General features: G+C 45.9%; 51 protein-coding genes and 1 pseudogene (2 of these 52 running past the window's edge). 38 read left to right on the forward strand and 14 right to left on the reverse strand.

The features are described 5' to 3' along the window. A protein-coding gene (locus VTH8203_RS17310; RefSeq protein WP_096994787.1) for a malic enzyme-like NAD(P)-binding protein crosses the window boundary here: on the forward strand, nucleotides 1–383 show its end. Its footprint begins 877 nt before the window's first position; the window shows 383 of its 1,260 coding nt (coding positions 878–1,260); the start codon falls outside the window, past its left edge; it ends in the stop codon at nucleotides 381–383. Between the two features lie 65 nt (nucleotides 384–448). Here VTH8203_RS17310 and metJ read toward each other — a convergent pair whose 3' ends face one another. Then, nucleotides 449–769: a met regulon transcriptional regulator MetJ gene (gene metJ / locus VTH8203_RS17315; protein ID WP_006071165.1), complete on the reverse strand. Its 321-nt coding sequence runs from the start codon at nucleotides 767–769 to the stop codon at nucleotides 449–451. Nucleotides 770–1,027: 258 nt separating this feature from the next. Between metJ and VTH8203_RS17320 the strand changes: the two genes are divergently transcribed. The 3 genes from VTH8203_RS17320 (at nucleotide 1,028) to metF (ending at nucleotide 6,229) form a co-directional block, all read left to right on the forward strand. Further along, complete coding sequence (locus VTH8203_RS17320; RefSeq protein WP_096994788.1) at nucleotides 1,028–2,197, forward strand: O-succinylhomoserine (thiol)-lyase; 1,170 nt, start codon at nucleotides 1,028–1,030, stop codon at nucleotides 2,195–2,197. Between the two features lie 8 nt (nucleotides 2,198–2,205). Next, nucleotides 2,206–4,632, forward strand: a complete 2,427-nt coding sequence (locus VTH8203_RS17325) for a bifunctional aspartate kinase/homoserine dehydrogenase II (protein ID WP_096994789.1) — start codon at nucleotides 2,206–2,208, stop codon at nucleotides 4,630–4,632. A 706-nt stretch (nucleotides 4,633–5,338) separates the two neighbouring features. Continuing rightward, nucleotides 5,339–6,229: a methylenetetrahydrofolate reductase gene (gene metF / locus VTH8203_RS17330; protein WP_096994790.1), complete on the forward strand. Its 891-nt coding sequence runs from the start codon at nucleotides 5,339–5,341 to the stop codon at nucleotides 6,227–6,229. Nucleotides 6,230–6,351: 122 nt separating this feature from the next. On the opposite strand, the gene VTH8203_RS17335 is transcribed toward metF, so the two are convergent. From VTH8203_RS17335 to argE, 3 genes are all read right to left on the reverse strand, one after another. Further along, nucleotides 6,352–6,891: a PadR family transcriptional regulator gene (locus VTH8203_RS17335; RefSeq protein ID WP_096994791.1), complete on the reverse strand. Its 540-nt coding sequence runs from the start codon at nucleotides 6,889–6,891 to the stop codon at nucleotides 6,352–6,354. 374 nt (nucleotides 6,892–7,265) lie between these two features. Then, nucleotides 7,266–9,899: a phosphoenolpyruvate carboxylase gene (gene ppc / locus VTH8203_RS17340; RefSeq protein WP_096994792.1), complete on the reverse strand. Its 2,634-nt coding sequence runs from the start codon at nucleotides 9,897–9,899 to the stop codon at nucleotides 7,266–7,268. 182 nt (nucleotides 9,900–10,081) lie between these two features. Further along, a complete protein-coding gene (gene argE, locus VTH8203_RS17345; RefSeq protein WP_096994793.1) occupies nucleotides 10,082–11,221 on the reverse strand; it encodes an acetylornithine deacetylase in 1,140 nt (379 codons plus the stop codon). A 181-nt stretch (nucleotides 11,222–11,402) separates the two neighbouring features. On the opposite strand from argE, the gene argC reads away from it, so the two are divergent. From argC to VTH8203_RS17370, 5 genes are all read left to right on the forward strand, one after another. Then, a complete protein-coding gene (gene argC / locus VTH8203_RS17350; protein ID WP_096994794.1) occupies nucleotides 11,403–12,407 on the forward strand; it encodes an N-acetyl-gamma-glutamyl-phosphate reductase in 1,005 nt (334 codons plus the stop codon). Between the two features lie 15 nt (nucleotides 12,408–12,422). Further along, nucleotides 12,423–13,211: an acetylglutamate kinase gene (gene argB, locus VTH8203_RS17355; RefSeq protein WP_096994795.1), complete on the forward strand. Its 789-nt coding sequence runs from the start codon at nucleotides 12,423–12,425 to the stop codon at nucleotides 13,209–13,211. Nucleotides 13,212–13,292: 81 nt separating this feature from the next. Continuing rightward, nucleotides 13,293–14,510 (forward strand): argininosuccinate synthase, encoded by a 1,218-nt coding sequence (locus VTH8203_RS17360; protein WP_096994796.1) that lies wholly within the window; start codon nucleotides 13,293–13,295, stop codon nucleotides 14,508–14,510. Between the two features lie 262 nt (nucleotides 14,511–14,772). Then, nucleotides 14,773–16,647 carry an argininosuccinate lyase gene (gene argH, locus VTH8203_RS17365; protein ID WP_096994797.1) on the forward strand — a complete coding sequence of 625 codons (1,875 nt, stop codon included), beginning with the start codon at nucleotides 14,773–14,775 and terminating at the stop codon, nucleotides 16,645–16,647. Between the two features lie 308 nt (nucleotides 16,648–16,955). After that, nucleotides 16,956–17,312: a RidA family protein gene (locus VTH8203_RS17370; RefSeq protein WP_006071144.1), complete on the forward strand. Its 357-nt coding sequence runs from the start codon at nucleotides 16,956–16,958 to the stop codon at nucleotides 17,310–17,312. Nucleotides 17,313–17,395: 83 nt separating this feature from the next. On the opposite strand, the gene VTH8203_RS17375 is transcribed toward VTH8203_RS17370, so the two are convergent. Beyond that, nucleotides 17,396–18,124: a redoxin family protein gene (locus tag VTH8203_RS17375; protein ID WP_096994798.1), complete on the reverse strand. Its 729-nt coding sequence runs from the start codon at nucleotides 18,122–18,124 to the stop codon at nucleotides 17,396–17,398. 161 nt (nucleotides 18,125–18,285) lie between these two features. On the opposite strand from VTH8203_RS17375, the gene oxyR reads away from it, so the two are divergent. Next, nucleotides 18,286–19,170, forward strand: coding sequence for a DNA-binding transcriptional regulator OxyR (gene oxyR, locus VTH8203_RS17380; RefSeq protein WP_096994799.1), 885 nt, complete (start codon nucleotides 18,286–18,288; stop codon nucleotides 19,168–19,170). Nucleotides 19,171–19,283: 113 nt separating this feature from the next. On the opposite strand, the gene VTH8203_RS17385 is transcribed toward oxyR, so the two are convergent. Beyond that, nucleotides 19,284–21,932 carry a penicillin-binding protein 1A gene (locus VTH8203_RS17385; RefSeq protein ID WP_096994800.1) on the reverse strand — a complete coding sequence of 883 codons (2,649 nt, stop codon included), beginning with the start codon at nucleotides 21,930–21,932 and terminating at the stop codon, nucleotides 19,284–19,286. Between the two features lie 146 nt (nucleotides 21,933–22,078). Between VTH8203_RS17385 and pilM the strand changes: the two genes are divergently transcribed. The 18 genes and pseudogenes from pilM (at nucleotide 22,079) to VTH8203_RS17475 (ending at nucleotide 42,073) form a co-directional block, all read left to right on the forward strand. Then, entirely contained in the window at nucleotides 22,079–23,059 is a 981-nt protein-coding gene (pilM, locus tag VTH8203_RS17390; RefSeq protein WP_096994801.1) for a pilus assembly protein PilM, read from the forward strand. Beyond that, the gene (locus VTH8203_RS17395) at nucleotides 23,060–23,659 is read left to right on the forward strand and encodes a PilN domain-containing protein (protein WP_096994802.1); all 600 of its coding nucleotides are present in this window, start codon (nucleotides 23,060–23,062) and stop codon (nucleotides 23,657–23,659) included. Beyond that, a complete protein-coding gene (locus VTH8203_RS17400) occupies nucleotides 23,659–24,255 on the forward strand; it encodes a type IV pilus inner membrane component PilO (RefSeq protein ID WP_096994803.1) in 597 nt (198 codons plus the stop codon). Before VTH8203_RS17395 ends, VTH8203_RS17400 begins: the two co-directional genes overlap by 1 nt. After that, nucleotides 24,239–24,751, forward strand: a complete 513-nt coding sequence (locus tag VTH8203_RS17405; RefSeq protein WP_158296180.1) for a pilus assembly protein PilP — start codon at nucleotides 24,239–24,241, stop codon at nucleotides 24,749–24,751. The genes VTH8203_RS17400 and VTH8203_RS17405 overlap by 17 nt, the downstream gene beginning before the upstream one ends. Continuing rightward, nucleotides 24,751–26,459, forward strand: a pseudogene (locus tag VTH8203_RS17410) (type IV pilus secretin PilQ). The gene VTH8203_RS17405 and the pseudogene VTH8203_RS17410 overlap by 1 nt, the downstream one beginning before the upstream one ends. A gap of 195 nt (nucleotides 26,460–26,654) precedes the next feature. Further along, nucleotides 26,655–27,179 carry a shikimate kinase AroK gene (aroK, locus tag VTH8203_RS17415; protein ID WP_096994840.1) on the forward strand — a complete coding sequence of 175 codons (525 nt, stop codon included), beginning with the start codon at nucleotides 26,655–26,657 and terminating at the stop codon, nucleotides 27,177–27,179. A gap of 28 nt (nucleotides 27,180–27,207) precedes the next feature. Further along, the gene (aroB, locus tag VTH8203_RS17420) at nucleotides 27,208–28,293 is read left to right on the forward strand and encodes a 3-dehydroquinate synthase (RefSeq protein ID WP_096994805.1); all 1,086 of its coding nucleotides are present in this window, start codon (nucleotides 27,208–27,210) and stop codon (nucleotides 28,291–28,293) included. Nucleotides 28,294–28,387: 94 nt separating this feature from the next. Beyond that, a complete protein-coding gene (locus tag VTH8203_RS17425) occupies nucleotides 28,388–29,833 on the forward strand; it encodes an AAA family ATPase (RefSeq protein WP_096994806.1) in 1,446 nt (481 codons plus the stop codon). 122 nt (nucleotides 29,834–29,955) lie between these two features. Beyond that, nucleotides 29,956–30,780: a Dam family site-specific DNA-(adenine-N6)-methyltransferase gene (locus VTH8203_RS17430; protein WP_096994807.1), complete on the forward strand. Its 825-nt coding sequence runs from the start codon at nucleotides 29,956–29,958 to the stop codon at nucleotides 30,778–30,780. Nucleotides 30,781–30,874: 94 nt separating this feature from the next. Further along, nucleotides 30,875–31,552, forward strand: coding sequence for a ribulose-phosphate 3-epimerase (gene rpe, locus VTH8203_RS17435; protein ID WP_096994808.1), 678 nt, complete (start codon nucleotides 30,875–30,877; stop codon nucleotides 31,550–31,552). Between the two features lie 17 nt (nucleotides 31,553–31,569). Next, entirely contained in the window at nucleotides 31,570–32,250 is a 681-nt protein-coding gene (locus VTH8203_RS17440; RefSeq protein WP_096994809.1) for a phosphoglycolate phosphatase, read from the forward strand. A 150-nt stretch (nucleotides 32,251–32,400) separates the two neighbouring features. Then, nucleotides 32,401–33,417: a tryptophan--tRNA ligase gene (gene trpS / locus VTH8203_RS17445; RefSeq protein ID WP_038230950.1), complete on the forward strand. Its 1,017-nt coding sequence runs from the start codon at nucleotides 32,401–32,403 to the stop codon at nucleotides 33,415–33,417. Nucleotides 33,418–33,693: 276 nt separating this feature from the next. Next, nucleotides 33,694–36,309, forward strand: a complete 2,616-nt coding sequence (locus tag VTH8203_RS17450; protein WP_167385839.1) for an ExeM/NucH family extracellular endonuclease — start codon at nucleotides 33,694–33,696, stop codon at nucleotides 36,307–36,309. Nucleotides 36,310–36,435: 126 nt separating this feature from the next. Continuing rightward, nucleotides 36,436–37,017 (forward strand): aminodeoxychorismate/anthranilate synthase component II, encoded by a 582-nt coding sequence (locus VTH8203_RS17455; RefSeq protein WP_096994811.1) that lies wholly within the window; start codon nucleotides 36,436–36,438, stop codon nucleotides 37,015–37,017. Between the two features lie 388 nt (nucleotides 37,018–37,405). Continuing rightward, nucleotides 37,406–38,623, forward strand: a complete 1,218-nt coding sequence (locus tag VTH8203_RS17460) for an aspartate aminotransferase family protein (protein WP_096994812.1) — start codon at nucleotides 37,406–37,408, stop codon at nucleotides 38,621–38,623. 73 nt (nucleotides 38,624–38,696) lie between these two features. Next, nucleotides 38,697–39,716 carry an arginine N-succinyltransferase gene (gene astA, locus VTH8203_RS17465; RefSeq protein WP_096994813.1) on the forward strand — a complete coding sequence of 340 codons (1,020 nt, stop codon included), beginning with the start codon at nucleotides 38,697–38,699 and terminating at the stop codon, nucleotides 39,714–39,716. A gap of 95 nt (nucleotides 39,717–39,811) precedes the next feature. After that, entirely contained in the window at nucleotides 39,812–41,269 is a 1,458-nt protein-coding gene (astD, locus tag VTH8203_RS17470) for a succinylglutamate-semialdehyde dehydrogenase (RefSeq protein WP_096994814.1), read from the forward strand. Nucleotides 41,270–41,281: 12 nt separating this feature from the next. Continuing rightward, a complete protein-coding gene (locus tag VTH8203_RS17475) occupies nucleotides 41,282–42,073 on the forward strand; it encodes a DUF1338 domain-containing protein (protein WP_096994815.1) in 792 nt (263 codons plus the stop codon). 63 nt (nucleotides 42,074–42,136) lie between these two features. On the opposite strand, the gene crp is transcribed toward VTH8203_RS17475, so the two are convergent. The 5 genes from crp to VTH8203_RS17500 form a co-directional block, all read right to left on the reverse strand. Beyond that, entirely contained in the window at nucleotides 42,137–42,769 is a 633-nt protein-coding gene (crp, locus tag VTH8203_RS17480; protein WP_004410522.1) for a cAMP-activated global transcriptional regulator CRP, read from the reverse strand. Between the two features lie 244 nt (nucleotides 42,770–43,013). Next, the gene (locus tag VTH8203_RS17485; protein WP_096994816.1) at nucleotides 43,014–43,883 is read right to left on the reverse strand and encodes a phosphoribulokinase; all 870 of its coding nucleotides are present in this window, start codon (nucleotides 43,881–43,883) and stop codon (nucleotides 43,014–43,016) included. A 121-nt stretch (nucleotides 43,884–44,004) separates the two neighbouring features. Further along, nucleotides 44,005–44,220: a YheU family protein gene (locus tag VTH8203_RS17490; protein ID WP_096994817.1), complete on the reverse strand. Its 216-nt coding sequence runs from the start codon at nucleotides 44,218–44,220 to the stop codon at nucleotides 44,005–44,007. 38 nt (nucleotides 44,221–44,258) lie between these two features. Then, complete coding sequence (locus tag VTH8203_RS17495) at nucleotides 44,259–45,245, reverse strand: hydrolase (protein ID WP_096994818.1); 987 nt, start codon at nucleotides 45,243–45,245, stop codon at nucleotides 44,259–44,261. Next, nucleotides 45,242–46,630: an aminotransferase-like domain-containing protein gene (locus VTH8203_RS17500; RefSeq protein ID WP_096994819.1), complete on the reverse strand. Its 1,389-nt coding sequence runs from the start codon at nucleotides 46,628–46,630 to the stop codon at nucleotides 45,242–45,244. The genes VTH8203_RS17495 and VTH8203_RS17500 overlap by 4 nt, the downstream gene beginning before the upstream one ends. 119 nt (nucleotides 46,631–46,749) lie before the next feature. Here VTH8203_RS17500 and VTH8203_RS17505 point away from each other — a divergent pair, with 119 nt between their 5' ends. Then, complete coding sequence (locus VTH8203_RS17505) at nucleotides 46,750–47,346, forward strand: LysE family translocator (RefSeq protein ID WP_096994820.1); 597 nt, start codon at nucleotides 46,750–46,752, stop codon at nucleotides 47,344–47,346. Here the strand turns inward: VTH8203_RS17505 and VTH8203_RS17510 are convergent. Next, complete coding sequence (locus VTH8203_RS17510) at nucleotides 47,336–47,815, reverse strand: TIGR02444 family protein (RefSeq protein WP_096994821.1); 480 nt, start codon at nucleotides 47,813–47,815, stop codon at nucleotides 47,336–47,338. The two genes, VTH8203_RS17505 and VTH8203_RS17510, sit on opposite strands and share 11 nt — an antisense overlap. Then, nucleotides 47,815–49,734: an ABC transporter ATP-binding protein gene (locus VTH8203_RS17515; protein WP_096994822.1), complete on the reverse strand. Its 1,920-nt coding sequence runs from the start codon at nucleotides 49,732–49,734 to the stop codon at nucleotides 47,815–47,817. Before VTH8203_RS17515 ends, VTH8203_RS17510 begins: the two co-directional genes overlap by 1 nt. Nucleotides 49,735–49,967: 233 nt before the next feature. Between VTH8203_RS17515 and kefG the strand changes: the two genes are divergently transcribed. From kefG to rplI, 8 genes are all read left to right on the forward strand, one after another. Beyond that, a complete protein-coding gene (kefG, locus tag VTH8203_RS17520) occupies nucleotides 49,968–50,579 on the forward strand; it encodes a glutathione-regulated potassium-efflux system ancillary protein KefG (protein WP_096994823.1) in 612 nt (203 codons plus the stop codon). Next, nucleotides 50,566–52,362, forward strand: coding sequence for a glutathione-regulated potassium-efflux system protein KefB (kefB, locus tag VTH8203_RS17525; RefSeq protein ID WP_096994824.1), 1,797 nt, complete (start codon nucleotides 50,566–50,568; stop codon nucleotides 52,360–52,362). The genes kefG and kefB overlap by 14 nt, the downstream gene beginning before the upstream one ends. Before the next feature lie 48 nt (nucleotides 52,363–52,410). Next, nucleotides 52,411–52,614: a YheV family putative zinc ribbon protein gene (locus VTH8203_RS17530; RefSeq protein ID WP_096994825.1), complete on the forward strand. Its 204-nt coding sequence runs from the start codon at nucleotides 52,411–52,413 to the stop codon at nucleotides 52,612–52,614. Nucleotides 52,615–52,762: 148 nt separating this feature from the next. Next, the gene (slyD, locus tag VTH8203_RS17535) at nucleotides 52,763–53,344 is read left to right on the forward strand and encodes a peptidylprolyl isomerase (RefSeq protein ID WP_096994826.1); all 582 of its coding nucleotides are present in this window, start codon (nucleotides 52,763–52,765) and stop codon (nucleotides 53,342–53,344) included. 73 nt (nucleotides 53,345–53,417) lie between these two features. Further along, the gene (locus VTH8203_RS17540; protein WP_096994827.1) at nucleotides 53,418–54,359 is read left to right on the forward strand and encodes an isoaspartyl peptidase/L-asparaginase family protein; all 942 of its coding nucleotides are present in this window, start codon (nucleotides 53,418–53,420) and stop codon (nucleotides 54,357–54,359) included. Nucleotides 54,360–54,548: 189 nt separating this feature from the next. Continuing rightward, nucleotides 54,549–54,929: a 30S ribosomal protein S6 gene (rpsF, locus tag VTH8203_RS17545; protein ID WP_006074804.1), complete on the forward strand. Its 381-nt coding sequence runs from the start codon at nucleotides 54,549–54,551 to the stop codon at nucleotides 54,927–54,929. A 76-nt stretch (nucleotides 54,930–55,005) separates the two neighbouring features. Continuing rightward, a complete protein-coding gene (rpsR, locus tag VTH8203_RS17550; RefSeq protein ID WP_000090472.1) occupies nucleotides 55,006–55,233 on the forward strand; it encodes a 30S ribosomal protein S18 in 228 nt (75 codons plus the stop codon). Nucleotides 55,234–55,267: 34 nt separating this feature from the next. Next, nucleotides 55,268–55,720, forward strand: coding sequence for a 50S ribosomal protein L9 (gene rplI, locus VTH8203_RS17555; protein WP_063603964.1), 453 nt, complete (start codon nucleotides 55,268–55,270; stop codon nucleotides 55,718–55,720). Nucleotides 55,721–55,785: 65 nt separating this feature from the next. Here the strand turns inward: rplI and VTH8203_RS17560 are convergent, their stop codons facing one another. Then, the gene (locus VTH8203_RS17560) at nucleotides 55,786–56,556 is read right to left on the reverse strand and encodes a DUF481 domain-containing protein (RefSeq protein ID WP_096994828.1); all 771 of its coding nucleotides are present in this window, start codon (nucleotides 56,554–56,556) and stop codon (nucleotides 55,786–55,788) included. 177 nt (nucleotides 56,557–56,733) lie between these two features. Here VTH8203_RS17560 and VTH8203_RS17565 point away from each other — a divergent pair, with 177 nt between their 5' ends. Then, nucleotides 56,734–57,671 carry the 5' portion of a replicative DNA helicase gene (locus VTH8203_RS17565; protein ID WP_096994829.1) on the forward strand. The gene runs 457 nt beyond the window's last position, so 938 of the gene's 1,395 nt are visible here — the first part of the coding sequence; its start codon is at nucleotides 56,734–56,736; its stop codon lies beyond the right edge, outside the window.

Here is a 57,671-nt window from a genome sequence, read left to right on the forward strand (position 1 = left end):
ATCCAGAAATCAAACCTGAGCTTGCTCATGACGTACGTGATGACCTGATTATGGGCACAGGGCGCTCTGACTACCCTAACCAAGTAAACAATGTCCTGTGCTTCCCATTTATCTTCCGCGGCGCGCTTGATGTACGTGCAAGTGAAATTAATGACGAAATGAAGCTAGCTGCGGTTGAGGCAATTCGTGAGCTTGCCAAAGAAGAAGTACCACAAGAGGTGCTTAAAGCGGCTGGTGTAGAGTCACTTACTTTTGGCAAGGAGTACATCATTCCCAAACCAATGGATCCACGTTTGCTGCCACGTGTAGCCAAAGCGGTTGCTCAAGCTGCAGTCGATTCCGGTGTGGCGCGAATTGAGATGCCAGAAAATTATATGGCGTAGTTTTTCACAGTCAACGAAACAAAAAGACGGCGTGAATGCCGTCTTTTTTGATTCTATATCAGAATTTATTCTTCATCGAACGCTTCAAACTCAATGCCCATTGCCGTCATCAGCTCTTTCGCTTCTGTTGGAATGTCATCGGGGCGGTCTTTTCTCAAATCTTCATCGGTTGGAAGCGGTTGACCGGTGTAGGCGTGTAGGAAGGCTTCGCACAATAGTTCACTATTAGTTGCGTGGCGTAAGTTATTGATTTGGCGACGAGTACGTTCATCAGTCAATACCTTTAGCACCTTCAACGGGATAGACACCGTGATCTTCTTAACTTGTTCGCTTTTTTTTCCGTGCTCCGCGTATGGGCTAATGTATTCGCCGTTCCAATCTGCCATTGCACACCTTCGCTCTGTTAATCATAAGTAGTCGTAATAAGAATGCTGCAATTTTAGCGGGATTTACTGCCATAAGCAAAGACATATGGACGTCTAGAAGTGTTGACGTCTCACAAAATGGAAAGTAAAGTGGACATTGATTTTAACGCAATGTTAATTTTCTAGTGTTTGCCTCTTTTGTTGGTTTCATATTGACAGACAAAAGTAGACACTGAGCAACACCCATCAGCCCAATGCGATTTGATAAAGGAAGTTTCTATGAGCAATCGGAAGCCAGCGACAATAGCCGTACGTACTGGTATCGAATCAGATACCCAGCATCACGCTGTGGTACCGCCAATTTACCTTTCTACTAACTATGGCTTCCCTGCGTTTGGAGAAGTCCCCACTTATGACTATACCCGTTCGGGCAATCCAAATCGCGGTTTGTTGGAACAAGCGTTGTATGAGCTCGAATCGGGCAAAGGAGCGGTGGTCACTAACTGTGGCACCTCGGCACTGAACTTGTGGGCATCGGCTTTTTTAGGGCCTGAAGATACCATTGTGGCACCACACGACTGCTATGGTGGTAGTTATCGATTGTTCAATACTCGAGCTCAAAAGGGGGACTTCAAAGTCCTGTTTGTCGATCAAGGTGACGACGCAGCACTAGAGGCAGCACTTGAAACGAAACCTAAACTCGTTTTACTTGAAACTCCATCCAACCCTTTGGTTCGTGTGGTCGATATCGCGGCTGTATGCGAAAAAGCCAAAAAAGTCGGTGCGCTGGTGGCGGTAGACAATACCTTTTTAACTCCGGTATACCAAAAGCCTTTGGAGCTCGGAGCTGACTTTGTTATCCATTCAACCACTAAATATCTCAACGGTCACTCGGATGTGATTGGTGGTGTGGTGATCACTAAAACGGAACAACACGCGGAAGATCTCGCCTGGTGGGGTAACTGCATTGGCGCAACAGGGACACCGTTTGATAGTTACATGACGCTGCGCGGCATTCGTACGCTTGGGGCGCGTATGCGTGTGCATGAAGAGAGCTCACAACACATTCTTGAATTCCTAAAACAGCAGCCTCTGGTTAAAGTGATTTATCACCCAAGCTTACCGGAACATCCAGGACATGAGATTGCCAAGAAACAGCAATCAGGCTTTGGGTCGATGCTCAGTTTTGAATTTGCGGGAAGTTTTGAGCAGCTAAAATACTTCGTTGGTGAGCTTAAGCTATTCTCGCTGGCTGAATCACTTGGCGGTGTCGAGAGTTTGATTTGTCACCCTGCCTCAATGACCCATCGAGCGATGGGCGAAGCCGCGCTAGAAGAAGCGGGAGTGTCGCAGCAACTATTGCGTCTGTCTGTTGGACTGGAAGATGCCACTGACCTTATTGACGATTTACAACAAGCATTTGATAAAGCGAAAACATTCCAAGGATAAGTTGAGTTATGAGTACCACACCCGCTCCGACCAAGAAGCAACTACATAAATTTGGCGGCAGTAGCTTAGCTGACCCTGAGTGTTATCGTCGCGTTGTTTCTATTCTTAAAGATTATTCACACAGCGAAGATCTTATTGTGGTGTCTGCCGCGGGCAAAACCACAAACCGTTTAATCGAGTTTCTCGATGCGCTCAATAAAGATGGTCGTATTGCTCACGAGCACCTTCAATCGCTAAGGCAGTTCCAAATCGAGCTGGTTCGTGAGCTGTTGCAAGGTGATGACGCTGAACAGCTTGTCTCTTTGCTCAGCGACGAGTTTAGTACTTTAGGTGAATTGAGCTATCCCCTAAATGATGCGCAGCGTGCGGCCGTATTGGGCCACGGTGAAGTGTGGTCTTCACGATTGCTTGCAGCACTTTTACGCCAATCGGACCTACCGGCAGTTGCACAAGACGCACGAGCTTTCTTGCGGGCAGAATTTGGTACCCAGCCAGAAGTGGATCGTGCCAAGTCCTATGCTCTGATTAAAGATGTGTTAGCTCAGCATGCGCATCACCGCATTGTGATCACAGGTTTTATGGCGCAAAGCGATGAAGGCGATACAGTATTGCTAGGGCGCAACGGTTCTGATTATTCGGCGACGGTGATTGGAGCACTTGCTGAGGTCTCTTGCGTGACCATTTGGAGTGACGTTGCGGGCGTCTACAGCGCCGACCCTCGAGTCGTGAGTGATGCTTGTCTATTGCCATTACTCCGTTTGGATGAGGCAAGCGAGTTAGCTCGATTGGCCGCTCCTGTGCTGCATAGCCGCACCCTTCAGCCAGTGGCGCAAAGCGTGATGGATTTAAACTTGCGTTGCAGCTATCAACCTGAATCAGGCTCTACTCGAATAGAGCGTGTGCTGGCCTCTGGACGTGGTGCTAAAATTATTACCTCGTTAGATGAAGTGCTGTTGATCGACCTCGCGTTTGCTAGCGGCCATGATTTTGAACGCGCGCAAAATGAAGTACTGAATGGACTAAAGCGCGCACAGCTTGAACCGTTAGCGTTTGAAGCGCAGTCTGATCAGGCTCGTTTGCGTCTTGCGTACACCGCTGAAATAGCCTCAGGAGCACTTAATGAGTTGCAAGATTTAGCGATTGAAGCCGAGATTAAGCTCAGAGAAGGGTATTCCATGTTGGCTGCTGTAGGCGCTGGCGTGACTAAGAATGCCAACCACTGTTTTGGTTTTTATCAGCAGCTTAAGCACGCACCGGTAGAGTTTTTCTCCGAAGCTGAATCCAAGTTAAGTCTTGCGGCTGTGTTGAGAAAATCAGATATCCAACCTCTGCTTAAGTCAGTACACACTCAGTTGTTCCAAGCTCAAAAACGCGTTGCGGTCGCTTTATGTGGTAAAGGCAACATTGGCTCTAGCTGGTTGGCATTATTTAAAGAGCAAAAAAGTGAGTTAGAAAAACGTCGTGGAATGAGTTTCAACTTGGTTGCGGTTGTGGATAGCCAAACCTATTGGTTTGATGACCAAGGCATCAATGAACAGACGGTATTGGCGCGCTATGAAGATGAAGCGGTCGTATACCAAGGCGATATTTGGCTACAGCAGCTTGCTAACCTTCAAGGTTATGACGAAGTTGTGGTTCTTGATGTTACGGCAAGCCCAGCGCTTGCCGCGCAGTATCAAAGCATCGCTGAAAATGGCATGCACCTAATTTCTGCTAACAAGGTGGCAGGTTCTGCGCCTAGTGTGAGCTACCACGCTGTACAAGATGCCTTCTCGAAAACGGGACGTCACTGGTTGTATAACGCCACGGTAGGTGCAGGGTTGCCGATTAACCATACGGTGCGTGATTTGCGTGAAAGTGGGGATGATATTGTGGCGTTGTCCGGTATCTTCTCGGGGACACTATCTTGGCTATTCCAGCAATTTGATGGCAGTGTGCCATTTAGTGAGCTGGTGGACTTAGCTTGGCAACAAGGCTTGACGGAACCGGACCCTCGTGCCGATCTGGATGGCTCTGATGTGATGCGTAAGCTGGTTATTCTTGCCCGCGAATCTGGGTTAGATATTGAGCCTGATGCGGTAGCGGTAGAGTCATTGGTGCCTGAAGAGCTCAAAGAACTCTCTCTGGATGGCTTCTTTGAAAAGGCAGAACTACTGAGTGAAATCTTGCAAGAACGTCTTGAGAAGGCCCTGCGTGAAGATAAAGTACTGCGTTATGTGGCGCGTTTAGATCGTCAAGGAAAAGCTCGTGTGGGCATTGAGGCGCTGTCTCAGGAGCACGCTCTGGCCAACTTGCTGCCTTGTGACAATATCTTCGCTATCGAAAGTAAATGGTACAAAGAGAACCCACTTGTGATTCGTGGTCCAGGCGCTGGGCGTGAAGTCACTGCTGGTGCGATTCAGTCAGATTTAAATTTAATGTCGAGTTTCTTTTAGCGGACACTAAGTTGTTGGTTTTGAATTCCTTTTATCTCTATCTCTAGGTTAGCGATACTGAGCAGACCCCTAATCGTTGAATACTAATGATTGGGGTTTTTTATTTGTCGCTTTTTCTTTAGGTGCCTTTTGCCCCAGTCTGCGTCATCTTCACGAAAGTGAAGACCTTCTGACGCGTGTGGCTCTGTTCTATTGGTTTGAACATTGCAAGGTTTACTCGGCTATTTAGGCGAGTATTGTGTTTACGGTAAGGCAGCCACTCGCGGAGGGAGATCTCCTTTTTCAAGGAGATGACGATGGTTGTGTCGTTAGGGTGCGTGGGAATGGTGGTTAGGGATAGGTGCATGGCATACGTCATCTTCGCGAAAGTGAAGATCTTCTGACGCGCGTGGCACTGTTCTAGTGGTTTGAACGTTGCGAGGTTTACTCGGCCATTTAGGCGAGTATTACGTTTACGGTAAGGCAGTCACTCGCGGAGGGAGATCTCCTTTTTCAAGGAGATGACGTATGCCATGCCTCTGCTTTAATTTCTTTAACATGGCACATGAAAAAAATTCATACTTACTCTATTGACTTTAAATGCCATTCATTTCATTCTGTAGACATATAGACGTCTAAACGTCGAAAAATAAAATATAGATATAGATAGACAGGCTTTATCTAAGATTGGATGGGATAACCAATCTTGGTATTTAGGGAGAGAACCATGGGATACACACACGCTGGGCACATTGATGCATTGAATCAGAATATTGCTGAGCTTTCAGACAATATCAACGTCTCATTTGAGTTCTTTCCACCGAGCACACCAACAATGGAAGATACTCTTTGGAAGTCTGTGCACCGCCTAAAAACGTTAAATCCTAAATTTGTTTCTGTGACTTACGGTGCAAATTCAGGCGAGCGTGACCGCACTCATTCTATTATTAAAGAGATCAAGTCCGAAACGGGACTGGTTGCAGCACCGCATCTGACTTGCATTGATGCATCTCGCGATGAAATTATTGATATAGCTGAAGATTACTGGCGTAACGGCATTAAGAATATTGTCGCATTGCGTGGCGACATCCCTGCGGGTGGTGGTCAGCCGGACATGTATGCATCGGATTTGGTCGAGTTATTAAAATCGCGTCACGATTTTGATATTTCAGTGGCTGCTTTCCCTGAAGTGCATCCAGAAGCAAAAAGTGCTCAAGCCGATTTATTGAATTTGAAGCGTAAGGTGGATGCGGGAGCAAATCGTGCTATTACCCAGTTTTTCTTTGATGTAGAAAGTTACTTACGTTTTCGTGATCGCTGTGTAGCGGCTGGTATCGATGTGGAAATAGTCCCAGGTATTCTGCCGGTTTCCAACTTTAAACAGGCGTCACGATTTGCTGGCATGAACAAAGTAAAAGTACCTGGTTGGATGCAAAAGCAGTTTGAAGGCTTGGATGACGATCCAGTGACGCGCCAGTTAGTCGGAGCGAGTCAGGCGATTGATATGGTTCGTGTCTTGAGCCGTGAAGGGGTAAAGGATTTCCATTTCTACACCCTAAACCGTGCTGAAATGACTTATGCACTGTGCCATACACTAGGCGTACGCCCTCAGGTTTAGTGATCTCATAGACTTCCTCAATGACAACAAAAAAGCGTCAGGTGTATCTCGATACCCCTGACGCTTTTTTGAACTCAAGAACCAAACTAGGTCGAGAGCGACCCTAGCTTGTCTCACGTGTTTTACGCTAACGCTTCTAACTCAGACAGCGCTTCTTCTGCCCATTCTAACCATGCTTGACGAGCAAGTAGGTTGCGGCGCAGTGTTAGACGTTCAAGACGAGCGTTCTTGTCTAATGTGCTTGGCGTTGCGTAATAGGCCGTTTCAATTTCACGGTAGTGCGCAACGAGCTTTTTCGACTCTTCAATCAACTCTTCAAGTTGGATACGGAATGCTGCTGATGGTTGCACTGCACAAGCGGCTAGCTTGGCTGAGAATTCATCGCGCACAGTCGGGTGTACAGTAGGTTGTTCAAACCATTCGCCTAATGCGCTACGGCCTGAGTCGGTAATCGAATAGACTTTACGATCTGGTTTACCTTCTTGTGGTTCAAGTTTGCAAGTAACCAGTGCTTTGTCAGCCATTTTGTTGAGTTCACGGTAAACTTGCTGATGACTCGCTTTCCAGAAGTAACCGATGCTCGCAGAAAATTCCTTAGTTATGTCATAGCCAGTCGCATCGCGAGTGCTAAGAACGGTAAGGATTACGTGTGGTAGTGACATGTTATAAGTCCAAATGGTCAATAGTGTATTAGTAATTATGTTGCTCTTGGTCGCGGATAGAAGACTGTTGCAGAACTTGTGTGAGTTCATGAAACTCGCGCGAAAGAACAAAGCCAATTTTGTTTGGCACCTGTAACCTTGTTTAAGCCTTTGTCACCTAGAAGGACACGCGAACGCGTGAACCGAACTGTCGATATATTCGTACTTGTTTTTAATGCGACTATACCATAACTATATTGGAATCTATAAGCATGCAGTGGAACAGAGAGTGATATCACTTAAAAAAAATTGACAAAGCTATCAATAGTCACGCCAATTGGAATAAAAGGCTGCAAAACGCAGCCTTTTGTCCTTTTTTTGATATTATATGTCGTTTAACCAGTATTTCGCATACCAGCAGCAATGCCGGCGATAGTAACCATCAGCGCTTCTTCTAATTCAGCCTCAGTTTCTTCGCTTTGACGAGTACGATGAAGCAGTTCCGCTTGAAGCATATTGAGCGGTTCGACATAAGTATTACGCAAGCGAATTGACTCTTGACCCCAAGGGTCGCTCTGCATCAGATGGTTATGGTTTTCTACGTTCAGCACCGCTTTGATGTCTTGCTGAAGTTGAGCGCGTAGCTTATCACCTAATGGTAACAGTTCAGGTGCTGCTAAACGTTGATCGTAGTAACGTGAAATTTCCATATTACACTTGGCGTACACCATCTCTAGCATGCCTAGACGAGTGGAGAAGAACGGCCATTCACGACACATTTCTTCGAGAAGTGCTTGGTGACCTTTATCAATTGAGTATTGAATCGCTTCACCTGCACCTAACCAAGCTGGAAGAACTAAGCGGTTTTGGCTCCAAGAGAAAATCCAAGGAATTGCACGTAAGCTCTCTACACCGCCATTTGGATTGCGTTTCGCAGGGCGAGAACCTAATGGCAGTTTACCCAATTCAAGCTCTGGTGTTGCTTGGCGGAAATACGGCACAAAGTCCGGTTCACCGCGAACGACTTTGCGATAAGCGTCGCATGACACTTCAGAAAGCACGTCCATCAAGTCACGCCACTCTTTTTTAGGCTCAGGAGGTGGCAGAAGGTTCGCTTCTAAAATGGCACTGGCATATAGATTAAAGCTGTTGACGGCAATCTCTGGCAGGCCAAGTTTAAAGCGGATCATTTCGCCTTGCTCGGTAACGCGTAGACCACCTTTTAAGCTCTTCGGTGGCTGAGATAGCAGCGCGGCGTGTGCAGGCGCACCACCACGACCGATCGTACCACCACGGCCATGGAACAGCGTGATATCGATACCGGCCGCTTCCCCCACTTCTACCAAGGACTCCATAGCACTGTATTGGGCCCAGCCAGCAGACATAACACCGGCGTCTTTAGCAGAATCTGAGTAACCAATCATCACCATCTGATGGTTTTGAATGTAGCCACGATACCAATCGATATCGAACAGCTGTTTCATTACGGCTTCAGAGTTGTTCAGATCGTCTAGCGTTTCAAACAGTGGGCACACGTCCATACGGAACTTACAGCCACACTCTTGAAGAATTAGGTGCACGGCCAGAACATCTGAGGCAGTGCGCGCCATTGAAATCACATAAGCACCGAAAGCTTCGCGTGATTGAGAGGCGATAACACGGCAAGTATCGAGGACTTCTTGAACCTCAGCCGATGGCTCCCAATCGCGAGGAAGGAGTGGGCGTTTGGAGCTGAGTTCATTGATAAGGAAAGAAATCTTATCTTGCTCACTCCATTGGTCATAATCACCCAGTCCCAGATAACGTGTCAGTTCAGAAATGACATCGGAGTGACGAGTGCTTTCTTGGCGAACATCGAGGCGAACAAGGTAAATACCGAACGCTTTAACGCGGCGTAGTGTATCTAACAGTGACCCGTCTGCAATGATTGCCATACCGCTTTCACGTAGAGACTTATAACAAGCCATTAACGGCTGCCACAGCTGTTCAGCGTCTTCAAGAATAGGTTTGTTAGGCACGTCTTGACGATTGATTTGCGCTTCAATCACTTCGAGGGTATTCATTAACAAAATGCGAACGGGCTTTAAGATCGCACGGTATGGTTCATGCTGTTCACCAGCAAGCTCACGAACGTGATCGTTACATTTCACCATGGAGAGTTCAGTGATAAGCTCTTGAAGATCCCTGAGGTAAAGCTCAGCGGCCTTCCAGCGCGATAATAGCATCACTTCACGGGTAATGCTGTGGGTAACAAAGGGGTTACCATCTCGGTCGCCGCCCATCCATGATGAGAAATGCACAGGGCGCGCATCAATGGGTAAACCTTCACCAAGGAAGCCTTTGAGTTTTTCATCAAATTCACGCAAGAATTCAGGTACGGCTTCCCATAGGGAGTTTTCAACCACGGCAAAGCCCCATTTGGCTTCATCAAGTGGCGTCGGACGCTGTTGACGAATCACATCAGAGTGCCAGCTTTGGGCAATCAATTGTTCTAAACGGCGTTCGGTTCTTTTGCGTTCTTTTTCTGAAAGTTCGTTCAACTCGAGTTTGGATAGGCACTCATTGATCTTCACTAGTTTGTTGATCATGGTGCGACGAGTAATTTCAGTAGGGTGTGCCGTCAGTACTAATTCGATGTTAAGCGCGCGAACTGCTTGTGCACTATCGAGTTTGCTGATGTTTTCTTGGCTTAGTTTTGAAAAAAGTGACGAAATAGGATCCGGTTCACACACATCGGCTTCACAGCTGCGTGAAATGGTGTGGTATTGATCGGCGATATTCGTCAAATTTAGAAATTGGTTGAATGCGCGAGCTACTGGAGTGAGTTGCTCATTCGGCAGGTTGGTAATTTCTTCGATTAGTAATTCACGATCGGCTTCATTGCCTGCACGCACAACGGATTTGGAAAGCTTACGAATTTTCTCTACTTTCGCGAGAATCTCCTCTCCATGCGCTTCCTTGATGGTATTACCCAACAAGTGCCCTAGCATCCTAACATTGCTCTTCAATGGGGCATATTTTTCGTTCATAGTCGTCCTGCCTTGTAATTTAACTACATCGATTATTCCTTATCAGCCTCACAATCTAGCTAAAAATGTTAGTGCGAGTCAAATAAAGTAAACCATGTTTGCGATTATCGCTTTGGCACGAAATCCGCACACTTGGTGAACTTTGTTTATTGACTTGTTGAAATTTTATTACAGTTTGTAAGTCACTCGAAACAATACTGGCGTATAGATTTAGCCAAAATATTGATGGTTGGATCGATAAACTTAAAGCTTAAAAACTCATTAGGTTGATGGGCTTGGTCAATGGAACCTGGTCCAAGTACTAAAGTTGGACACAATTGCTGCAAGAAAGGGGCTTCTGTGCAGTAGTTCACGGTTTCTGACGAGGTTTCACACAGCGCTTCCATACCGCTAACAAATGGATGATGGTGATCGCACTCATAACCAGGAATGGGTTCATGTAAGGCAGTGATAGATAATCTGCCCGGCCATTTGGCTTCAACCTCTTTTAATGCATCACGTAATAAATTATCTAAGCCATCTAGACTAATGCCTGGTAAGGGTCTGACGTCGTAATGCAGCTCACAGCAACCACAAATTCGGTTGGCACTGTCTCCGCCATGAATATGACCAAGGTTGAGGGTTGGACTAGGAATCGCAAATCCTGGGTGGTGGTACTCTTTAATCAAACGGTCACGCAGCTTCATCATAGCAAATAACACTTCGTGCATGATTTCAATGGCATTAACGCCAAGCGCTGGGTCTGACGAGTGACCCGATTTGCCAGTAACACGTATCGCATTCGCAACGTGGCCTTTGTGACCACGAATTGGCACTAAGCTGGTTGGTTCGCCAATGATGCAATAATCCGGTTTGAACGGTGCATTTTCGGTAAAGTGACGCGCACCTAACATCGTCGTCTCTTCATCACATGTGGCTAACACATAAAGAGGCTTGGTCTGTTTACTCCAATCAATTTTCTTAACCGCTTCGTAGATGAAGGCGAAAAAGCCCTTCATATCCGCTGTTCCTAATCCGTAGAATCGATTGTTGGCTTCAGTCAATTCGTGAGGGTTAAAGCTCCAGCGACCCTCATCATAAGGAACGGTATCACTGTGACCCGCTAAAAGTAAGCCGCCCTCACCATCGCCCTTCTTGGCTATCATATTGAATTTATTGGGCTCAACCTCGATCACTTCAACATCAAAGCCGAGATCTTTCATCCAAGTTGCCAGCTTTTCGATGACTTTTGCATTGCCATGATCCCAGCTAGGGTCAGTCGAGCTGATCGAAGGAGTGCTAATTAGGCCTTTATAGACCTCTAAAAAACTGGGTAATTGCATATTATCTTCGCTTCTACTGTTGACAGATTAATCCTAAGACGGTAAAAAACATATTAAATCAAATTTAATGAATAAAAAATCAATTAATGACCTTTTTACTATATTTATAGTCATTAGTTGCCATGTTCATAAACCGATATCACAAGCCTAGTTCAACAGACTCATTAACGGATGTAGAGAAATGCTGAAAACGACCATTATTGGCGCCACAGGATACACAGGAGCAGAGCTTGCTCTTATGGTCACAAAACACCCTGAACTCACGCTATCAGGTTTGTATGTATCCGCCAATAGTGTGGATGCTGGTAAGCCGATTTCACAATTACACGGCAAACTCGCAGGTTTGGTAGATATGTCGGTTCAACCCCTAAACGACGTTAAACAAGTGGCGAGTGAGTGCGATATTGTTTTCCTTGCCACGGCACATGAAGTCAGTCATGACTTAGCGCCTGAATTTTTAGACCAAGGTTGCCAAGTATTTGACTTATCAGGTGCTTATCGTGTTAAAGCCGACGATTTTTATACCACGTTCTATGGTTTTGAGCATCAAAATGAAAGCTGGTTGGACAAGGCCGCGTATGGTTTAGCAGAGTGGGACGCGCAAGAGATTGAACATGCTCAGTTGGTGGCTGTGCCGGGTTGTTACCCAACCGCTTCACAATTGGCCATCAAACCTTTGCTAGAGGCAGGAATAATTGATACCCAGATGTGGCCTGTCATTAATGCCACCAGTGGCGTGACTGGTGCCGGACGCAAAGCGACGATGACCAATAGTTTCTGTGAAGTCAGCCTGCAACCTTACGGGCTGTTCAATCACAGGCATCAACCAGAGATTGCGACACACTTGGGATGCGAGGTGATTTTTACTCCTCATTTAGGCAATTTTAAACGTGGCATCTTGGCGACGATCACGATGAAGCTCAATGAAGGCGTGACGGAAGCGCAAGTGGCAGAGGCATTTGCAACCGCGTATCAGGGGCAGCCTTGTGTACGCGTTAAAGGCAATGTTATTCCAAGAATTCAAGATGTTGAGCACACTCCATTTTGCGACTTAGGTTGGAAGTTGCAAGGTCAACATATCATCGTTGTTTCAGCGATTGATAACTTGCTAAAAGGGGCGTCGAGCCAAGCAATGCAGTGCTTAAACATTAAAAATAAATTTGCCCAGTTAACGGCACTCATCTAGAGCGAGGAAAGCAGTATGAGTCATCCAAATCCGCCATTAGTCATCAAGTTAGGGGGTGCTGCCTTATCTTGCACACAGACGCTGGGCCAGCTATTTGCAGCGATTTCTAATTATCAAAAACAAGCGCAGCGTGAGATTGTCATTGTTCATGGTGGCGGTTATCTAGTGGATGATTTGATGAAGCAATTAAACCTTCCAACGATAAAAAAACAAGGGCTGCGCGTGACCCCGTATGAGCAAATCCCACTCATTGCTGGAGCGCTGGCAGGGACAGCAAACAAGTTGCTTCAAGGTGACGCGATTAAAGCGGGCATCAACGCAGTGGGCCTTAGCCTTGCTGATGGCGGTTTGTGTGACGTGACCGAACTGGATCCTGAACTTGGTGCTGTAGGCAGTGCGAAGGCAGGTAATCCGGCAGTATTGCAAGCTGTGCTCAAATCAGGCGCCTTGCCAATCATCAGTTCAATCGGTCTTGATAGCCAAGGTCAGTTGATGAACGTCAATGCGGACCAAGCAGCGGTAGCGGTAGCGGGCGCATTGGATGCGGAGTTAGTTTTGCTCTCTGATGTGAGTGGGGTCTTGGACGGTAAAGGCCATCTATTACCAAGCCTAACTCAACAAGAAGCGGATGCCTTGATTGAAGGTAAAGTGATTACCGATGGCATGATTGTAAAAGTTCAAGCTGCTCTGGAAGCGGCGAATGATCTTGGTCGCCCGATCGAAGTCGCCACTTGGCGCTATCCGAACAAATTAGTCGACCTGTTTGCTGGTAAAAGTATCGGCACCCAGTTCGTACCCAATTAATTTTTGTAGTAACAGTTATCTGAAGAGTTGAGTAACCCGAGGCACTGACCGCCAAAATCAGGCTCGGATAAGGAGAGAAAAATGAGCAAACCATCTGTAAAAAAAGTTGTTGTAGCCTATTCCGGCGGTCTAGATACGTCAGTCATCATTCCGTGGCTAAAAGAAAACTACAACTGTGAAGTCGTGGCATTCGTTGCCGATGTTGGTCAGGGTGAAGAAGAATTGATTGGCATTGAAGAAAAAGCCAAAGCATCGGGGGCATCTGAGTGTTATATCGCAGACCTGAAAGAAGAAATGGTCGCCGATTACATCTATCCGACACTGAAAACGGGCGCCTACTACGAAGGAAAGTACCTGTTAGGCACCTCTATGGCACGTCCGATTATTGCGAAAGCGCAGGTGGAAGTGGCGCGCAAAGTCGGTGCAGATGCGCTGTGTCACGGCTGTACTGGTAAAGGTAATGATCAAGTGCGTTTTGAAGGTGCATTTGCAGCACTGGCTCCGGATCTTACGGTGATTGCTCCTTGGCGTGAGTGGGATCTTGTGAGTCGTGAAGAGTGTCTAGACTATCTGGCTGAGCGTAATATTCCATGTACCGCATCGTTGACTAAAATTTACTCTCGTGATGCCAACGCATGGCACATTTCTACAGAGGGTGGAGTGCTTGAGAGTACTTGGAATGCGCCAAATGAAGATTGTTGGGTGTGGACGGTCGACCCTGAGCAAGCGCCTAACGAAGCGGAATATGTCACGCTAGAAGTGAAGCAAGGTGAAGTGGTTGGCGTTGACGGGGAGCAAATGACACCATACAACGCGCTGGTCTATTTGAATGAAAAGGGCGCGAAGCATGGTGTAGGCCGTATCGACATCGTTGAAAACCGCTTGGTTGGCATGAAGTCCCGTGGCTGCTACGAAACTCCAGGAGGCACTATCATGATGGAAGCCTTGCGTGCTGTTGAGCAATTAGTACTAGATAAAACGTCTTTTGAGTTCCGTGAAGAGCTGGGTATCAAAGCGTCTCACCTTGTTTATGATGGTCGTTGGTTTACGCCACTTTGTAAGTCAATTTTAGCGGCGTCAGAGGAGTTAGCGAAAGACGTCAATGGTGAGGTTGTTATCAAGCTTTATAAAGGGCAAGCGGTTGTGACGCAAAAGCGCAGTGTGAACAGTCTTTACTCTGAAGAGTTCGCGACATTTGGCGCAGATGAAGTCTATGACCAAAGTCATGCGGAAGGTTTTATCCGCCTGTACTCACTTTCAAGTCGTATCCGTGCATTAAACGCAGCAAAGAATAAGTAATCACCTCGCGCACTGCGCAAGCTCTCAAGCTTCGCTATACTGTTTGAAATAAAGAAACCCATTTGCTATCAAATGGGTTTCTTGCTATTTGCCGCAATATCAGTCTTGAATACACTTGTTGAATATTTATGTGAAATAAGTGAATTTTTACTTTATTTTTAATTCAATTTGCCGTAAGTTGAACCCTAACAATAAAGAAACTGAGTTGCATCAGATTCAAGCCGAACAAAGCAGTGAAGATTGAGCAGTTAGGAGAGACACGATGGCATTATGGGGCGGAAGATTTACCCAAGCAGCAGATACGAGATTCAAAGATTTTAATGATTCATTACGCTTTGATTACCGACTTGCTGAGCAAGACATTGTTGGCTCAATTGCTTGGTCAAAAGCGCTGGTATCGGTGAATGTACTGACCGAAGAAGAACAGCAGAAGTTAGAGTTAGCGCTAAACGAGCTAAAGCTAGAGGTGATGGAAAACCCTAAGCAAATCTTACGCTCTGACGCGGAGGATATTCATAGTTGGGTTGAACAACAGCTTATTAGCAAAGTTGGCGACCTCGGTAAAAAGCTGCATACCGGACGCTCTCGTAATGACCAAGTAGCAACCGATCTGAAATTATGGTGTCGTCAGCAAGGTCAACAGCTATTACTCGGTTTGGACAGATTACAATCGCAAATGGTTGAAGTGGCGAGAGTTCATCAAGACACTGTGCTTCCTGGCTATACACACTTACAACGTGCTCAACCGGTGACATTTGCGCATTGGAGTTTGGCGTATGTAGAAATGTTTGAGCGTGATTACTCACGTCTGGAAGATGCTATCAAACGCCTGGATACTTGTCCATTAGGCTCCGGTGCACTTGCAGGCACGGCTTATCCGATGGATAGGGAGCAACTGGCTCACAACCTCGGCTTTAGAAGAGCAACGCGTAATAGTCTAGATTCCGTTTCCGATCGTGATCATGTGATGGAGCTGATGTCCATTGCTTCTATTTCGATGCTGCACCTATCTCGTCTTGCGGAAGACATGATCTTCTACAACTCAGGCGAATCTAATTTTATTGAGCTTGCTGATACCGTCACGTCTGGCTCTTCTCTTATGCCACAGAAAAAGAACCCAGATGCGCTGGAGCTCATTCGTGGTAAAACAGGCCGCGTCTACGGTGCCTTAGCTGGCATGATGATGACAGTAAAGGCACTGCCACTTGCTTACAACAAAGACATGCAGGAAGACAAAGAAGGCCTGTTCGATGCATTGGATACTTGGAACGACTGCATGGAAATGGCAGCACTGTGTTTTGATGGCATTAAAGTAAATGGTGAACGTACTCTTGAAGCGGCGAAACAAGGCTATGCCAATTCAACGGAGCTTGCCGATTATCTGGTCGCAAAAGGCATTCCATTCCGTGAAGCACACCATATTGTCGGTGTTGCGGTTGTGAGTGCTATTGCCAAAGGCTGTGCGCTGGAAGAGCTTTCTATTGCAGAGTTGCAAGAGTTCTCGCCGGTTATTGAGCAAGACGTGTACGACATTTTAACCATTGAGAGCTGTCTGGAGAAACGCAGTGCCTTAGGGGGAGTGGCTCCTCAACAAGTGGCGTATGCAGTTGAGCAAGCAACGAAACGCCTGAGTGCGCGTGATAATTCAGCGGTGAAAGTGCGCTCAGCCAGACTCACCGATATTGATGCGTTAGAAAGTATGGTGGCTTATTGGGCTAACCTTGGAGAGAATTTACCGCGTAGTCGTAATGAATTGGTGCGTGATATCGGCTCTTTTGCAGTCGCAGAGCATCATGGCGAAGTGACCGGTTGCGCATCCTTGTATGTGTATGACTCGGGGCTGGCTGAAATTCGCTCTCTTGGCGTTGAAGCAGGCTGGCAAGGTCAAGGGCAGGGGACGGCCATAGTGCAACATCTCGTTGAGAAAGCACGTAAGATGGCAATTAAGAAAGTCTTTGTGCTGACCCGTACTCCAGAGTTCTTTATGAAGCATGATTTCATTCCAACATCGAAGACACTATTGCCTGAAAAAGTTCTCAAAGACTGTGATCAGTGCCCAAGACAGCATGCTTGTGATGAGGTAGCGTTAGAGGTTAACTTAGTAGAACAAATTATCACTAAGAAAAATGTAGCCTAACGCATTGAAAAATAAGTGAGTGAGAAAAAGATCGAAAAAGTTTTTAAAAAAGATCTTTTTTCTGGGAACCAACAAGAAAAGGCGCGGTCTATTAAAGTACCACTGCTTTTTCTTAGAAGAATCTAAGAAGGCCCCGAGTCAAGGTTGACTACGGGGCTTTTTTCTTTCTGCCGTTCGGCAAATCTTGTAATTGAATTCTGTTATCGCCAAGCATGTCACAGTGTCGCCGTGTTGAACGGCCATCGAATCCGCTAGAATACGCTTTCCTGTTTCACTACAAGCTGTCCTCTAAGACTAAGAAGAGAAGAATGATTGAACGTATCCATACCAAAGAGCGCATGAGCCGCATTGTTAAGCACAACGGTACTATTTACCTATGTGGTCAGGTTTGTGCAGACGCGACGAAAGATATTACAGAGCAGACACAAACCATGCTCGATAAGGTTGAAGCGTTGCTCTTGGAAGCTGGTAGTGACAAAGAGCACATGCTGTCGGCAACTATCTACCTAAAAGACATGCAAGACTTCCAAGCAATGAACGCGGTATGGGATGCTTGGGTCCCCGCTGGTTTTGCTCCTGCTCGTGCGTGCGTGACCGGTGATATGGCGCGTGAAGCGCTGTTGGTAGAGATTTCTGTTATTGCCGCTGAAATTGAGACAAAGTAAGCCAGAAGCTACCCTAAGATGAAACCCAAAAGCGAGCCCATATGGGACTCGCTTTTTTGGTGTTTATTTGAGTATGAGAAGCGTTAGCCTAGATAAGCTTCTAGTTCCTCACTACCACCAATGTGTTTACCGCCGATAAAGACTTGTGGAACCGTAGTACGGCCAGAGATAGCGCGTAGCGTTACTGTGGTCGCATCTTTACCCAGAATCACTTCTTCGTACTGCAAGCCGTGGTCAATTAAGTTCTGTTTTGCTTTCATACAGAAAGGGCAGCCCGGCTTGCTGAATACGGTGATAGATTCTTGAGTGCGGTAATCAGGCGCAATGTAGCTAAGCATGGTATCAGCGTCTGAAACTTTGAATGGGTCGCCAGGTTCGTTTGGTTCGATAAACATTTTTTCTACAATGCCGTCTTTCACTAGCATACTGTAGCGCCATGAACGCTTACCAAAACCAAGGTCGTTTTTCTCAACCAGCATTCCCATACCATCAGTAAAATCGCCATTACCATCTGGGATGAAAGTAATGTTTTCTGCTTCTTGATCGTTTTTCCAAGCGTTCATTACGAAGGTATCGTTGACGGACACACAAAGGATTTCATCAACACCATGTTCTTTGAATACAGGGAACAGCTCATTGTATCGTGGTAAGTGACTAGAAGAACAAGTTGGCGTAAAGGCGCCTGGTAAGCTGAAGACGATAACCGTTTTGCCTTTGAATAGCTCATCGCTGGTCACATTTACCCAGGCGTCTCCTTGGCGAGTGGGGAATGTTACTTGAGGAACGGCTTGGCCTTCTTTAGATGCAAACATAATCTTGTCCTTATGGAATGTTAAATTCTAATACTATGAAAATCTTTATGAGCTTAACGCTTACAGCGCTGGTTCGTTGAGACCATTATCAAAAAAATGGATTGATAGTTCTAATCGTTTATTGTTATGGTATCGATAGCTATATTCTATCGGAGTCAGCAATGAACATTCGTGATTTTGAGTACTTGGTCGCTCTCGCGGAACACAGACATTTTCGCAAGGCGGCTGAGGCTTGTTTTGTCAGTCAGCCGACCTTAAGTGGTCAAATCCGTAAACTTGAAGATGAAATTGGTACGTCACTATTGGAGCGCAGTAGTCGCAGAGTACTGTTTACTGAAGCGGGTCTACAGTTGGTGGAACAAGCTAAACATGTACTAAAAGAAGTAAAAACGTTTTGTGAAATGGCAGCAGGTCAAAGCGGTGAAATGACCGGTCCAATGCATATCGGTTTTATTCCTACTGTTGGGCCTTATTTATTACCTAAAATCATTCCTAAGTTGAAAGATTCTTTTCCTGAACTTGAGTTGTACTTGCATGAGGCACAAACTCACCAACTGGTGAGACAACTTGAAGAAGGCAAACTCGATTGTCTCGTACTGGCTTCTGTACCGGAAACCGCGCCGTTTAAAGAAATTGAGATCTACAATGAGCCAATGAGTGTGGCGGTGCCTTGTGACCACGAATGGGCGCACAAAGATCAGGTTGAAATGGCAGAGTTAAACGGTCAGACAGTCCTCTCTCTAGGAGATGGACACTGTTTACGAGATCAAGCATTAGGCTTCTGTTTTGCTGCTGGTGCTCGTGATGATGAACGTTTTAAAGCGACAAGTTTGGAAACGTTGCGCAATATGGTCGCAGCTGGCGGGGGTATTACCTTGCTTCCACAGTTGTCTTTGCCAAGCAGCAAAGTGAAAGATGGTGTGTGTTATCTTAAAGCTGTGAACCCAACGCCTTCTCGAAGCATTGTTTTAGCCTATCGACCAGGCTCGCCACTGCGCGCAAGATTTGAAAAGTTGGCGAAGGCAATTACTGAGTATTTAGGCTGATAACCCACTGAACATGCTTTAGATAGACCCCTGCCTAAGCAGGGGTGAAAATTCTAGGTATGGCTTCTATGCTTAACCGATGATAGAAGGAACGCAAGGTCCCTTCCATATCGTCAGAACAGACTATCACCACCCGACTCATCACTTGAATACAAGGTGTCAGTAAGACTGTCTTGAATATATTCTTTTGGCTCAGTGCCAATTTTGAAGTATTCAAACATAGTCGAACCATCTGTTTTATTGGTGAGCAGCCCTGAATCACGATCAATACGAACACGGGTGATGTCATTCGGGATTTGCTTCGCTTGTTGTGGATGACCTTCTAACGCAACATGCATAAAGTCGACCCAAGCTGGCTGTGCCGTTTTAGCCCCTGCTTCAGCTCCAGTAATTTGGTCTTTACCTAAGTTCGGGTTCGCGGTAGTACGTCCTAGCTTGCGCTGGTGGTCATCGAAGCCAACCCACGCGGTAGCAACAATACCTGGACCATAGCCGTTGTACCATGCATCTTTCGAATCGTTGGTCGTACCGGTTTTACCACCAATATCACGACGCTTCAGCTTTTGTGCACGCCAACCGGTGCCATTCCAGCCAGTGCCATCTCGCCAGCTGCCGCCACCCCACACGTTGCTGTAGAGCATCTCTCGAGTTAAGAACGCCGTTTGTTCAGACAGGACTTTTGGCGCATAGCGCGGCTGATCCGTTACCATGTCTTCTTCATTGAACTGAGCAATATCAACCGGCGCCAATTCTGTCGCGTTAGTTGCTTCTTCAACACTTGGTGCTGTGCCATCATCGTTGCTGGCATCGACCATTTCTGGTGCTTGCATTTGTGGGCAATCTTGGTGGCAGACCACCTTTGGATTTGCTTCAAACTCAATCTTACCAAATGGGTCTTCAACTTTACTGATGTAATAAGGCTCTACATAGTAGCCACCATTAGCAAACACGGAGAAACCTTGTGCCATCTGAATTGGCGTTAAACTGCCTGCACCCAAAGCGATGGTTTCTGAACGTGGTAGCTTGGATTTATCAAAGCCAAAACGAGTCAGGTAATCGCGAGTTTCATCTAAGCCGACTTCACGGAGCACTCGCACCGCCATGACGTTCTTAGACTGTGCCAAACCAATTCTTAGGCGAGTAGGACCAGTGTAAGTCGGTGGTGAGTTTTTCGGGCGCCAAGCGGTACCCGCGCTCTTATCCCATTTATTTATAGGCGCATCATTAACCAGACTGGCAAGTGTCATCCCTTTATCCAGTGCTGCCGCATAAATAAATGGTTTGATACTAGAACCTACCTGTCTTACTGATTGAGTAGCGCGGTTGAACTTGCTGTGAACAAAGTTAAAACCACCCACTAACGACAGTACAGCGCCATTTTCAGGGTTGATTGCAACAAAAGCGGTATTGGCATTTGGTACTTGACTTAAGCGCCAAGAAATCGCCACCGGTTCTGGCATTTCACCGTCTTCAGTTTGGACTTCTTTGTCTTCTGGAGCTACATCTGGCGTACCGTCCAAGTCAGCCGCACGCACCCAAATTTGTTGACCAACCGCTAAAATGTCTGATGCAGTTTTTGGCGCATCGCCTTGACGATCATCGGTTCTAAACTTACGAGCCCATTTCATGTTGTCCCAATCAATCGTCTGCTCACCATAGCTCTTAACGTATACCGTGGCTGTTTTACCTGCGACTTTGTCAACGACCGCAGGGCGCAATTCACCATAAGTCGGCTGGCTACGAAGATGTTTGATGATTTCTTCTTCGCTCATTGCGGTTTGTCCCGGTTTCCAAAGTACTTTTTCAGCACCGCGATAGCCGTGACGTTCATCGTAGCTCAGTAGATTTTTGATGGCGGCAATATGGGCTGCTTTTTGTAGTTTAGAGTCAATCGTTGTGGTGACGCGCATGCCTGATTCATAGGCCGCTTCACCGTAGCGATTTACCATCCAAGCACGAGCGATCTCTGCAACATAGGGTGCGCTGAGTTCAATCTCTGCACCGTGATATTGAGAAATGATAGGTTCGCTACGAGCCTCATCAAACTGTGCTTGAGTGATGTATTTCTCTGACAGCATACGAGAGAGTACGACATTGCGGCGTTGCGTTGCACGCTCGACCGAGTAAATCGGGTTCATCGTTGATGGTGCTTTAGGTAAGCCAGCCAACACGGCAATCTCGCTTAGTGTTAGATCTTTGAGGTCGCGTCCAAAATAGACTTGAGCTGCGGCGCCAAAACCGTATGAACGGTAACCGAGGAAGATCTTGTTGACGTACAGCTCCATGATTTCTTGCTTACTCAGCAGTTGCTCAATGTGAACCGCAATAAAGATCTCTTTGATTTTACGCATAACCTTCTTCTCATTAGACAAGAAGAAGTTACGTGCCAGCTGTTGAGTAATGGTACTGGCCCCTTGAGAGGCACTGCCTGATGCGATCACTGCAAACGCCGCACGCGTAATCCCTATTGGGTCAAAGCCATAGTGGTCGTAGTAGCGACTGTCTTCCGTCGCAATCAAAGCATCGATAAGTTCTGGAGGAATCTCATCGTAAGATATTGGTATACGACGTTTTTCGCCAAACTGTGCGATCAACTTCCCATCTTGGCTAAACACCTGCATTGGAGTTTGTAGTTGTACATCTTTTAACGTTGCAACGTCGGGTAGCTCAGGCTTTACGTAGTAGTAAAACCCGAAGATGGTACCGACTCCAAGCAGCATGCAAATCAATGCAAAAACCAACAGTCTCTTTATGAACTTCACCGGAGATTCCCTGATTAATTAAGGTTATGGGTAGGCAATTACTTGTACTCTAGACCAAAAATTTACCTATTCGGGTTAATTAACGCTTATTTGAGCGTCGATCTCAACCTTTTCACGTTGTTAATGCATTCGTTGAGGTTATTTAAATGGCAAGAAAATGGATTACAGGTATCGATATCGGCCATCACAGTACCAAAGCCGTGGTGCTGAATTATGAAGACACCGACATCAAAATTGTAAACCAACTAGAGCTTAATGGTTGCGGCGCCATTTTCGCTGATCCGCATACGCTCAAACATCAAGAAACTGTAAAGAAACTTAAAATTCTACGAAAGATCGCGCCTATTTTCCATAAAAAAGCGGCAGTCACGATTCCAGCAAGTGCTGTAATGAGCAAAGTGATTACGCTGGACGCGCGATTGGCAGAAGATGAATTAGAGTATGCTGTGTATCAAGCGATGAATTATCAGTCCCCGTTTGACAATGATGCGCTGGCGCTCGATTTCGTTGCTGACTGTAACAACCAACCGAGCATTAATGGCGAGAATATCGCGTATCAGGTCCATGTCACTCGCCGACATACTATGGATAACTGGCAGCAGGCTGTGAAAGCAATTGGCTTTAAACCGGAATTGGTTAGCAGTAATGTTCATTCTTTGCGCAGTTTTCACAAGCTATTGCTTAGCAAATTTCCACACCTGAGCCGTAGAGTGTTGATCGATATTGGCCACACTTATGTTTCTTTATTGCCGCCAAACTTGTTACCAATCGAATTACATAAAGTCTGGATGTTGCCGTCTGAAGATGAGGTCAGTCTCAGTTTTCAGACATCTTATAAGCCTGCTATTACCCTACGTTTGGACGCGGCGCTGCTCAAGGCGAATACCCAGCTGCAACTCTACCGTTCTATGCTAAATGGCAAAACGATTGATGGCATACTGGTTACAGGAGGGCATGCCAATGATGACGAAATGATAAGCATGATTGCCAGTCGCACTAACATGACTGTCGAAAGCATCAATAATTATCTTCCCTCTTTTACCGAAAACCAGTCGCAAATAGGAAGTGCGTTTGTCACTGCTTTAGGGACTGCTTATTCCGCGATCCAATGGTTCAAGGAGCGCTAAATGTCGACCATTAATCTGTTGCCTTGGCGTGAGCATAAACGACGTTACCACAGACAGCGATGCATTCTGCTGCTCACTTGTGCCGTGTTGTTCGGTTATCTCATATCCGCGTTAATCGAGCGTTATTTGGCTGCAGAAATGACACGCCAACTTCAGCGCCTTGACTATCTGCAACACGCTATCAGCGAACAGCGTCAGAAAGTGAATCGGTTATCCGATGTGATGACGCAGTATGAGGAGTTCGATGATCGCCTTGAATACATAAAAACGCTGCAATTGAAAAGAAGCAAAACAACCGCGGTGATGAATCTCATTCCGATGCTTGTTCCTCAAGGGGTGTATATCGACAAGATACGTATGAGAGGAGATCGTTTTAAGTTGTCTGGCATTAGTGAAAACACGGCGCTTCTGGCCCAGATGTTAGAACGCTTTGAACGAGAGCTTGCGGTTACGTATGTAGAAATGCACTCCATTGTTCACGATCGTCAGCGTTTTAATAATAGCTACCAAGCTTTTGAATTGTCATTCCAAGTGTCGTTAAACCGCTTGCTGCCAGAGATGACACCGCGCAACGATCCAAAAAAAGGGGGTAGTCAGTGATGCTGGACTTTGACTTGGATGACATTAAGGATTGGCCATTCAGGCATCAAGTTATGCTGAGCTTGCTGGTTGGTGTCATCACAATGGCGATCTCGTTATGGCTAACTGCACGCTCTCAGTTCAATGAAATACAATACGCCACACAATCGGAGCATCGCTTGAAGCTAGAGCTGAAATCAGTGGTCAAACGGGCTGCGAACCTCCCTCACAAGCAGCAGCAACTGGATCTGTTAATCAATCACTATCAACAGTTACTTCATCTTTTACCCGCGCAGCAAGAGCTGGCTAGGTTGCTTGCCGGTGTTAATGAAGAAGGTCTACATAACCAGTTAACGTTTACTCGAATCGATTGGGGGAAAAGAGTAGCGGATAACTTCCTTTACAGGTTGCCAATTAACTTAGAGCTGACCGGGCATTACAACGATATCGGACATTACAGTCAAGCGATTGCAGAATTGCCTCGCATGGTACTTATCGAAGACGCAGAGTGGCAACGCGTCAGTCAGGAGAGCAGTGTGTTGCATTTTCGCGTTCAAGCTGCGACGTATCAGCTAGTTGAAAAGCCAAAGGATGGGAATAGTGTTAGTCAGAATTAATATTGTACTCCTTAGTAGTGTCATATTGTTTGGTTGTTTAGCAAATCAAGAACCGTTAGAGCCATTTGTTACTCAAACACTGCGGGACGCTCAGCTAACGCATGCCCGAATGCCCTTGTTTACTCCAATTCAAGCGATCAAGTTTCATTCTGTCACTCAAGGAACACCTTTTAGCTTGCCTGAAGCTGCTCAGGAGCACTCATCATCCAGTGCAAATTTGTCGTGTTGGCAGCCCAAACAGCGCAGCAAAATGCCGCTAGAACGCTATTTGCTTAGCGAGTTGCAGTTAAAGGGGGTAATGGGAAAAGGAGAGCAATTAACTGGTTTGGTCGCCATTCCCATTAACCAAGTGGTCGCGGTGAAAGTCGGGCAGTACATCGGTGAAAACAGTGGTCTAGTCAAACAGATAACACCAGATAGTTTGGTTATCCATGAAACGCTTCCGGATGGACTTGGCTGTTGGCGTCAAAGGAAAATGACATTGGCACTTAAGTAATGGAGAGTCTGACGGTGACGAATAAGAAAGTAGTTTGGTGTGGGCGTCTTTTCTGGGTTTTGGTGTCGTTATGCAGTTTTGAACTGTTTGCGAAGGCGTCTAGTAACACCATCACTGATGTCTCATTTGAGTTAGATAAGCAGCGGCGCGCGGTCATTGTTGTCGAGCTCTCTCAAGTAGGCAGTGTCGTGGATATTAGCGCTGATAATCAGGCGGTTAATATCGTGTTGAAAAAAACACAAATAACGTCAGAACAGTTGGCAATTTTGGATGTGACAGACTTTGCGACGCAGGTAAAGGTCATAGAACTGTTCGATGACAATCCAGATGCTCGAATCCGCGTTGAAACGGCCGCGCCGGTACACTATCAATATACGATACAAAATAAGCAGTTGAGAGTGACTGTCTTGCCCTTGTCTCAACAGCAAACGGATGAACAAACATTGTTAGGAGAACATAGTAAGAAGCTTACATCCATCAACTTTCAAGACATTCCTGTTCGCAGTGTATTGCAGCTATTAGCCGATTATAACCACTTTAACTTAGTGGTATCAGATAGTGTCCAAGGTAATTTAACCTTACGTCTAGACGGCGTGCCGTGGACCGAAGTTCTCGATATTATATTACGTGTCAAAGGGTTAGATAAACGCGTCAAAGGCAACATCATCTTGGTGGCACCGAGAGCGGAGTTAGATTTACAAGAGACACAAGCCTTAGAGAAAAGCCGTTTGGCCGAGCAAATTGGTCAGCTCAAATCGGAAATCATTAACATTAACTATGCTAAAGCGGCAGATGTAGCGGCCATGATTGGTGGAGATAGTGATGTCAGTATGTTGTCTGAACGAGGGTCAGTTGCTATCGATGAGCGCACCAACGCCTTATTGGTGCGAGAACTGCCTGAAAATCTTAGTGTGATTAAAGAGATCATTGCCTCTCTCGATGTACCTGTGAAACAGGTACAAATTGAAGCGCGGGTGGTTACTATCAAAGAGGGCAATATTGAAGAGTTGGGGATACGATGGGGTTATACCTCGATTCATGGTGATACCACGATAGGTAGTACAATAGAAGGTAACCTCGCGTCTTCGGGTATTGGCGGGGGAGAGGTTGATATCGATGACTTGTTAAATGTTAACCTTGGCACGTTGTCGGATAACGCCGCCAGTATTGCCTTTCAAGTAGCAAGCTTAGGTTCAAATACGTTGCTTGATTTGGAGTTATCGGCATTACAAAGCGAATCGAAAGCAGAAATCATCTCCAGCCCCGTCTTATCACCACCAATAAAAAGTCGGCCTATATAGAGCAAGGAACGGAAATTCCTTATTTGAAATCGACATCAAGTGGTGCGACCGCGGTCGAATTTAAGAAAGCGGTCCTCTCCTTGACGGTGACCCCACAAATCACACCCGATAATCGTCTAATTCTCGATCTGGATGTGACCCAAGATAGAGTTGGGGAAGTATTGAAAACACTAGAGGGCGAGACCGTAGCGATAGATACGCAAAGAATAGGAACTCAAGTATTGGTTAACGATGGTGAAACCGTGGTACTAGGTGGGATTTTTCAACACGCGATGACCAGTAAGGTGGACAAAGTGCCGCTGCTTGGGGATATTCCAGGGTTGGGTGCATTATTTAGACGAACCTATGAAAACATTGGTAAGAATGAGTTACTGATCTTCGTGACCCCTAAGATTATTACTCAGTAACTAACTGTAAATTATCGAATAATTCAAAAGGACTAAAAATAAAGTTGCATTCAAGACACCTTACCTTGATAATTTCGGGTCTTATCACGACTTATCTGTGAGGAATCGGTGCCACAAGCCCTTTTTTCCGAGGCTTCTTTTCGGTCTTTTCTTGTGGCGATGTCATTGAATTAACGTTGTAAATTAATGCTAAACATGGCTGAGAAACGTAATATTTTTCTTGTTGGCCCTATGGGTGCCGGCAAAAGTACAATCGGTAGACACCTAGCTCAACAACTACACATGGAGTTTGTTGACTCTGATACAGTAATTGAAGAGCGTACAGGCGCAGACATCGCATGGGTGTTTGACGTTGAAGGTGAAGAGGGGTTCCGCAAACGCGAAGAATCCGTTATTAACGATCTTACCGAACAGCAAGGTATTGTACTTGCTACAGGTGGTGGTTCAGTTAAAAGTAAAGACAACCGTAATCGCCTTTCTGCGCGTGGTATTGTTGTCTACCTTGAAACAACCATCGAAAAACAGCTTGCTCGCACAAATCGCGACAAAAAACGCCCGCTGCTTCAAACGGACAATCCGCGCGAAGTGCTTGAGTCTCTAGCGGACGAGCGCAATGATCTATACAAAGACGTGGCGGACTACGTGGTTCGTACCGATGATCAAAGTGCAAAAGTGGTAGCCAACCAGATCGTAAAAATGCTAGAAGAAGGTCAAGTCTAACTTTCTTTCTTCAATAGGAGAGCAACCCATGGAACGGATTACGGTCGATCTTGGTGAGCGCAGCTACCCAATTTCAATTGGTGCCGGGTTATTTAATGACTCGGCTCAATTTGCCCAAATTCCAGACGGAAAATCAGTGGTTGTTATTACCAACACCACCGTTTCTCCCCTCTACGCTAAAGCTATTCTCCAGCAGCTTGATAACAAAGGTTGCAAAACCTCTTTACTCGAACTGCCTGATGGCGAGCAATACAAGACACTAGATACTTTCAACACGGTGATGACACACATGTTGTCGGGCAATTACGGCCGCGATGTGGTGGTGGTTGCCCTTGGTGGTGGCGTAATCGGTGATCTTGTTGGCTTCTCTGCCGCTTGCTATCAACGTGGGGTGGATTTTATTCAAATCCCAACCACGCTTCTATCCCAAGTTGATTCATCTGTGGGTGGCAAAACGGCGGTAAACCACGATCTTGGCAAAAATATGATTGGCGCTTTTTATCAGCCTCAATCTGTCATCATTGATACCGACTGCCTGAAAACTCTGCCTGAACGTGAATTCGCGGCAGGTATTGCTGAGGTGATAAAGTACGGTATTATCTATGATGAAGCCTTCTTTGAATGGCTTGAGGAAAACCTCGATAGGCTTTATGCCTTGGATCAACAAGCACTGACTTATGCTATTGCTCGCTGCTGTCAGATTAAGGCTGAGGTTGTGGCTCAAGATGAGAAAGAGTCGGGTATTCGCGCGTTATTGAATCTAGGTCATACATTTGGTCATGCGATTGAAGCCGAACTAGGGTATGGTAAATGGTTACACGGAGAGGCCGTCTCTTCCGGTACAGCCATGGCCGCCCATACTGCTCATTTACTTGGCGATATCAGCGCTGAACAAGTACAGCGTATCATCACGTTGTTAGAGCGCGCTAAACTGCCTGTGCATACGCCGGAATCCATGAGCTTTGCAGACTTTATCAAGCACATGATGCGTGATAAAAAAGTCTTGTCGGGTAAATTACGCCTTGTGTTACCAACCTCTGTTGGTACTGCTCAGGTGGTCTCTGACGTTCCGAGTGACATCATAAAACAAGCTATCGATTTGTGCCGACAGTAGTGTTGCTATTGTCGCTGCGATGGAAAGTAAGTTAGATGTGAGGCTCCGTAAAGGGGCCTTTTTTAGGTTTAATGACTAGGTAGATAGGATCAGAATGAGTTTGTCGTATGAGCTGCGAGTGTTAGAACTGGATTCGCAGACCCAACTGCTAGAGCGTGTGCAGCTACTGACTCAATTTGCGTCGAGTTTTGTCGTTATCAAGGGTGACGCTGGTGCGGGAAAAACGTGGCTTGCACACCGTTATCTCGAAGCTTGGGCACATGGCAAAAATCAATCTCTAATTACCTGTTTCGCAAATCAAGATGATGAAGTGAATCGCAGTAATATTCTTCGTCAGCTATTTCCTCATTCAATGTACAGTGCAACAGATTCATTGCATGAAAGCGTTGAGCGAATTCTTGACGGTGAGGCAAGCAACATTGTTATTGTCGTCGATGATGCTCAGCACATTTCACAAGCTTTACTCGCTGAGCTTTGGCTGCTGTATACCGCCTCTTTGCATGTCACCAAACAGAACATCAGTATTGTATTGTTCAGTGCCAGCGATTCGCTTAGCTCTCGATTGTCTCGATTGAGTCATGGCTTTGACAATAAGCCGGTAGAGTTGGATATAGACGCGTTGACCGACGTGGAGGCTGAGCGTTTTTTTGACACTATGGTACTACGCTATATAGATGAAAGCGTTGAAAAAAGAGTCAAAAGTGCGTTTACTAACATTACACCGCTCCCGGGTGAGATTCTGGCGTTAGGAGAACAAAAGATGGAAAAGAAGGTGATTATTCGTTCATTGGTTGGTTCACCTGCCAAGATTGCAGCGACAGTGGCGGTGATCGTTCTGCTGCTGTTCTTAGGCTATAGTTGGTTGCTAAAATCGCCAGCAACGCCGCCTACAGAACCCAGCGAAGTACCGATTGAGCAAACGGTGATACCTACCTTAGATGGCCCCACTGATGCCGCTACTGAAGAACAAGCGAAAGGGGCAAATAAAGAAATGCCCTCTCAGCTGGAACCGACGGACGATACCGCCTCCCTTCCTCCTGCTGTTACTTCAGAAACTGCGAGTGTCGGTGTGGCAGAATCTGGTGAACGCGTTGTCATTACCTCAGATGTTGTTGATGCTTTGCTTGATGACAACACCGAGGTTGCGGTGACAAATGCTGCTGAGATTCAAAATGTCGTGACGCCAAAAGTGGATGTGGTGGATAATGTACAAAAGCCGCAAACACCGATTACGTTTTCCTTTGCTCGTGAGGAACTGAATGCCTTACCTGTAAACCACTACACATTACAAATCGCTGCGATGACGGAGCTAAAAGATGTACAACTGTTTTTGAATCAACATACGTTTGATAAACCAGTTCGTATATATCCAACATTACGTGGTGATGAAAAATGGTATATCGTGACTTACGATGTGTACCTAAGTATTCAAACCGCACGTGATGCAGCAGAAGCCTTGCCTGAAGATATCCAGTCTCTTGGGCCTTGGCCAAAATCGCTTAGCCAAGTGCAGCGCGAGATTACTCGTTGGAAAGAGTGATCTTTTACTGGGCGTATGAGTGATTTTCACAGACCTTTCTACTAGAAAGGTAAACATAACAAATTGAATTATGATATATTCCCCAGCCTTAATTTTTGGGGTGGCAGTAGATAGAGCAAGTAATGAAAAAGCAACGCGCCTTTCTTAAGTGGGCTGGTGGAAAATATGGCTTGGTTGAAGACATTCAAAAGCATTTGCCAGACGCAAGAAAGCTGGTAGAGCCTTTCGTTGGTGCTGGGTCTATCTTCCTTAATACTGACTATGAGCAGTATCTGCTTGCTGATATCAACCCCGACCTAATTAATCTCTATAATCTGTTAAAAACAGATCCAGAGACTTATATCTCTGAAGCTAAGCGCCTATTCACTGCTGAGCATAATCGCAAAGAAGTGTATTTGGATATACGTGCTCAGTTCAATCAGAGTGACGATGTCTTATTTCGCTCTGTCGCCTTTCTCTATATGAACCGTTTTGGTTTTAACGGCTTATGTCGTTACAACAAAAAAGGCGGTTTTAACGTCCCATTCGGTTCTTATAAAAAACCGTATTTTCCCGAAAATGAGCTGATATTCTTTGCGGAAAAAGCCAAGAGAGCCACGTTTGTTTGTGAGGGTTACCACGACACCTTTAAGCGTGCTCGAAAAGGCAGTGTTATCTACTGCGATCCACCATACGCACCGTTGTCGAACACGGCCAACTTCACCTCTTATGCGGGGAACGGGTTCAGTCTTGATGACCAAGCGGCACTTGCTGATGTTGCTGAACATGCGGCGTTTGATCGTGGTATTCCGGTGCTCATTTCTAATCATGACACGACATTAACGCGTCGCTTGTATCATGGTGCACAGCTTAACGTGGTCAAGGTGAAGCGAACCATCAGTCGTAATGGTGCTGGTCGCAATAAAGTCGATGAATTATTGGCGTTATTTGAGCCGCAAGATCAATAACTGTCTGGTAAGGACTAGGATTTAATCAACCGCTTCGGTAGAATTGCGCGAACTTGGCGATAGTCGCTGGCTTTGAATTCAACTGAGGTTAGGTATGAAAGACTTTTTAATTGCTCCATCCATTCTCTCCGCAGATTTTGCTCGCCTAGGTGAGGACGTTGAAAAAGTACTCGCAGCGGGCGCTGACGTGGTTCACTTTGATGTGATGGACAATCACTACGTTCCTAACCTGACGTTTGGCGCACCAATCTGTAAAGCACTGCGCGACTACGGCATTACTGCGCCAATTGATGTTCATCTAATGGTTAAACCTGTCGATAGCATTGTTCCTGATTTTGCTAAAGCAGGTGCGAGCATGATTACTTTCCATGTAGAAGCCTCTGAGCACGTTGATCGTACCCTGCAGCTTATCAAAGAGCATGGCTGTCAAGCTGGTGTGGTACTTAACCCAGCAACGCCTCTTTCTTGCCTTGACTACATTATGGACAAAGTGGATTTGATTCTGCTGATGTCGGTAAATCCAGGCTTTGGTGGTCAATCTTTTATTCCTTCGACGCTAGATAAGCTACGTGAAGTTCGTAAGCGTATTGATGCATCAGGTCGTAACATTCGTCTAGAAATTGATGGTGGTGTCAAGGTCGACAACATTCGTGAAATCGCCGAAGCAGGTGCTGATATGTTTGTTGCTGGTAGCGCTATCTTTAATCGTCCAGACTATAAAGAAGTTATCGACGAAATGCGTGCAGAACTTGCAAAAGTCACCAGCAAATAGATTCGGAATTAGTAGACATGAGCGCAATTAAACTCGTTGTTTTTGATTTGGATGGTACGCTGTTGGATAGCGTACCTGATTTGGCGTTGGCTGCTGATCAGGCAGTTCAAGAGCTGGGCTACCCGAGTGTCACCGAAGAGCAAGTTCGTGACTATGTGGGTAACGGTGCCGATATTCTTATTGGTCGTTCATTAAGCCAAAACATCAATGTTGATCCTGAGTTATCGCCAGAGTTGCTGGCTAAAGCTCGTACCCTATTCGATGACTTTTACCAAGCTAGTGGGCATAAGCTAAGCCATTTATATCCAGCTGTGCATCAGACATTGGATACCTTGGTGGCAAATGGTGTTACTTTAGCTCTGCTTACCAATAAACCATCGAAGTTTGTGCCAGAACTGCTCGAACAGCATAAGCTAGATAAGTATTTTAAGCATGTTCTTGGTGGCGATGCGTTCCCAAAACGTAAACCGGATCCGATGGCACTGCATTGGTTAATGGAACAAGAACAAGTATCTGCTGATCAGGTGTTGATGGTCGGAGATTCCAAAAACGACATCTTGGCGGCGCGTAATGCAGGCTGCCTAGCGTTTGGACTCACTTATGGTTACAACCACGGTGAACCGATTGCCAGTGCGAATCCTGACTTTGTGGCTGATATCGTGTCGAACGTGCTTGAAGCCGTAGGAATTAACGGTTAAATCGCGACAAAAAGTGCGTTGCTGAGTGAAAAGCCAAGCAAAGTACTAGAAATATACTCGCCAATGAGTACACTGCTAGAACCGCGTAAGGAATTACGCGGTTTTTCATTATCCTAATTATCTCGTTAAGAAGTCGAAGGAATCATTATCATGAGCAAACCCATCGTATTGAGTGGTGTTCAGCCGTCAGGTGAACTAAGTATCGGAAACTACTTGGGTGCTCTACGTCAATGGCAACAGATGCAAGATGATTACGATTGCCAGTACTGCGTGGTTGACCTGCATGCGATTACAGTTCGTCAAGATCCGAAAGCACTGCATGAAGCGACACTAGACGCACTCGCAATCTGCCTTGCAGTTGGTGTTGATCCGAAGAAGAGCACGTTATTTGTACAGTCACACGTACCTGAGCATGCTCAACTTGGTTGGCTTCTTAACTGTTATACCCAAATGGGTGAACTGAATCGCATGACTCAGTTTAAAGACAAATCTCAGCGTTACGCCAATGACGTTAACGTTGGTCTTTATGACTATCCAGTGCTAATGGCTGCCGATATTCTGCTTTACGGCGCACATCAAGTACCAGTGGGTAGTGACCAGAAGCAGCACTTAGAGTTAGCGCGTGATATCGCGACTCGTTTCAACAATATCTACAGCCCTGAAGCGCCGATTTTCACCATTCCTGAGCCTTATATCCCAACGGTGAACGCTCGTGTAATGAGCTTACAAGATGCGACTAAGAAGATGTCTAAGTCGGATGATAACCGTAAGAACGTGATTACTCTGCTTGAAGAGCCTAAGTCGATCATCAAGAAGATCAATAAAGCTCAAACCGATGCTGAGACACCACCACGCATTGCCAACGATTGGGAAAACAAAGCGGGCATCTCTAACCTAATGGGCCTTTACTCTGCAGCAACGGGTAAAACGTTTGAAGAAATTGAAGCGCAATATGCGGGTGTAGAGATGTATGGTCCGTTTAAGAAAGATGTCGGTGAAGCGCTGGTTGCTATGCTTGAGCCAATTCAAGCAGAATACCACCGTATTCGTGCCGATCGTGCTTATATGGATGAAGTCATGCGTCAAGGCGCTGAAAAAGCCTCTGCTCGTGCTGCAGTGACGTTGGCTGAAGCCTACAAAGCAGTAGGTTTTGTGACTCGCCCATAGCACAAGCTGTACTTCAGATATTGAAAAGCCCTTTGGTTCGCCAAAGGGCTTTTTCGTTGTTATCGCATAATCTCGACTTACTAACGTTTCCTGTTGAATTTTTGGCACAGACGAAATTGTTCAAACTTCGAATGAGAGGTGTCTCTCAGTTAACTGAATATTCATTGTTCATTTGCACTCTGAATGACAACACTCGTCTCGAAAATAATCATTTTCATATTCAATAAAGTGCAATAAAGGCAAGGGATAACATTGCCAGTTAATTCGAGGTGAATGATGACACGCACAAATAAAAAGCAGTGGTTAGCGTTAGCGATAACGTCCGCATTAGCCGGAGGTGCCAACGCAGAGATCTTTCTTTCGCAATATGTGGAAGGAAGCGGTTATAACAAGGCGGTTGAGATAGCCAACTCTGGAGATTTAGATGTTCAGTTGCTGGGTTACCAACTGGCTAAATCGCCAAATGGTGACGGCAGTTGGAGCACGCTAGATCTTTCCAGCTATGTGATACCAGCTAAATCAGTACTTGTGTTCGCAAACTCTCGCGCAGACGATACCATTTTAGGTGTTGCAACGCTTTCAACCTCTGATCAAGTATTGAATTTTAATGGTGACGACCCGATTGCACTTATGGATAGCAATGGCCAAATCATCGATATGATTGGCACGATGGGGGAGAACTTTGGGGCGGATAAAACCTTAGTACGCTATACGCCATTTCATCAGCCATCAGCGAGTTACCAACCGGACCAATGGGCGACACTGAGCAAGAATGATGTGACAGGTTTAGGTCAGTTGGATGATATAACGCCGCCGGAACCATTCCAATGTCTCGACAATGGTTCTGCACCATCCTTTACAGACATTCAAGCCATTCAGGGAGAAGGCAGCCGCTCTCCTTACATCAATGGTTACCCTTATATCACCAGTGAGCAGCATTTCGTTCAAGGTGTTGTGACAGCAGTGAGTTCGGGGATTAATCAAGGCTTCTATCTCGAAGCGCTGCAAGATGATCATAATCCGCTCACGTCTAATGGTTTGTATGTTTACACTCAGGCTAACCCAAGTCTATCGGCTGGTGATGTCGTTTGCGTTCGCGGCCAAATCCAAGAGTTCTATGGGCAAACTCAGCTTAAACTCAATGAACAAGATTGGTTTAAGCAAGGAGAACAAGCTGTCCCACAAGCGACAGCAATGGAAGTGCTTGAGTCCGATGAGAACTTTGAGCAGACATTAGAGCGTTACGAAGGCATGCTAGTGCGCCTACCAAAAGCGCTTGATATGCGCATTAGTCGCACCTTTGGTTATGACTATGGCGCACGTCGCAACAATATGGTGTTGACGCATGAACGCGTTAATCTGCATCCAAATCAGCAGTTTGCCGCAGGGTCTGATGAAGCTAAAGCACAAAGCGAAGATAACGGCTTACGTCGATTATTTGTTGAGTCACCAACGGCAGCACCAAACGGCAAAGTGCCGTACTACCCTGAATTTGGTCGTACCGATGTGGACCAAGATGGCAGTACGGAAGATTACATTCGTATCAACGATACCTTGTTCGATATTGAAGGGGTCATTGGGTACAGCTACGGTGATTACCGCCTGTTTGTGACGAATACTATTTCTGCTGATAACTTCGTTCGTAATACACCGCGCACTGAAGCTCCTGAGCTTGCTGAGCAGCCATGGAACAAGAAAGACCTACGTGTTGCGACCTTTAACGTTCTTAACTACTTTACCTCGCCATTCGGTGGTGATGAAAACCGCTTCGGCGGCAATCGAGGTGCTAGCAACTTTGCTGAGTTTGAAGTCCAGCAAGAGAAAATACTCAATGCGCTTATCAAGCTTGATGCCGACATTGTTGGTTTGATGGAAATAGAGAACAACGGCTTTGGTGACAATGGAGCCATTGCTCAGTTAGTCAGAGAGCTTAACGCTCGTATCGATAACAAGAAATTGCACTATGACTTTGTTTCGCTAGACAGTAATCAAGATGGTGTCACGGATAAGCTTGATGCTGTGGGTACCGATGCTATTACGACAGGCGTTATTTACCGTCCTAAGCAAGTGAAACTTAAAAAAGTGAACGTATTGGAAATGCCTCGACAGGTGGCGCCTGAAGTGCTGAATGACGATGGCAAAGTGATTGAAGATGGTAAGAACTACCAACGTAATACCCTAGCACCAACTTTTAAAGTGAAAGGGGCGAAAGAGAAGCTGACGGTAGCAGTCAATCATTTCAAATCGAAAGGCTCTAAATGTTGGGAAGATGCAGCTCCTGTTGCTGAAGGTGGTCAAGCAGGCAAAGATACTGATCAGCAAGGGTCATGTGAAAACTTCCGTGTTGCAGCAGCCGTTGCGTTAGGTGATGCGTTGGAAGCGATTAAAGGACATAAAATTGTCTTGGGCGATTTCAATGCATATGGAAAAGAAGATCCACTGCTGATTCTGACTGACTACAGTCAAGAGAAGTATGGCAAAACCATTCGTGCTGCTCGCAATACCTTTATTGGTGAGCAAGAACAATTTGGAGATGATGGCGCGGTCATTGACCACAGCTATGGTTATGTCAACGTACTGGGAGAGATGCACCCACAAGGTTGGAGTTATTCATACAATGATGAAGTTGGTGCGCTTGACCATATCCTGATTAGCTCAAGCTTGTCGAAACATGTCGTTGATGCCACTGAGTGGCATATCAATGCGGCGGAGTCGACGTTATTTGATTATAACGATGAGTACAAAGGAGACTTTCCTAAGTATCAAGACCATTACCGCTCTTCTGACCATGATCCTGCGGTGATTGATCTGAATATGCGTGGTGGTTCGGTTGGCTTAGTGGGTTTGTCAGCCATGTTGCTGTTAGGTCTACGTCGACGTAAACAAGGGTAATTGTTCTCTGCAGCAAGGTGTTTACAGCCTTGCTGCTTTTTTTCTCCCCATTTTTACTTGCCTTTCTGTCATCTTGTTGCAAAATACCGCCTTATTTTTCGCAAACTCAATACCACAGCGAGCGCTATGCTACTCATCATTGATAACTACGACTCCTTTACTTTTAACTTGTTTCAGTATTTTTCTGAACTGGGCGTTGAAGTAAAAGTGGTGCGCAATGATGAAATTGATATTGCCGGTATTGAAGCGTTAAATCCCTCTCATTTAGTTATCTCTCCAGGACCTTGTACACCTAATGAGGCTGGAATCTCCTTAGAGGTGATCAAACACTTTGCTGGTAAATTACCACTACTCGGCGTCTGTTTAGGGCATCAAGCGATCGCTCAGGTCTTTGGTGGCAAGGTGATTCGTGCCCGTGAAGTGATGCATGGAAAAACGTCACCGATTCGTCATAACAACAAAAGTGTGTTTGCTGGTCTTAATAACCCGCTAACCGTTACTCGTTATCACTCGCTAATTGTCGAAAAAGAGTCGCTTCCAGAGTGCTTTGAAGTTACCGCTTGGACTGAGTTAGCAAATGGTGATTTCGATGAAATTATGGGTTATCAGCACACGTCACTTTGCCTGCATGCGGTTCAATTCCACCCTGAATCTATCAAGACCGAACAAGGTCACGAACTTCTCAACAATTTCCTGTCTCAAAAATAGTCGATCTTGATCACTGTTTTCTGTTTTCTTATCTATCATAAGTTTTTCTTATTAAATTGAAAGTTTATTCGTTTTTACTGATGTTGGTGCTAGCAACACCTTATTTGCTGACTTTCTTAGTCAATAGTAGAAAAATAACTTCATTATAATTCATTTTTGATGCATAAATACTCATGCAAAAGTGTTGGGTTTTGCTCCTAGTATGCTTAAAAAGTATTTTTCACTATTGCTATGGTTAAATAAATGTAAATACAATGCTGCATCTGTGGAAAAGCGATAGAAAATCTTTTCTCCCTAACTGTGTTTAAAGGATCACTCTTGATCCATAAGCTAAAATGGAAAAGTGAAGCGCCTTTCTCCCACATGCTGTAATGAGAAGGAATGTGTTATGACAACGGAAAAAGCGGTTACTCGTGAGTGGTTTGATGAGGTAATGGTACCTTGCTACAACCCGATGGAAATGATCCCGGTAAAAGGCGAGGGTGCTCGAGTTTGGGACCAGCAAGGGAATGAATATATCGATTTCGCTGGCGGTATTGCTGTGAGTTGTTTAGGCCATTGCCATCCGGCGATGGTAAATGCAGTCACTGAGCAAGCGAATAAGATATGGCACCTAAGTAATGTCATGACCAATGAGCCTGCGCTGCGTTTGGCTAAAAAACTGACTGAAGTGAGCTTTGCTGAGCGAGTTTTCTTCGCCAATTCAGGAGCAGAAGCCAATGAAGCCGCGTTGAAACTTGCACGTCGCTGGGCTGCAGATGTTCATGGCACAGAAAAGTCTGAAATCATCGCCTTTAACCAAGGTTTCCATGGTCGTACTTTCTTTACAGTCACTGTTGGTGGACAAGCGGCCTATTCCGACGGCTTTGGCCCAAAACCAGGTGACGTATCACATATTCCTTATAACGACATCGCGGCGCTTGAGGCACAGATGTCAGAAAAAACCTGTGCAGTGATGATGGAACCGCTGCAAGGTGAGGGCGGTATTGTTTCTCCTCAGCCTGAGTTTGTTCAAGCCGTTAGAGAATTATGTGACAAATACAATGCCCTACTTATTTTTGATGAAGTGCAAACTGGTAATGGTCGTACTGGTCACTTTTATGCCTATCAAGGTTTGGGTGTGACGCCGGATATTTTGAGCACAGCCAAGTCTCTTGGTGGCGGCTTCCCGATTGGTGCCATGCTAACGACTGAAAAACTTGCTGCTCACATGAAAGTAGGGACGCACGGTTCGACTTATGGAGGCAACCCGCTCGCATGTGCGGTAGCAGAAGCGGTTGTGGATGTGGTGTCGAGCCCTGATGTTCTGGCTGGTGTCGAAGAGCGTGAAGCATGGTTCCGTGAAGGACTACAGAAAATAAACGATAAATACGGTATTTTCAGTGAAATTCGCGGAAAAGGCCTACTTCTTGGTGCCGCTTTGAATGAAGAATGGCAAGGCCGTGCTCGCGATGTTCTAGTTGCAGCAGGTCAGCAAGGGTTAATGGTATTGGTTGCCGGGGCCAATGTGGTTCGTTTTACGCCATCACTCGTCATTACCAAGCAAGAAGTGGAACAAGGACTAGCTAAACTCGATAAAGCGATCAGCACGTTAGTAGCGGCGTAAGTTTAGTTAGTAAATAGATACTCTCTCGGATGTTTGGATGTGCCGAGAGAGTTTGCGTCAGGAGGGATTATTGATGCTTGTTGTTCGTCCTATCTCTATGTCTGATTACGATGCGCTGCATACTTGCGCGGTAGAATCAGGACACGGTTTTACTTCTCTTCCGGTGAATGAAGAGCTTCTCACTAACCGAATTACCCATTCTGAATACAGTTTTGCCAAGCAAGACGTGACCTCGCCGACCGATGAAGGTTATTTGATGGTTGGCGTCGATACCGACACTGGCGAAGTGGCGGGTACCACAGGTATAGAAGGTGCGATTGGCTGGGATGTCCCTTTCTATTCTTATCACATCAGTACCGTCGTGCACTCGTCGCCAAAACTTAACGTCAATAATGTCGTTAAGCTTTTGACCTTCGGTAATAACTACACTGGGTGCAGTGAAATTTGTACCTTGTTCTTACGCCCTGAATTTCGTCGTGGATTGAATGGTCGTTTGATGTCTAAATGCCGTTTCTTAATGATGGCAGAGCATCCAGAACGTTTCTCTAAAACGATTTTTGCTGAAATGCGCGGTGTGTCCGATGCGGAAGGCAATTCTCCATTTTGGAAATGGTTACAAGAGCATTTCTTCTCTATTGATTTCACGTTGGCGGATTATCTGACCGGTATCGGTAAAAAAGGCTTTATCGCAGACTTAATGCCTAAACTCCCAATCTATATCAACTTACTCAGCAAAGAAGCACAAGAGGTGATTGGGCAGGTGCATGAGAATACCCGTCCAGCCTTGAAACTACTTGAAAACGAAGGCTTCACCTGTCGTAATTATGTCGACATTTTTGATGCTGGCCCAACAGTTGAATGTGACCTTCGCAATATTCAAGCGGTTCGCGACTCTTTCCGAGCTCAGGTAGCGATTGCAGAGCATTCAAGCTCTCAAGATTATTTGGTCGCCAATACCTCGTTTGAGAACTTTCGAGCGGTGGCGGCTAAAGCGGCTTATGACCCAGCAAGCGGTAAGGTATTACTCACGGTGGAAGCTGCACAAGCACTGAATGTCGCTGAAGGCGATATGGTGCGTATGCTGGCTCAATAACAGTCAAATAATAAGATGGTGGTCGATTAGCACTACTGTTTAGAGAAGCGGAAACACCGCTTGCTCTTTGCTCACATAATTTAAGGAACTTCACTATGACTCAATGGATCGCAGGGAACTGGGTTGCAGGCCAAGGTGACGCTTTTCAGTCACTGTCCCCTTACAACAACCAAACTATTTGGGAAGGTCAATCAGCGACTGCTCAGCAAGTTGAAAGCGCAGTTGTTGCTGCTCGTCAGGCATTTATCGAGTGGAAGAAGCGTCCATTTGAAGAGCGTGAAGCCATTGTTTTGGCTTTCGCAGAGAAAGTGAAACAGCGTAGTGAAGAGATTGCCATCGCCATCGCCAAAGAAACGGGTAAACCGCTATGGGAGACGCGCACTGAAGCGGGAGCGATGGCTGGTAAAATCGCCATTTCCATTCGTGCTTATCATCAGCGTACCGGCGAGACCCAACGCGAAGCAGCGGGCAACCAAATCGTCCTCCGTCACAGGCCTCTTGGTGTCATGGCTGTCTTTGGGCCGTATAACTTCCCTGGTCACCTACCTAACGGTCATATTGTGCCTGCGTTACTGGCTGGGAACACCGTGGTCTTTAAACCATCTGAGCAGACGCCACTTGTCGGTGAGTTAGCCATGAAGCTTTGGGAAGAGGTAGGTCTTCCATCTGGTGTCATTAACCTTGTTCAAGGCGGCAAGGAGACGGGCATTGCGCTTGCTGATTCTAAAGGTATCGATGGCGTATTGTTCACAGGTAGCGCCAATACGGGACACATTCTGCATAGGCAATTTGCGGGGCAACCGGGCAAGATGTTAGCGCTAGAAATGGGCGGCAATAACCCGCTGGTGATCAGTGAAGACTTTGGGGATATTGATGCTGCGGTTTATACCATTTTGCAATCGGCATACATCAGTGCTGGACAACGCTGTACCTGTGCAAGACGCCTTTATGTGCCATTTGGGCAAAAAGGTGATCAACTGGTTGAACGCTTAGTTTCTGCAATTGGTAAGATCCGTATCGATGAGCCTTTCGCCGAGCCAGCTCCGTTTATGGGGCCACAAATTTCTGATCAAGCGGCTGACCATATTATTGCTGCACAAGCCGAATTGGTGAAGCTAGGTGGTAAGAGTTTAGTGGAAGCGAAGCGTCTACAAGCTGCCTTTGTTACGCCTGCGTTGATTGACGCAACGGATATCGAGCAGCTTCCAGATGAAGAGTATTTTGGTCCCTTGTTACAGCTAGTTCGCTACGAAACGCTACCGCAAGCAGTAGAACTCGCCAACGATACTCGTTTTGGTTTGTCGGCAGGTTTGATTTCGCAAAGCGATGAAGAGTGGCAGTACTTCGTTGACCATATTCGTGCAGGTATCGTAAACCGTAACCGTCAGCTTACTGGAGCGAGTGGTGATGCGCCATTCGGAGGACCTGGTGCATCAGGTAACCTAAGACCCAGTGCTTTCTATGCGGCCGATTACTGTGCATACCCTATGGCGTCCATGGAAGGAGACAATACCGAGCTTCCTGCAACGCTAAGCCCTGGTATTGAACTCTAAGGAACTTCTGTTATGACTGTAGACGCTCTATTTAACCATTTGTGGCAAGACTATATTCGCCGTCTTTGCCCTTCTGCTGATAAAGTCCATGCTCTACTCAAAGAGGATGATGCGCTGATCAATGACCATATCGCGCTGCGTACTTTTAACGTCGGCCCTCTGGGTATCGATTCGTTGGCAAAGCACTTTATCGCCCTTGGCTACAAAGTCTCTGGTGATTATGTGTTTGAGGCTAAGAAGCTTTCCGCGATTCATTTAGAGCATAGTAATGCTCTATTACCAAAAGTGTTTATTAGTGAGCTTAGAGTCGAACTGTGTTCGCAGCAGCTGCAAGATATTGTCGCTAAGCTGGTGGCTCAAGTTGAAGCGGCGAAGTTGGATAGCGCAGACTTCCTTTATGGTGGGCGTCTATGGGACTTGAGTTACGCTGATTTTCAGACACTAGCTAAAGAGAGCGAGTATGCCTCTTGGTTAGCTGCCCACGGTTATGGCGCTAACCACTTTACGGTGAGCGTAAATCAGCTGGATCGTTTTCAGGAAGTTGTAGAAGTAAACCAACATCTTCGTGAGGCCGGTTTTGCTATCAATGAATCTGGCGGTGAAGTGAAAGGCTCTCCAGAGGTGTTACTTGAGCAATCTTCAACAATGGCGGATAAAGTGCCAGTGATGTTCACTGATGGAGAACAGATTATTCCTGGCGGTTTCTATGAGTTTGCTCAGCGATATCAAATGGCGGATGGCAGTTACTATCAAGGCTTCGTCGCGGCATCTGCGGATAAGATTTTTGAGAGTACGCACCAATAATAAAAAAGCCACCTTGCGGTGGCTTTTTAGCTATTAGCTTTGCAAAAGTAACGTCGCTAGAAATTAACGCGTACCGTAAACAACAATCGTCTTACCGTGAGCAGAGATGAGGTTCTGCTCTTCTAGCATCTTAAGAATGCGCCCCACTGTCTCACGCGAACAGCCAACGATCTGGCCGATCTCTTGACGAGTGATCTTGATTTGCATGCCATCTGGGTGAGTCATTGCGTCTGGTTGCTTCGCTAGGTTTAGTAGCGTTTGAGCAATGCGGCCTGTTACGTCTAGGAACGCTAAGTCACCTACTTTTTGGCTGGTCACTTGCAGACGGCTGGCCATTTGAGCAGATAAACGCATTAAAATATCAGGGTTAACTTGAATCAGCTGACGGAATTTCTTGAATGAGATTTCCGCTACTTCACAAGGAGATTTTGCACGTACCCATGCTGTACGTTCTTGATCTTCTTCGAACAAGCCAAGTTCACCGATGAAGTCACCTTGGTTAAGGTAAGACAAGATCATCTCTTTGCCTTCTTCATCTTTGATCAGTACCGCTACAGAACCTTTTACGATGTAGTAAAGAGTTTCCGCTTTTTCACCCGCATGAATTAGCGTGCTCTTAGAAGGATACTTGTGAATGTGGCAGTGTGACAGGAACCACTCTAACGTTGGGTCGGTTTGAGGTTTACCTAGAACCATATATCTTACTTCCTCTGCAGGGGATGCTTGCTGCTTTCCATATTTTGTTAGCAAGCCCGTTGGCTAAGACTTACTAGCATAAAAGCACTTTGAAGATGGCGCAAGCCATCCTCTATTACATTTAAATAGTATCCTTTTTTGCATCAATTTTCTTGATTTTAATCGTGTCATCAGTCCATTTTGATAGGGAAAGTTGTGCACAAGATCACGGTATAAAACATCGCCTAAGGTTTGAGCGTGCAAGCTAACCTATTTTCCCCGTTTCTATGAGCTGTTGAAGTATTGGTCGGACGATTAATTCCATCGCAAAACTCATCTTGCCGCCAGGCACGACTATGGTGTCATGCCGCGACATGAATGAGCCATCAATCATTGCCAGTAGATACGGGAAGTCGACATTTTTAATACCACGCAGGCGAATCACCACGAAACTTTCATCTAGACTTGGGATACCTTTGGCGTTGAGTGGGTTAGAAGTATCCACCGTAGGCACACGCTGAAAGTTGATATGAGTGCGTGAAAACTGCGGGGTAATATAACTAAGGTAATCATCCATTGAACGCACAATAGAATCGGTAACCGCTTCTCTGGAATGTCCTCTATCGCGGGTGTCGCGAACAAACTTTTGAATCCACTCCAAGTTGACTATTGGCACCATGCCGATAAGTAGGTCGACATGTTGTGCTGCGTTTACCTCTCCATCGACAACACCACCGTGTAAGCCTTCATAAAACAGCACGTCGGAATTTTCTGGCAGATCTTGCCAAGGTGTGAATGTGCCTGGCATTTGATTGTATGGTACGGCCTCGTCAAACGTATGCAGATAACGACGGAATTGTCCCGTACCGTTTTGTCCGTAATTACGGAAAAATTCTTCTAACGCCGGGAAGTCATTTGCTTGCGGGCCAAAGTAGCTGATGTGTTTTCCTTGCTCTTTGGCTTTGCGGATCTCGATATCCATTTCTGGACGAGTAAAGCGGTGAAAACTGTCACCTTCGATAAAAACGGGCTTCACGCTCATCATGTTGAACATTTTGCGAAACGCTTCTGACGTTGTTGTTGTGCCTGCTCCAGAAGAGCCGGTCACCGCAATAATGGGGTGTTTTGCAGACATAACACTTCCTGTGTAATGGTAGTTATCATTGTGTTTTGCTAACCCTATGAGCTGTTTAGACTTTGTCTGCTCATATAGGTTCAATAGCGTTTTACTATAGCACTAGATTGTCATGGTCACGTCATTTCATCGAGCGACGTAGCTGAATATCGACGGTTTCATGCAATTCAGAGAAAACGATCACGGCGTCGCCGCTTTCCAGTTGAGCTTTTACGTGTGCTACCTTGTCGTCCAATGACCACTCGGTGTCACCATAGTCGGTGCCTTCACGTAAAACGAATTCTTTGATCAAATTATCCAGCGTTTCTGCTGCGATTTGTTGCCATGGAATAATCATAAATACCTCATCACTCTATGATTCGGGAGAGTATACCGTCATGTGGACGAGTGGAGTAGATGGCGATAGTAGTTTGGCAGAGTTTCTTCTAACCAAAATTTAGGTTGATGAAAACTGCCGGACATAAAGCCCACATGGCCGCCACGTTCGTGTAGGCGATAGTCAATATGCTCTGGGAGAGTGAAGTTTGGAATCACTTCATGCCCCATAAATGGGTCATCTTTTGCGTGGATAAACTGAGTCGGGACAGTAATGTCACACATTTTTTGTAATCCTGAGCACTGATGGTAGTAATCTTCAGCATCTCGAAATCCATGCAGTGGCGCGGTGATCAAGTTGTCAAACTCGTACAGTTTGCGCATGTTTTGGATCTTTTCTGCGGTAAGGTCGAGTGCATCGCTGAGGAGACTCAGTTTGTTTAACGCGTTCTTTTTCATTGAACTAAGTAAGTATGAGCGATACAGCTTGGAAAAGCCTTGTTCAATGCGTCGAGCACATGCACCGAGATCCAGCGGAGCAGAGACAATTGTCGCGCCATCTAGCTTGCTGTCATTCTGATAGTGAGCAAGGTAATTTGTCAGCATGTTACCCCCTAAGGAGATGCCCACAGCCGCTTTTTTGGCGTTTGGGTAACGATGATCCAAAAGCTCGATAAACTGTCTAGCATCACCAATTTCACCTGAGTGGTAGGCACGAGCGAGTCGATTCGGGTTGGGACCGCAGCCGCGAAAGTGCATCATCACCGACAGCCAGCCTTGTTGAGCAAAGGCGTGCATCAAACCATTGGCATACGGACTACTAAAGCAGCCTTCTAGCCCATGAAAGAGAACAAACACAGGTTTGGATTTGGCACTTGTTGAATGCGGGTCTTCGCTCCAAGCTAGCTCAACAAAGTCGCCATCTGGAGTATCTAACGTTTCCCAAATAGGCTCAAACAACGGCTTTCTTCTCACGAAGCGAGGAATTAGGGTTTGTATATGTGGATTACCAAGCCCTTTAGCGGCGATAAAGTTACTAGTACTCATAAGGTGAATTCATTGACTGTGTTGGACAATAACAAGGCTTTTAATTTGTCTACGCCGATGTGAAGCTGTTCGATCGTTTGCGGTGAACTTAACGACAAACGCACAGCAGGCGCTACTGAGCCACCTGGTGGGGCAAACAGTTCACCGGATTTAACGATAATGCCCTTGTCTTGGGCTTGACTAACGAATTCACTCAGTCGCCAATTCTCTGGAAGCGTTAACCACACATGAAAGCCGCCTGTCTGATAATTTAACTCGAAACCATCAAGCGCTTGTGTCGTAATATCAATGCGCGCTTTCATCTCTTTGTGGATGAGGGCTAAGTTGCGCTCTGCATCACCGGAGTTGAGCATTTCACAGGTTAACGCAGTGAGCAGCGGGCTAATCATCCAGCTATGAGTTTGTAGTGTAACTAATAACTGTTGATACAATTTTTCTGGTGCGTGTACGTAGCCTACTCTCAAACCAGGGGCTAGGCATTTTGAGAAAGCGCCAATATGAACCACTCGTTCAGGAGCGTAGTTCACCATAGGGGCAGGTGGTGATTCGAGTAACAACCCATTGATTTCATCTTCGATGATATAAACATTGTACTGCTCACACACACGAATAATATCGAGTCGACGCTCTTTTGGCATGATAGCCGTAGTCGGGTTTTGCAGTGTCGGCGTGAGATAAATAAATCGCGGCGAATAGCGTTGGCAACAGACTTCAAGCGATTCTGGGGTGACACCAAACTCATCCATCTCAATCCCTTTCAGCGTCAACTGATTCTGACGCGCTAGGCTAATGATGCCTGGATAAGTGTACTTTTCTACTAATACGGTATCACCTGCTCTGGTGAAGGTATCTAACACCATTTGGATAGCGTGCTGAGCCCCTGAGCTAAATAGCAGCTTATGGGCATGTAGCTTAATACCTTTGCTGTTTAACCACTGAGTGACAATTGAACGATGAGCGTCAAGGCCAGAAGGAGGCTGATAAATCATTAGTTGGTTTAAATGAGCTGGAGAGGTGGAGATCCTCTGCATCGCCTGTCTCAGCATGTCACTGCGATCCAATTGTGGTGGGATGTTATAGCCAAAATTGTATTCATTGGGATCGATACTGCTTTCTGCAAACGCCCAGCTGGGTTTATTGCTATCGGTTACATAGGTTCCAGCTCCGACTCGAGCTTCCACCAAACCACGACGTTCAATTTCAGAATAGGCGCGCGTGATGGTACCTACAGTGACATGCAATTGATCAGCAAGCCAACGATGGGTCGGCAATTTGCTGTTGCTCGCCAATTCTCCTGACTCAATTTGATGGGCGATCTGATCGGCGATCTGTTTGTAGATCGGTGTTGGATCCTGCTTGTATACCGTAATTGTCTTGATTGTCATGGTGACAATAAACCTTTTGCGTCAATTTTGATCGTTTGTTAGGGTTATTTTGGTCAGTTATTAACAATAAAGCAACGTAATTTTTGTAATTGTATCGGCACAATTTGGGAGAAAATCATATGGATTGGTCATTTTTCTTGTCTGTGGCACTTTTTGCTGTTGTCATGACTGGCACCCCAGGACCCAATAATGTCATGCTCACTGCTTCAGGCGCGAACTTTGGCTATATGCGTTCGATTCCTCATTTCTTCGGCATTGGCTTTGGCTTGATTAGTTTGATTTTGCTAAATGGCGTAGGTTTGGGTGTAGTGTTTAAGACTTACCCAGTGGTGCAAGAAATTTTGAAATGGCTTGGTAGTGGATACTTGTTGTATTTGGCTTGGCGCATTCTAACCGCTGGCATTAACAAAGGAGAGGGGGCTCAGCAGGCAAAGCCTATGACGTGCTTGGAAGCCATGTTGTTTCAATATCTGAATCCTAAGGCGTGGGTGATGTCAGTCACGGCGGTCAGTTCATTTGCCATTGCTGGTGAGTATTATTGGTGGTCCTTGATTGGCATTTCGGTGATTTTTCTAGTGGTTCAGCTACAAACTTCGTCCGTGTGGGTTGGTTTTGGCACCTTTATTCGTCGTTGGCTATCGACGCCCACTGCGTGGCGACGTTTTAACTCTAGCATGGCGGCGCTGACGGCTTCTTGTGTGGTGTTTATCTGGTAGCGAGTTCGTTAATGGGCTTAGCGAAGATTGATCCTAGATGTTCGGCACCAAGTTGTCGGCAGTAGATCAGTACCAGTGGTTCGTGATCGTGGGGGATCAGTGCTAGGCTATTGACGCAGTCAACAAGATCCGACTGTTGCTGTTTTTCCAGACTGAGTTCAAATTCGAGGGCTTCACGGTAAAGGCTATCGACCACGTTGTGTTTGAGTTGGCGGCGGATATCTCGATATTGGTGTAGGAGCTGTTCGGTTCGCCCTAAGCAAGCTTGGACCAGATGCCAGTCTTCAGATTGAAAGCGAACCGATTGTTCATCGAGCCATTTTAGCAACAGCAACAGATTCACATTACCATGAAATTGGTTTTGTAAATTTAAGCACGCTTCTTTCACTTCACGCACACCGTAATATTGCAGGCTAAACTGCCAAAGGTGTTCTAGGGTGAGTGTGGAAGATACGTGCTCTGTGGTCATTACTGATTAAATTCCTGTTCCATCTGCTCAAGAACTTCTTGCTGGGCCATCCATTCCATTTCTACGTCTTCGAGCTCGGATTTGCTTGAGGCCTGTTTGGCAAGTACTTCATTGAGTTTAGCTTTATTTTCCGCATCATACAGAGAAGAATCGGATAATTGCTCTTCTGCCTCAGCGACAAGGGCGGATAACTTATCCATTTTTTCTTCAAGTTTTGTCAGTGTTTTGCGAATTGGTGCAGTTTGCTTTCTAAACTCAGCTTCTTTGCGTTTCTGCTCTTTCTTTGCCGCTGCGCTATTGTTCGAGCTTTTCTCTGGCTCGTTCTCTTGCGCTTCTTTGCGCTCTAGTCGCTGCTGGTCAGTTAGCCACTTATAGTAGTCCACTAAATCACCATTAAAGGGTGCCACTTGACGATCGTGCACAAGATAAAGATCATCTGTGGTCGCGCGCAACAAGTAGCGATCGTGACTGACGATAACCATCGCGCCTTCAAAGGTTTGCAGAGCCAATGTTAGCGCTTGGCGCATATCAAGATCTAAGTGGTTGGTCGGTTCATCGAGTAATAGCAAGTTTGGTTTTTGCCAAACGATCAGAGCCAGCACCAGACGTGCCTTTTCACCGCCAGAAAAAGGCGCGACTTTCTCCAGTGCTTTTTCGCCTTGGAAACCAAAGCTACCTAAGTAGTCACGAAGCTGCTGCTCAGTATGTTGCGGCGCAATTTGCATCATGTGCTGCAAAGGTGTTTCTTCTGGGTGAAGTGTCTCTAATTGATGCTGAGCAAAGTAACCGATTTTCACCCCTTGCGAGTAGTTGAGATCGCCACCCTTTGCGTTTAGCTCTCCAGAGAGCAGTTTAATCAGTGTGGATTTACCTGCGCCATTACGACCTAGCAAACCAATGCGGCTACCGGGAACGAGGTTAAGACGAATCTTTTCCAATATGACGTTATCATCGTAACCGGCCGAGACGTCATCCATCATAATAATAGGATTAGGAAGCGCGGCTGGTTCCCTAAACTCGAAACTGAATGGGTTATCAAACTGAGCTGGCAGCACCTTCTCCATACGTTCTAACGCTTTGATACGGCTTTGTGCCTGACGAGCTTTAGACGCTTTATAACGGAAGCGATCAATATAGCTTTGCATGTGAGCCATCTGCTTTTGTTGCTTCTGATATTGCGCTTGTTGCAAGATCAGCTTTTGCGCACGCTGATCTTCGAACGAAGAATAGTTACCTGTGTACTCATTTAGCTGCTGGTTTTCGATATGGATAATGCGACCAACGATCGGATCCAAAAAGTCTCGGTCGTGCGAGATCAAAACCAAGGTACCCGGATAGTTTTGCAGCCAACGCTCTAACCACATGACGGCATCGAGATCCAAGTGGTTGGTCGGTTCGTCGAGTAGCAACAGATCAGAACGGCATAGCAGGGCTTGGGCAAGGTTTAAACGCATGCGCCAACCACCAGAGAACTGCGTTAGGCTCCAACTCATTTGTGCTTGGCTAAAGCCTAGACCATCAAGCAGTTCAGCAGCACGTGCACGGATGCTGTAGCCACCAATCACTTCAATCTTACCGTGAAGTTCTGCCACTCGTGTACCGTTGTCTTGCTTCTCGGCTTCAACCAGAGCTTGTTCCAACGCACGATATTCTCTATCACCATCAATGACATATTCGATAGCACTGCGCTCTAACGCTGGGGTTTCCTGCGCGACCCAAGCCAATTCCCAATGTGCAGGTTGGCTAAAGGAGCCAGCATCGATGGAAAGCTCATCTTTTAGTAGGGCAAATAGCGTGGATTTACCACAACCATTTTTACCCACTAAACCTACTTTATCACCTGGGTGAATGGTTGCAGAGGCTTGCTCGAGGAGTGGTTTACCACCTCGAAGCAATTGAATATCAGAGAAGGTGATCATATGAATACAGCTAGCTTGTTATTGAGTTTTTGACCAACGAATACTAGGGGCAAAGTGGATAAATGTCGATCATTATCCGAGCCTACTCATCGCAATCTACCCTGCACCTTAAGGAGAGTTTGGGTTATGATGGAACAAATTGATAACAAAAATAGAATGATTTACGTAACAATCATATCTATATACCCTTAAACTTTAAGGGTATCGCTCGGTTTAAGGATAGACGTCTCGGAATGACTTCCATACTAGAAAGCACCAATTCATCCCCTAAGGTTCTGGTCATTTTTGCCCATCCAGAGCCGCAAAACTCGACTGCCAATCAGGTCATGCTCAAGAAGATTCAATCTCTTGACAATGTTACCTTACGAGATCTGTACGCACTGTATCCTGATTTCTTTATTGATGTGAAAGCCGAGCACCAGCTTTTGCTTGAGCATGATGTAATTGTGCTTCAGCATCCGCTTTATATGTATTCCTGCCCCTCTTTATTAAAGGAGTGGATTGACCGTGTGCTCGGTAAAGGCTTTGCCTTTGGTGACGATTGTGCACTGGAAGGTAAATACTGGCGCAGTGTCATTACTACCGGAGGTAAAGAGTCTGCCTTTAGTCAATCGGGCTACAACAAATACCCGTTAGAGCAGATTTTACAGCCATTCGAGCTGACGGCGGCCTTGTGCAAAATGCAATGGATGGAGCCGCTGGTGCTCTATTGGTCGCGACGTGTCGGTGATATGGAGCGATATCAACATGCGGAATTGTATCGCCAATGGTTAATGCATCCATTTGATGAGTCTTTGATGATGTCCACGCTGAAAAGTACGGAGGTGGAACATGGCGATGACTAGCGATTTTTTACAAAGCGGGGTTATTTTCCTCTCTGCTGCTGTGGTTGCAGTTCCTATTGCTCAGCGCCTTGGATTGGGCAGTGTTCTCGGGTATTTGTTAGCTGGTGTTGCCATTGGTCCGTGGGGGCTAGGACTTATTAGCGATGTGGATGAAATACTTCATTTTTCCGAATTTGGTGTCGTACTGCTGCTGTTCTTAATTGGCTTGGAACTGAATCCTAAGAAGCTGTGGCAGATGCGAATCCCCATCCTTGGCTTAGGTGGCGCACAGGTTGTCGTCACCACCTTAGTGCTTTCTGCGATTGCGTCTTTGTTCAATCTCTCTTGGCAAACCAGTTTAGCGATCGGGATGGGCCTCGCGCTTTCATCGACGGCGATAGCTCTTCGAGTTATTGAAGAGCAAGGGCTAGGGGGAGGTGAAACTGGACAATCCGGCTTTGCCGTTCTGCTGTTTCAAGATATTGCGGTTATTCCAATGTTGGCATTGCTGCCCTTACTTGCGGGTAACACCGCAGGCAATTGGGCAGACATTATTTGGATGTTAGCGGGTGTTTTAGGTTTGCTGGTGGGCGGTCATTTTCTGATTCGTCCTCTATTTCGCTATGTAGTTATGAGTGGGGTGCGCGAATTATTTACTGTTGCCGCCTTGCTACTAGTGATTGGTATTGCTGCGTTTATGCAAAAGCTTGGGTTATCCATGGCGTTAGGGACGTTTTTAGCAGGGGTGTTACTGGCCGAAAGTGAGTACCGGCATGAGTTGGAAATCGCCATTGAGCCATTTAAAGGTCTGCTACTAGGGTTATTTTTTATCGCAGTGGGGATGGCGGTAAACCTTGGATTACTGATTTCTGAACCACTTGCAGTGCTGTTTGCTGTAGTGTCTTTGGTCATTATCAAAGGGCTTATCTTGTACGTACTGGCCCGTTTGTTTGGTATCGGACCGAAATCGCGCAGCAAAATGGCGGCGATTTTGAGCCAAGGTGGTGAATTTGCCTTTGTTATCTTTACAGCAGCGAGCGCGCAAGGGCTATTGCCTGCTCAAGAGTCGGCCTTTCTGCTGGTTGTGGTGAGTTTGTCGATGGTAACCACGCCACTGCTGCTGATGGGACAGAAAAAATGGTTTGAGAAATCACTCAATCAAGTAGGAGCCCCCCCTATTAAAACCGATGTTGAAGATAGGCAGCCGAGAGTGATCATCGCGGGCTTTGGACGATTTGGACAAATTGTCGGTCGTTTGATGTACGCCAATAAGGTCAAAGTGACCGTATTAGAAAGTGATGCGAGCCAAATTCATCTGCTGAGAAAATACGGTTATAAGGTGTTTTATGGTGATGCGACTCAAGTCGATTTATTAAGAGCGGCAGGTGCTGATAAAGCCGAAGCGATTATTATCTGTACCGACTCTCCAGAGGAGATTATGGAAGTGGTCGATCTTTGTCATAACCATTTTCCTAAGCTGAAGGTCTTAGCAAGGGCTCGAAGCCGAGTCGAGGCCTATCAACTGATGAATCATGGCGTGCAATGCTATTCGCGTGAGACATTCTTGGGGGCACTTGATTTGGGGCGTCAGGCGTTAGTGGAGCTAGGATTTCATCCTTATGAGGCAAAGCGCGCAGAAGCCCACTTTAGAAAACTGGATAATGCCATGCTTAAAGAGCTATTGCCGCAACACAGTGAAGATAAAAAGTTGGCACAAAGGTCGAAAGAAGCTCGTAAAGAACTCGAAGAAATCTTTGGCCGTGAAATGGAAAATGATCGTCAATCGCGTAATTTCTGGGATTAACCTTGCTGTTAACCCCATTGCGGTTGAAGGTCGGAATTAGGAAGTAACATGAGCAGTACCAAGAAACGTTTTATTGCTGGGGCAAGCTGCCCTAAGTGTAGCCAGCAAGACAGTTTGCGCTGGTGGATAGACCACAATGTTGAGTGGGTGGAATGTGTAGAGTGTGAATTCAAAGAACAACGTACTCCAAAAGCTGTAGAGAAAACTGAACGCAGTGATGAGGAATTAATCGGAATTTTTAAGCCCGAATGATTGAGTTTCTTTTTTCTGACCCCATAATATGCGAACACGCCGCTTAAAGGCGGATTAATTTTTTGATGAGATGATCATTTGAGTGTGCTTGCTAGTCGCAATGTGACTCTGTTTCAATGGTATCTCAAGGCCAACCTTTGGAGCTCACATGAAAGTTACTCAGAACGCAGTAGTTAGCCTAGCGTACCAAGTAAAAACAGAAGACGGTGTTGTTGTTGATCAATCAACAGTAGAGGCACCTCTAGATTACCTGCACGGTCATAACAACCTAATCATTGGTCTAGAACAGGAACTTGAAGGCAAAGAAGCGGGTGATAAATTCTCAGCGACTGTGTCTCCAGAGGACGCTTACGGTGAACACAACGATGCACTTGTGCAGCGTGTTCCTGCGAACGTTTTCCAAGGCGTTGATACTATTGAAGTGGGCATGCGTTTCCTTGCTGACACTGACCAAGGTCCAATTCCTGTTGAAGTAACAGAAGTCGATGGTGACGAAGTTGTGGTTGACGGTAACCATATGCTTGCAGGCCAAACACTTACGTTTGACGTTGAAGTGGTAGCTGTTCGCGAAGCGACGACAGAAGAAATTGAACATGGTCATATTCACCAAGGTGGCGGTAGCTGTGGCGGCGAAGGTCACGGTGAAGAAAGCGGCTGTTGTGGTGGTGACAACCACGGTGAGAAGAAAGAAGACGGTTGCTGCGGTGGCGGCGGTTGTGGTTCTCACTAATCGTTGAGTTTGAAAAGGCCTCCCTTGGGAGGTCTTTTTAGTTTTGAACTGTAGGGAAGTAGGAACGAACGGGATGACTAAGCCTTTTGCAATTGCGATTCATGGTGGTGCTGGAACCATATTGCGCGACCAGATGACACAGACATTAAAGCAAGAGATAGTGGCGGCTTTGACTCAATCAGTGCAAGCGGGTGCCAAAATATTAGAGGCGGGTGGCGATGCATTAGATGCAGCAGTAGCCGCGGTCAAAGTGATGGAAGACTCGGCGCATTTTAATGCAGGTAAAGGGTCAGTATTAACTCATGAAGAAATGGTGGAGATGGATGCCTCTGTGATGCATGGCGCAGCTATGGATGCGGGAGCGGTCGCTGGTATTCGTCATATTCGCAATCCTATTGAGCTGGCGAGAGATGTGATGCGAAATAGCGATCATGTGCTACTTATCGGCGAAGGAGCAGAGAAGTTTGCATTTGAACGTCAATACGAATACACCGAACAAGATTACTTCTTCACAGAGCGTCGCTACGATCAATTGCTTTCGATGAAAGAGAAAGGACTGTTTGCCTTATCTGAGTCAAAATACCCAGATGATAAAAAGTATGGCACCGTAGGCGCAGTAGCACTGGATAGCCACGGCAACTTAGCGGCTGCGACTAGTACAGGTGGCGTAACCAATAAAAAGTACGGCCGCGTTGGCGATACCGCGATTATCGGTGCGGGTACCTTTGCTGAAAACGGTAATGTTGCAGTTTCAACTACCGGAATGGGTGAGTATTTTATCCGTAAAACCGTTGCTGGTGATGTTGCGGCGCGAATGCGCTATCTCAAAGAAGACGTTCATACGGCATGTGAAACGGTGATTCAAGGTGAGCTCAAAACCATGGGGGGAGAAGGTGGCTTAATTGCCGTGGATGCTCAAGGTGATGTTCATTTTGCTATGAATAGCTCTGGGATGTACCGTGCGTCAGTGGATAGCCGTGGTGAGCTAACGGTAAAAATCTATGCTGATGAATAACAAGGATTTATAGGTGAACAGGCAACAAGAGTGACCACCTGACACGTTAAATCTCTAAAATTGCTTGCTTATTTTCCGTCCTTTATGTAACATTCGCGGTCCTTAATTCTCGGTCTTTTTTATTCGTTCCTTGCTTCCTCTGGACGACCGAGCCAAACGTGGAAGCTAATAATCCGTAAGGAGCAACCAATGCGTCATTACGAAATCGTATTCATGGTGCACCCTGATCAAAGCGAGCAAGTTGCTGGCATGATCGAGCGTTACACTGGTTCTATCACTGAAGCTAACGGTACTGTTCACCGTCTAGAAGACTGGGGTCGTCGTCAACTGGCTTACCCAATCAACAAGCTTCACAAAGCTCACTACGTTCTAATGAACGTTGAAGCACCACAAGAAGCTATTGATGAGCTAGAAACTGCTTTCCGTTTCAACGATGCAGTTCTACGTAACATGATTATGCGTACTAAAGCAGCAATCACTGAGCCTTCTATCATGCTTAAGCAGAAAGAAGAGCGTGCTCCACGTCGCGAAGAGCGTACTGAAGCTAAGCCAGAAGCAGCTGCAGAGTAATTCATTACTCATTTAGTACTTGGTAATTGATTCAATTACCGACAACAAGACTTTAATTTAGATCAGGAGATAGCCCATGGCTCGTTTCTTCCGTCGTCGTAAATTCTGCCGTTTCACTGCAGAAGGCGTACAAGAGATTGATTACAAAGACGTAGCAACTCTTAAAAACTACATCACTGAAGCTGGTAAAATCGTACCTAGCCGTATCACTGGTACAAGCGCTAAATATCAGCGTCAGCTAGCTCGCGCTATCAAGCGTTCACGCTACCTAGCTCTACTGCCATACACTGATAAGCATCAGTAATCGGCACCGTTTATTTAGATAGAGGAATTAAACAATGCAAGTTATTCTACTTGATAAAATCGGTAACCTAGGTGGTCTTGGCGATACAGTTAACGTTAAATCTGGTTACGCTCGTAACTTCCTTATCCCACAAGGTAAGGCAGTAATGGCTACTAAAGGTAACGTTGAAATGTTCGAAGCTCGTCGCGCTGAACTAGAAGCTAAAGTTGCTGAGCAACTAACAGCTGCTGAAGCTCGTGCTGAGAAAGTTAACGCTCTAGAAGCTGTTGTTATCGCTTCTAAAGCTGGTGACGAAGGCAAACTATTCGGTTCTATCGGTACTCGTGACATCGCTGATGCAATCACTGCAGCTGGCGTTGAAGTAGCTAAGAGCGAAGTTCGCCTACCTGAAGGTGCTCTACGCACAACTGGTGAGTTCGAAATCAGCATCCAACTTCACTCTGAAGTTTTCGCTGCTATCAACCTACAAGTTGTTGCTGCTGAGTAATCTCAGTCAGAAGAACAATGAAAAACACCAGCCTCGGCTGGTGTTTTTTTTTGTTCTTTTTAAGGTCAGAAACTAAATAGCAGGTTGACTGTGAAGATCGAGTCACGCTTGCTTAATGTAGGGCTTGGGACTTTGCTGTGGTATTGGCTGTCATAAGATAGCTTCAAAGCGATAGTTTCGGTAATCGCGTTGGTGACGTTTAATTCCGTATCAAAACGGGTGTTACTTTTACCTGATGTCGTTGTCAGTTTAGTTCCGAAGGTAAGGCTATCTAAAGGTTTCCAAATCAAATTGATATTGCCACGAATAATGGCTTCTTTAACCACGTTTTTAAAGATGATGTCTTTATCATCGATCTCTTCAAGGTTGGGTTCTTGATAACGAAAACCCGGACCTATTTCCACCTCAAACAGAAAGTCATCTCGGTTAGCGAGTTGGTAACCCAAACCGCCTGATACTGTATGATCTTCGTAGTATGAACTGTATAGCGAAGAAAAACCGTTATAGTTTCCGTATAAATACGCTTTAGGGCCTAACTTATAGTCGGTTTGAACTATGTAGTTTTGTTGGTTCTTATCTTCATCGCCGTTTTTGTAGAGCTGATAATATTTCCATTCTCCACTAGTACGGTGACGACCCTCTGTATACTCTGCGGCAACACGAGCATTGAGCGATTGAGAGTCGGTATTACCCGTGTGCGCTTGATATCCAAATTCCACTTCGGATTGAAGCGGAGAGGGTGGCGAATCTTCCGTGTCGCTTGGAGGTAGAAATTCTTCAGCATAGATCGCAGGCGAGGCAAGCAACACTAGACCAAAAAGTAACTTCTTTGACACAAAAACCTCACAGGGCGAATACAGGGTTCGGGATTATATGTGTGGCATATTCGACCATCGTCAGCAATAGGTCAAATTTTGAAGGAGTAATCCTTGTTTTAGTCGCGTTTTCTTTGCTTTAGCCCACACTTAGTTGAGTATATAATGTCTGGTCATAGTGTGTTATCGAGTAGAGTTATGGCGGATATCCGAAATCAAAAAGTAAAAGATGCTCAAGTGGAATCAGTGAAGGTCCCTCCTCATTCATTAGAAGCGGAGCAATCTGTACTAGGTGGTTTGCTGTTGGACAACCAACGATGGGATACCGTTGCCGAGAAGGTGATCAGCAGTGACTTCTACAGTCGTCCTCACCGCTTAATTTTCGAGGGAATACAAGCGTTGTTAGAGGAGAGTAAACCTCTCGACTTGATCACTTTATCTGAGTTCTTAGAGCAGCGTGAGCAGTTGAATGATGTCGGCGGATTTGCTTACCTTGCCGATCTTGCCAAAAATACGCCAAGTGCAGCGAATATTAATGCCTATGCGGATATTGTTGCTGAACGTGCTCTCGTCCGCAACCTAATTGGTGTCGCGAATGAGATCGCTGATGCGGGTTATGATCCACAAGGTCGCTCTTCAGAAGACTTGCTTGATATGGCGGAAAGCAAGGTCTTTAAAATCGCAGAAGAACGAACCAGCGAGAATGAAGGCCCACAAAATGTTGATAACATACTCGAAAAAACACTAGAACGAATCGAAATTCTGTATAAAACACCACAAGATGGTGTTACCGGAGTGACGACAGGATTTAATGATCTGAATAAAAAAACCGCTGGTCTTCAAGGTTCGGATCTTATTATTGTCGCGGCGCGTCCATCGATGGGTAAGACGACATTTGCAATGAACTTATGTGAAAATGCAGCGATGTCGCAAGATAAACCGGTATTGATTTTCTCGCTAGAGATGCCTGCCGAACAGATCATGATGCGTATGTTGGCTTCTCTTTCTCGCGTGGATCAAACCAAGATTCGTACCGGTCAATTAGACGATGAGGATTGGGCGAAAATTTCGACCACCATGGGCATGCTCATGGAGAAGAAGAACATGTACATCGATGACAGTTCTGGACTGACACC

The sequence above is a fragment of the Vibrio thalassae genome, assembly GCF_900089835.1.
GTDB lineage: Bacteria > Pseudomonadota > Gammaproteobacteria > Enterobacterales > Vibrionaceae > Vibrio > Vibrio thalassae.

Bases quoted from the DNA above. Each gene is read 5' to 3' on its own strand.
- argE (WP_096994793.1), bottom strand. From the start codon at position 11,221: ATGCAATTACCCAGTTTTTTAGAGGTCTATAAAGGCCTAATTAGCACT.
- VTH8203_RS17530 (WP_096994825.1), top strand. From the start codon at position 52,411: ATGAGCAGTACCAAGAAACGTTTTATTGCTGGGGCAAGCTGCCCTAAG.
- trpS (WP_038230950.1), top strand. From the start codon at position 32,401: ATGAGCAAACCCATCGTATTGAGTGGTGTTCAGCCGTCAGGTGAACTA.
- metJ (WP_006071165.1), bottom strand. From the start codon at position 769: ATGGCAGATTGGAACGGCGAATACATTAGCCCATACGCGGAGCACGGA.
- argH (WP_096994797.1), top strand. From the start codon at position 14,773: ATGGCATTATGGGGCGGAAGATTTACCCAAGCAGCAGATACGAGATTC.
- crp (WP_004410522.1), bottom strand. From the start codon at position 42,769: ATGGTTCTAGGTAAACCTCAAACCGACCCAACGTTAGAGTGGTTCCTG.
- VTH8203_RS17490 (WP_096994817.1), bottom strand. From the start codon at position 44,220: ATGATTATTCCATGGCAACAAATCGCAGCAGAAACGCTGGATAATTTG.
- VTH8203_RS17510 (WP_096994821.1), bottom strand. From the start codon at position 47,815: ATGACCACAGAGCACGTATCTTCCACACTCACCCTAGAACACCTTTGG.
- VTH8203_RS17505 (WP_096994820.1), top strand. From the start codon at position 46,750: ATGGATTGGTCATTTTTCTTGTCTGTGGCACTTTTTGCTGTTGTCATG.
- VTH8203_RS17400 (WP_096994803.1), top strand. From the start codon at position 23,659: ATGCTGGACTTTGACTTGGATGACATTAAGGATTGGCCATTCAGGCAT.
- VTH8203_RS17320 (WP_096994788.1), top strand. From the start codon at position 1,028: ATGAGCAATCGGAAGCCAGCGACAATAGCCGTACGTACTGGTATCGAA.
- rplI (WP_063603964.1), top strand. From the start codon at position 55,268: ATGCAAGTTATTCTACTTGATAAAATCGGTAACCTAGGTGGTCTTGGC.
- ppc (WP_096994792.1), bottom strand. From the start codon at position 9,899: ATGAACGAAAAATATGCCCCATTGAAGAGCAATGTTAGGATGCTAGGG.
- VTH8203_RS17515 (WP_096994822.1), bottom strand. From the start codon at position 49,734: ATGATCACCTTCTCTGATATTCAATTGCTTCGAGGTGGTAAACCACTC.
- aroB (WP_096994805.1), top strand. From the start codon at position 27,208: ATGGAACGGATTACGGTCGATCTTGGTGAGCGCAGCTACCCAATTTCA.
- astD (WP_096994814.1), top strand. From the start codon at position 39,812: ATGACTCAATGGATCGCAGGGAACTGGGTTGCAGGCCAAGGTGACGCT.
- aroK (WP_096994840.1), top strand. From the start codon at position 26,655: ATGGCTGAGAAACGTAATATTTTTCTTGTTGGCCCTATGGGTGCCGGC.
- VTH8203_RS17500 (WP_096994819.1), bottom strand. From the start codon at position 46,630: ATGACAATCAAGACAATTACGGTATACAAGCAGGATCCAACACCGATC.
- astA (WP_096994813.1), top strand. From the start codon at position 38,697: ATGCTTGTTGTTCGTCCTATCTCTATGTCTGATTACGATGCGCTGCAT.
- argB (WP_096994795.1), top strand. From the start codon at position 12,423: ATGAGTCATCCAAATCCGCCATTAGTCATCAAGTTAGGGGGTGCTGCC.
- VTH8203_RS17395 (WP_096994802.1), top strand. From the start codon at position 23,060: ATGTCGACCATTAATCTGTTGCCTTGGCGTGAGCATAAACGACGTTAC.
- VTH8203_RS17495 (WP_096994818.1), bottom strand. From the start codon at position 45,245: ATGAGTACTAGTAACTTTATCGCCGCTAAAGGGCTTGGTAATCCACAT.
- VTH8203_RS17460 (WP_096994812.1), top strand. From the start codon at position 37,406: ATGACAACGGAAAAAGCGGTTACTCGTGAGTGGTTTGATGAGGTAATG.
- VTH8203_RS17485 (WP_096994816.1), bottom strand. From the start codon at position 43,883: ATGTCTGCAAAACACCCCATTATTGCGGTGACCGGCTCTTCTGGAGCA.
- VTH8203_RS17430 (WP_096994807.1), top strand. From the start codon at position 29,956: ATGAAAAAGCAACGCGCCTTTCTTAAGTGGGCTGGTGGAAAATATGGC.
- rpsR (WP_000090472.1), top strand. From the start codon at position 55,006: ATGGCTCGTTTCTTCCGTCGTCGTAAATTCTGCCGTTTCACTGCAGAA.
- VTH8203_RS17475 (WP_096994815.1), top strand. From the start codon at position 41,282: ATGACTGTAGACGCTCTATTTAACCATTTGTGGCAAGACTATATTCGC.
- pilM (WP_096994801.1), top strand. From the start codon at position 22,079: ATGGCAAGAAAATGGATTACAGGTATCGATATCGGCCATCACAGTACC.
- kefG (WP_096994823.1), top strand. From the start codon at position 49,968: ATGACTTCCATACTAGAAAGCACCAATTCATCCCCTAAGGTTCTGGTC.
- metF (WP_096994790.1), top strand. From the start codon at position 5,339: ATGGGATACACACACGCTGGGCACATTGATGCATTGAATCAGAATATT.
- VTH8203_RS17450 (WP_167385839.1), top strand. From the start codon at position 33,694: ATGACACGCACAAATAAAAAGCAGTGGTTAGCGTTAGCGATAACGTCC.
- VTH8203_RS17370 (WP_006071144.1), top strand. From the start codon at position 16,956: ATGATTGAACGTATCCATACCAAAGAGCGCATGAGCCGCATTGTTAAG.
- VTH8203_RS17335 (WP_096994791.1), bottom strand. From the start codon at position 6,891: ATGTCACTACCACACGTAATCCTTACCGTTCTTAGCACTCGCGATGCG.
- VTH8203_RS17455 (WP_096994811.1), top strand. From the start codon at position 36,436: ATGCTACTCATCATTGATAACTACGACTCCTTTACTTTTAACTTGTTT.
- slyD (WP_096994826.1), top strand. From the start codon at position 52,763: ATGAAAGTTACTCAGAACGCAGTAGTTAGCCTAGCGTACCAAGTAAAA.
- argC (WP_096994794.1), top strand. From the start codon at position 11,403: ATGCTGAAAACGACCATTATTGGCGCCACAGGATACACAGGAGCAGAG.
- rpsF (WP_006074804.1), top strand. From the start codon at position 54,549: ATGCGTCATTACGAAATCGTATTCATGGTGCACCCTGATCAAAGCGAG.
- VTH8203_RS17360 (WP_096994796.1), top strand. From the start codon at position 13,293: ATGAGCAAACCATCTGTAAAAAAAGTTGTTGTAGCCTATTCCGGCGGT.
- VTH8203_RS17540 (WP_096994827.1), top strand. From the start codon at position 53,418: ATGACTAAGCCTTTTGCAATTGCGATTCATGGTGGTGCTGGAACCATA.
- rpe (WP_096994808.1), top strand. From the start codon at position 30,875: ATGAAAGACTTTTTAATTGCTCCATCCATTCTCTCCGCAGATTTTGCT.
- VTH8203_RS17325 (WP_096994789.1), top strand. From the start codon at position 2,206: ATGAGTACCACACCCGCTCCGACCAAGAAGCAACTACATAAATTTGGC.
- VTH8203_RS17425 (WP_096994806.1), top strand. From the start codon at position 28,388: ATGAGTTTGTCGTATGAGCTGCGAGTGTTAGAACTGGATTCGCAGACC.
- kefB (WP_096994824.1), top strand. From the start codon at position 50,566: ATGGCGATGACTAGCGATTTTTTACAAAGCGGGGTTATTTTCCTCTCT.
- VTH8203_RS17440 (WP_096994809.1), top strand. From the start codon at position 31,570: ATGAGCGCAATTAAACTCGTTGTTTTTGATTTGGATGGTACGCTGTTG.
- oxyR (WP_096994799.1), top strand. From the start codon at position 18,286: ATGAACATTCGTGATTTTGAGTACTTGGTCGCTCTCGCGGAACACAGA.
- VTH8203_RS17375 (WP_096994798.1), bottom strand. From the start codon at position 18,124: ATGTTTGCATCTAAAGAAGGCCAAGCCGTTCCTCAAGTAACATTCCCC.